The following is a 57,671-nucleotide window of genomic DNA, read 5'->3' on the forward strand; positions in this document are numbered from 1 at the left end:
CACAACGTGATGCCGCGCTATTAGCAGGCGACGCTAAAGCATTAAAAGAGGCACAAAAAGCCATGCGACTGGCCAGTGAAGATTTAGGTGAAGAAGCCGCCCGCATTTATGTACAACAAAACTACCCTAACGCCAAACCGTTAAACACCAAATTACCCAGTAATGGCAAACAAGGTGAGTTTGACCAAGTGTATGTTACTGACGATGGTAAAGTCCTTATCATGGAAGGTAAAGGCGGTAATGCAACATGGGGCAGTAGAATGGCTGGAGAGGAACGTGCCCAGCAAGGCTCCGCCAGGTACATGGATTCTGTGATTGATAATTACACAACTAAACTAGATACACTCACAAAAGACCCTCGCTATGGTAAAGTCGGCGAAGAGGCGTTTACCAAGCAGGTTGAAGGCATTGAAGATATGCTGGATGAGTTAGAAATTGCAAAAGAGAACAAAGCCCTAGAGTATATTGGCATACAACAAAAGGCCAATGACAAAGGGCTAATCGAGACCATTGATGTATCAATTTTTGATATCGGATTTTAAGGAGTAATTTAAATGATTAAAAGCCATTACAGCTTTGCACAAAGAAGCTATGACAGAGCAATCAAGTTATACAATAGGTTGCAAGAAGGAGGACTTGGGCGTATTCAAGAAGATCCTAGCCATGGGCTACATAATCATTTTAAGCGTAATCTAATAGACACTTTCCCAATGGAAGCCATTGAAAACCCCAATAGCTACCATGCTTGGTTATACCTGCTACGCGCCTCACAATTAGGGCACGGTATTTTTCAAAGTAACGCCAATGATGGTAAGGCTTTTTCATTCTTTTATGATGACGAATACCTAGAGGTGATTGGCAAGAAAAATCCTGAAAACGCAGAGCACCCAGTTTGGCTACTTGCTTTATATGCCGCGATTATCGTACGCAACCAAGCGGCCCTTGACTTTTTAACCGCCATCGACAATGAGGTGTTTGTAAACTCTAATTACAGCAATCAACTCAAGCCGTTTGATTATGCCTTGGCTGATTTACTCAAAGGGCTATTCAACCCAAGCGCTGATTTAGCACAGCTGCTTGAGCAAGCGTATGTCACCTCAAACCCAGATGATTACCCTATTGATGAGGCGTATTTGTATGCCAGTCGTCTCAAGTGGCCATTAGTCTCTATCATCGAAGCGATTTTCACTGAAGACGGCGAGCAAGCCTACAACAGCGCCATGGAAAAGGCCTTATTACTGCATAAGGAATATTACAGTGATGAAGAGCGTTTGGGCAGCCGTAGAGGAGGTTTAGCAATTCCCCTTATAGCGATGGCCGTTATCGCTAAAGAAGTCAAAGGTTATCAACTCACCGTTGAAAATGAGTATATTCCTGATTGGTTAATCAATGTCAATCCGCCAAAACCAGCATAAACGAACATATAAATAAACCCGCTCTTTAACAACATGGATGTTGTTAGGTTAGGCGCTACAATCTTTTAGGATTAGCGCCCTAGCCTTTCATTTTTACGCAAAGATAAATTCGTAGCAGCGGGTTCACCCCGCGTTTAAAAGCAGTCGTTAGACAACGACCAAAAGTTATTTTGAAACCCCTCGCGAGTTAACTTTAGTTTGAGCTAAACACCAAGCAATCAAAACCTTAACGGCAACGAAGTCAGCGTAACAGCAGACCAAGAACTGTCATTCGTCTCTGGCCGTGCAGTAAAAATATACGCCCAAAGTGATATTTTACTTAAAACCAATAACAGTGATTTAAAGCTCAACGTACCAAACGGCTCTACTTTTTTACAAACCAGTGACTCAATTAATATCACCGGCTCTGGGCAAGGTGATTTAATTATTCATAACGCCGGCGGCGAAATTAAACTCGACCGCCAAGGCAATGCCACCATCATCGCCACCAATGTTCTCACCCTCGACAGCAACATGATAACCTTTGATGGGCCAGTGGATTACGACATTGAAAGCCCTGATACGGCAAATAGCCCTAGTGCCTCAAGTCCTGCCAGTATAGCAAACATTACTGGCTTTGATATTTCAGAGTCCGGAATAGCCACCGCTCAAGATAAGATTATCGAACTCAGTTATTTTTACGATGATGGCCTACCTGTAGAAGATATTCGCTATGTCATTGACCATGCAAATGGCGGGCAATATGAAGGGCAATTATCTGCAGGTATTGCTACCATTCAAAATGTACCGGCTGGCAACTATTCTGTTACCTACCAAGGTACACCTGACGATGAGCTAGTCACGCTTCGCACGGATTTACGCACCAATCTCAATGCTATGGTAAAAGAAATTCGTACTCAAGCTAAAGTTCAAGAAGAATTGATTGAGCAAGAAAATATAGCAATGCAAGGGCTTATTTATACTGGTGCATTTATGACTGGATTGTATGAGCAAGGGTCGAGCATTGTATCTGGCGTTGGCGACTTTTTAGAGTGGGCCGGCGACAGTATTTATGATTTAGGGGCTGCTTGTTGGCGCATACTTGACTACCTTGCTCGCGGAGATGTTGAGGCACTTAGGCATGAGTGCGAACAAATACTTGAAAGTGCCGACAATACATTTGATGCCATCGCTGATGGTTTTGAAACGTTAGTCATGATTGCGCAAGATGAAGAAGCCAGAGAGTTACTCGCTAGTTTCCCTTATGATTATTTTGATGCGCATTCCAGTGTTGAAAAAGTACGTTTAGTAGGTAAGCTCGCCTTAGAGGTTTTATTAGCATTAGTCACATTTGGTGCCGGTGCCGTTATATCTGCTGTGTCTAAATCTCGTTATTTCGTAAAAGCTGCGCAAGCGATACAAAAGCTCACAGAGGCTATTAAGCTAAAACGCTTAAATTATACGCGCATAGGTAATACAGAGCAGCAGCACACTGACCGTATTGAAAAAGTAGATGATAACTTAACGCCCGGAGCAAAGCGCCGACGCCCTGAACCTCAATCGTTACAAGAAGCCATGTTAAGGTTAGACGTGGCAAGAGAGAATTTATTAAAATATGGCTATGTGGCTAAATACAGCGATGATGAGTTAATTGCATTAGCAAATGATGGAAGTGTAATTAACGAACGCTTCCATGTTCGTTTTATGGAGTCATCATATTTAGAGTACGATGGCAAACCTGGCTTATTGGGCGCGCCATTTCAAGGTGAGTCAGGATTTGGCGCAAAATATTGGTCTACGACATTTGACCAATTAGAGAATGCAGACTCCGACCCAGAAATTATCAGTAAAGTACTTGGACTTGACTATAATCCCAAAAACGATTATTCATTGGTTATCATTGATACACAGCAAGCACACGCACTGGCAGATACCAAAAGCCTAGTACCGACTTATGAAAACCTCAATAAATTTGCACGAGAAGAGCTATCAGAAAAATTCACGCCAGAACAATTAGATACACTGCTTACCCCTGAATTTCAAACTAAGTACAGTGAGCTTTATACTGAAGCACTTAATTCTGACTTTATGAAAGCTGAGTGGGATACAAAAGGAGCGTTAGATTACCTTAATAGCTTAGGTTTAAATCAAAGTGAATTTGAGCTATTCGAAAAGCGACTTGAAATGCAAACTAGCATTGGTAATAACCAGCACTTTTTAGGCAATGGCTTAACAAAAAATTTATTAGAAGGAACAGAGTATGGTGCTGTTGAAACGTTTAACTTTGAGAGAAAGCTGATTAATTTAGAACAATTTGGGAGTGCGATAGATATCACCCCAATTATTAAACCAATTGAAAGCGGAATTTAAAATGACCAAACAACTTTTTCCTCCTCTTGTTGAAATCAAAGACCCAGCAATACCACCTAAAGACATCAGGCTTTTAGTGAAAGTTGAAGATAAACTGAATTATCCTGGTGATTTTGAATCTTTTTTTATACAAAGCAATTACCTTTCTATTGTTTCGCACCGAATAGTCAAACGTAAAAATGAACCTGATTTTTTATCAACATGGCAATTTGATGCACCATTATCTATTTTACCTTGGTTTGTTAATAAATTTGAGTTTTTTACCAAAATGCCTCACGAAGGTGGATTAGCTCATGGCAAAATTAGCACTGATAACCTCGTTGAAAATGAAAAAATAGGACTGACACGCTTAATGGGGCGATTAAATGCTAGGGGCGATCAAGGTTATAGTTTAACAAACTATTCTAGGAAAAATTACAAAACAACGAATTACCAAATACTTAGTATTTCGGATAGCTATTTTTTCCAAGGAGGGTTCTTTGATACGTGGAAAGAACTTGCCAAAAAATACGAAGATGGCACTTTATAAGCTTTACCGCTAAGGACAGCATATGCAACCAGATACTAAAAACATCCCTCAACAACTCGGCCAGTACCTTTATCAGCAAATTAATGAGCCATGGCTTGAAGCACAACTGATTTTAAATTGCGAAGATGTAAACGTACTTGAATGTACAGCTCATTATCAAACAGAAGATGATACAAGCGACCAGCCAATTACCGTGACAGACGAGATAGTTGATTTATTCAATACCCTATTTGAAAGTGCCACCAAACACCAGCCAGAAAATTGGACGCGCGCTATTTTTACTATTAGTCGCCAAGGTCAGTTCAACCTGAACTTTGAGCGTGACAATACCGATGATGACGTTATCACCGCACAACAAACACATTAATAAATAACTTAAATTCAAGTAAATAATTACCCGCTCTTTAACAACATGGATGTTGTAAGGCTAGGCGCTACAGTCTTTTAAAGATTGCCGCCCTAGCCTTTCATTAGCTTTTACACCAGAAAAGCTTAAATACTCTGCTATAAAAGGCGTGGGTAAAGTCGTCATTAAAAACAGCGGTGAGTCGATGGAAGCCGCCATTGCAGTGCTCCGGCTTTTACCCAACGAAAGTAGGCAAAGGCGACCCTGTAAAATACTTACGGAAAATAAACTGGCAGAATTTAGGCAAACAAGCGCCAGTGAAGTCAAAGCGGTCATCAAAGGCTTTAGAGATACCTTGCAAGATATTTCTACCAGCTGGAAATACGATCTTCTGCTACCAGACTCGGCCATTGACGGCATGCAAGGCATGGTCAAACAACTTGATGAAGTCACCCCAAAAATTGACCAAGGCGTTAAAAACGCCGCAAATGAAATTGGCAATCGTGTAAATAAAGCCCTCGATGAATTTGAGCCACCGGCAAGTACAGGTGTGGTAGGTAAACCGAAGAAAACAGTTGCTAATGAGCTTGAAGCCCCAGAAGGGAATGATTTAAAGGGGGCTAAAAGTAAAAAAACCTCTAACTCAACCGACAAAAAATACAGCTCAAATTTAGTTAATAATCGCAAGGTGTATAAAACCGATCTTGACTTTATATCTGGAATACCGACACATGTTGATTCAAGTGTCCATAAAAGTATTAGAGCTAAAATTGAAGATGGGTGGTCAAATCTTGATTTAATGAAAAATGGTAATGCCCCTATAGGCAAAGACGGCAAGCAAATAAACTTACACCACATTTTGGGACAAGAGCCAAGCCCAATGGTTGAGCTTTTATCTTCGATCCATAAAAAGCACCATAAAGCTTTACATGGTCTAATCGAAGATGGTAAAAGCTTTAGGAATAACCCTTCGCTCCAATATCAGTATGAAAAATTTAAAAAAGAGTACTGGAAACTTAGAGCAAAAGATTTTGAGTAGGTAAATCTGTATGAATAAATATAGTGAGTTAATCAAACAACTTGATTTGAGTGAACACGAAACCTTTTGGCAAGGTTCGGCTGACTTGAAAGAAATAGCGCTGCTTGAACAGCTAATTTCAATAAAACTCCCACCTTCATTAGTTGGTTTTTTAAAAGAATGTGGTGGAGGTGGAACAATCGATGCTGAGGTATCTGGTATTGAAGATAATAATGCTACTTTGAAGCGTGGAGGAACGATATTAGGTGACACACTAGATTGCAGGGAAACATTTGAATTACCCCCCCATTTAATTGTGATTTTTTATAAAGAAAATGAAATTTGTTGGTGCTTAGATTCTAATACCCAAGAAAAAGAATACCCAATGGTTAATTATAATTTATTTAAAAAACAAGTTGACGGAGTAATAGCTGACTCCTTCCTCTCATTCTTTTGTGAGTATGTTGAACTTAGAATCTCGTAGAATCTATTTAAGCTAATTAAACACGCTAAGGACAGCACATGCAACCAGACATAAAAAACATTTCCCAACAACTTGGTCAGTACCTTTATCAGCAAATTAATGAGCCATGGCTTGAAGCAAAACTGATTTTAAATTGCGAAGATGAAGACCAACTGGAATGTATAGCTCACTATCAAACAGCAGATGACTCAAACGAACACCTAATCCCTGTGTCTATCGAGATAGTCGATTTATTCAACGTTTTATTTGTTAAAGCCACCAAGCACCAACCCGAAAACTGGACGCGCGCTATTTTTACTATTACACGGCAAGGTCAGTTTAACCTGAACTTTGAGCGTGATAATACCGATGATGACGTTATTACTGCGTTGCAAACGCATTAAACAATACTGCTACCCGCTCTTTAACAACATGGATGTTGTAAGGCTAGGCGCTACAGTCTTTTAAAGATTGCCGCCCTAGCCTTTCATTAGCTTTTACACCAGAAAAGCTTAAATACTCTGCTATAAAAGGCGTGGGTAAAGTCGTCATTAAAAACAGCGGTGAATCGATGGAAGCCGCCATTGCAGTGCTCCGGCTTTTACCCAACGAAAGTAGGCAAAGGCGACCCTGTAAAATACTTACGGAAAATAAACTGGCAGAATTTAGGCAAACAAGCGCCAGTGAAGTCAAAGCCGTCATCAAAGGCTTTAGAGATACATTACAAGACATTTCAACCAGCTGGAAATATGATTTACTGCTGCCAGACTCGGCCATTGACGGCATGCAAGCCATGGTTAAACAGCTTGATGAAGTCACCCCGCAAATTGACCAAGGCGTAAAAAACGCCGCAAACGAAATTGGCAATCGCGTAAACAAAGCCCTCGATGAATTTGAGCCACCGGCAAGTACAGGTGTTGTGGGCAAACCGAAGAAAACAGTTGCCAATGAATTAGAAGCGCCTAAAGGGAATGATTTAAAAGGGGCTAAAAGTAATAGAAAAGATAGGAGAGTAGCTCCTGAATTATATGCAAAGCTAAGAAGGTCTACACCATCCCCAGAAATCAGAAATCAAGTAAATAAGAACAAAAAGCCACCTTATCCTGATGAAGCGCTGCCAGGACTAGTGGTCACCGGACGCTTAGAAGCCGATCACGTTGTTCCAATGGACAAAATAACTAGAATGAAGGGCTTTGAAAGGCTAACATTGGAACAACAAAAGCAAGTACTCAATGACCCAATGAACTTCATTGGGCTGAGTAAAACAGCTAATACATCTAAAGGCTCAAAAAGTTTTTCAGAGTGGATTGAATATAAAAAAGGTGGAATTAAAGTATCTCCAGAGTTTAGAGAAAAAATGATGAAACTAGAGACAGAATTAGAATTAGAGATTCAAAGAAAGATCGATATTTTAGCAAAATAAATTAAAGGTAATTTTCAATGAAAAATGATTTAAAGAAGTTTTTAGCTGACTATTTTGACCAGCCAGAGGTTATAGACACTAAAAATTTATCCGGGGATGTCAAAGCGGCAATACCTGAAATCTGGGCAGAAATATTTCAAGAAAATGATTTGAAAATTGATCGTACAATTAAATTATTTAGAAAGTTTAATATAAATTTAGAACTAACCTATGAATATCTAGCAGAACATCTTGAATCTATTGATTTAGCATATTACTTTGACGACTATCATTTAATTTTTGGCGTTCGTTCATTATCAGGAAAACAGGTTCTATATTATCAATCTAAAAACCCAAAAAACATTGAATTAACAGAGTGCTATGCTCTACTTTCAAATGATTTAAAAGAGTTTTACACACACTTCAATGGCTTTAACTACTTAGTCTCAAATTCAATGGGGCTTTTACCAATTGATGAGCATGAATTATTAGATGAGTATGACTGGGAAATATTAGAAGATAACGATATTGATATAGACTTAAACAAATTCAAGAGCATTTTTACTAATGGTGCTGGAGGATACATTTGTTTTAATCGAATAAAGGGCTCTGAAGACTCTTTAATTTGGTGGTCTAATGAGTTACCAACTAAAAATATAGACTTTTGGGCAACAATTGATACTTGGCTAACAATTGGTTTTGAAGATTAGTCATCAACACGCTAAGGACAGCACATGCAACCAGACACTAAAAACATCCCCCAACAACTCGGTCAGTACCTTTATCAGCAAATTAATGAGCCATGGCTTAAAGCACACCTTATTTTAAATTGCGAAGATGAAAATAAACTTGAATGCACAGCGCATTACCAAACAGCGGATGACTCAAGCGAACAGCCAATTACCGTGACAGACGAGATAATCAATTTATTCAACACCCTTTTTGAGAATGCAACCAAGCACCAACCAGAAAACTGGACGCGCGCTATTTTCACCATAAATCGGCAAGGTCGGTTTAACTTGAATTTTGAGCGTGATAATACCGATGAAGACATTACCACCGCCAAAAGTAAGTACTAACTTAAAAATGAATGACTTATTACAATACTATGGAAATCAATATAACCCCGAATAAAGCTAAGCTTAACCACCTCACCGTTACGAACTGGTCTGCAAGAATTTCAATCTATTTTTTTATTGTAATTATTATAACAAACTAGGAAAAGCTGTCTTTTTTTGCAACTATGATTTGAACCTTAACTTGATACATACTAAAATGCGCACTGATTTATAATCTAAAAATATGAAAGTCATGGAAGACTGAAGTAGAAACAAAACCTACTCTGTTATTTCATGATATTCATAACTGTAAGTTCTATAAACAAAGATGTTTATTATGAACAATTTAATGGAGTAATTATGAAATATTTAAGTGCGTTAGTTGCAATACTGATGCTATCAGGTTGTTCAAGTAGCCCTGAAGTCACACCTGAACCTACCCCTGAAGAACAACCTATCATAGCCGAAGAGCAGGAGAATAATATTATTTCTTTAACTGTTCTGACTTCTCCTGAAGATGCCCGAATCCGTATTATGAATATAAAACCCAAATACCAAGCAGGCATTGAACTCGATGAAGGGAAATATGATATAGAAGTGACTAAAGATGGCTACTTAACTTATAGGAAATGGGTGCAAGTTGACAAAAAAACGATTCTCACAATCGAATTAGATCCGATTGAAGCAAGTCAAGCCCCTTAATAACGCTAGGATGGCAAGTAATCTATCTTGCCATCAATATTTAAACTCTGAATACCACTAATTTAATTGAACAAACTATAAAATATCAGTATTCTTTCAAGCTCATTTAAGGACGATAACCAAACAAGGTAGTTTATTGTGGAGCAATCACACAACCATTCAAGCGATACCGATAGCCAGCAACGCCCACGAATATCTAATGTATTAAAAACCGCAGATCATAAAGAGCTGAAGAGCACTGGTTTTTGGTTAAATCAAGTATTCTTAGTACTTTCAACTATCTTTGGCGTTTACCTAGCCGCACAAAGTGGTTTAGAACAAGCCTTGAAGTTTGATAGCTACAGTAAAATGGAAGATAACTATTATTTGCGAACATCACTTTACCATGAAGTAAGTGATAATCTTTCAAACATAAAAAGCTATTCGTTATTGTTAGCTAAAAGCCCGCACAACAATGAACTGGAAAAGCATAAACCCACTTTAGAAAAGTACATTTGGCAAACGATGCAGTATTCACCGACAACGCTTGAAACGCCAAGTATCTTTTTAACGCAAATTAGACGCTTTTATAGCCGTGCTGAGTTTGTAATTAACGCTGCGCTAAAGCGACAAATGTCTGCTCGACAAGCATCAATAGAGCTTAATAAAATTACCGACATCATTGAAAAACAAACCTTACCGCAGCTACAAGCAAGTGCTTTGCACTTACAACAAGAATTAAAACAAAACGATATTATTATCGGCTCACTAAAGGACTCTAGTCATGCCAACTAAAATTTGCCCGCACTGCAAAGATAACCCATTAGATGTAACCCACTACCACGGTGAAGAAATTGATATCTGCCGCCAATGTGGTGGTTTATGGTTTGAAAAAAACGAAGTAAACCGTATGATTGCCGAGATCAATGAAGGGCCTATAGGTGAAAAATACGAAACTCATTTTGGTGAATCACTGGGTATTTCAAAGCTGGATTGCCCTGATTGTAAAAAAAACCTTGAACGCTTCCATCTACTCGAAGATTTTCATACAGAAATTGATGTGTGTCGCCATTGTGATGGCAGCTGGATTGAAAAAGATCAATTAGAAAGCGTTGAAAACAGCCCTGAACTAAAAGTAAGTTTGAATGAGCTAAACCAAAAAATTAACTGGAAAACGTATTTGTTTCAATTTTTGACACAGATGCCTGTTGAATATAACCTCAAGCCTAAGCAAACACCTTGGGTAACGCGTGGCCTAATTGCCGTTAATGCGATAATTTTTGCATTGTATTTTTTCAATAGCGGCACCTTCATGGCCACACTTGAGTTATTTGCTATGAACCCGAGTAAAATATCGCAAGGGGAACAGCTATGGACTGTGCTCACCTGCGTTTTCTTACACGGTTCAATTATGCATTTAGTAGGCAATATGTACTTTTTGTATATTATTGGTGATAACCTTGAAGATGTACTCGGCCATAAAAAGTTTTTAATGTGGTATTTGATTTGTGGTTTGGCTGCATCATTTGCCAGTTTTATTGTTCACCCAAGTTCAACCATACCAAGCGTAGGTGCCAGTGGTGCAATAGCCGGATTATTTGGTATGTATTTAATGTGGTTTAGACATGCCAGCTTAACGTTTATGATCATTATATATCAGAAAAAAATCTCCGCTGTTTGGTTCTTTGTGATTTGGCTTGGCATTAATATATTTGGTATGCTCTCTGCACCGGATGGTGTAGATTATGGCGCGCACATCGGTGGCTTTATTGCAGGCTTACTGATTGGCTATGTGCTAAAAGCCAAAGTAATTCAAGCGAACCCAATTATTCGCTTATTAAATCAACCACAGGCCCAACTTAAGCGTTAACAGTACATTTAACAAACAGTCTTCGTTTTTGAAGGCTGTTGTATATACACTTCACGAATAATCACCTCACACTGTGCTTGGTTCATAAAAGCAGGCACAGGGTAATCCGGATGCGCCTCTTTTAATGCCGCTTTTGCTAGCTCTTTAATATCACTGCGTTGTATCTCTGGCAGGTGTTTTGGAATGTTGAGTACCTCTAATAACTGCTCTATGGTAGTAAGTAAAATGTTCGCTTTAACTTCTATGCTTTGATCTGGCTGGGTCAATTTACAGTAATCGGCCACCTCTGCAAGTTTAGGGGAGATAACTGGACCATAAAATTTAAGCACCGGCATGAGCAATACACTATTAGCCAAACCATGCGCGGTCCCATAACGTGCACCAAACTGATGTGCAATGGCATGAACATAACCTACCGATGCTCGAGTAAATGCTTGTCCTGCGTAAAATGACGCTAACAACATATTTTCTCTGGCCACTAAGTTATCTCCATCATTATAAGCTGTTGGCAAGTTGTTGATTATAAGCTCAATCGCTTGCAATGATTTTTGATCACTAAAGTTTAGCCCTATTTTACCTATGTATGACTCTATTGCATGTGTCAGTGCATCGATACCGGTTGCTGCGGTAATAAAATCAGGGACTGACTGAGTAAGCTCGGCGATTAGAATCGCATCACTAGGCACCAAAGAAAAATCGGTAGCGGCATACTTTTTTTGAGTTTGTGGATCATTTACAACAGCAGCAACGGTTGTTTCAGAACCTGTACCTGCCGTTGTAGGAATAGCGCACAGAGGGGGAAGTTTTTTTAATACTTTAAATAGCCCCTTTAATTGTTTAACTGACTTTTTTGGCTTTACTGAACGGGCTGCTATTAGTTTAGCGCAATCTAACACCGAGCCACCGCCAACAGCGATGATACCTGCACATTGTTGAGCGTTATACACTTGTACGCCCTTTTCAACGTTATCAATGCTTGGGTTAGGCGCTACATCAGTATATAAATGCCACTTTATTTGTTGCTCATCTAATGATGCTAATGTTTTTTTAAGCACTCCGAGTTTTAATAATGTTGCATCACTTATGACTAACAAAGGCTTTTCTGTTTGCCAAGTTTGTAACCATTGCGCTAAGCCACTATACCCTGTGTACAAACGTGGATTAGGAATACCGATAAAGATAACAATACATTTTAAAGCAAAGTGATAGCAACGATAAAAAATGGTCATAAAGGTAATCTTATAAATTTGTAGTACCTAATACTGCACTTAAATTAGAGATATTGCCAATAGTAAAGGTAAGCCAATGCGCTGCTGTTGATAATAATCGTTAACCATAATACAGCGATGAATGGTCGCTTCTTAGATTTATGCCGAAACCACTGCTGAGCTATTAATGCTCCTGGCCAGCCACATAATAAGGCTAAAATATGCAAGCTACGCTCTGGTACTCTGAGTGTTTGATTTGCTGTGTCTATCGCTAAACGCTTATCCCACTTATAAACTAAAATGGTGATTGTACTCATAAACAGATAGACACTTGAGAGCATCGTCGGCCAGTATTCTAAAAATCCACTAATCGCTAAAAAAGCTAAAAAACTGCTCGAAAACAACAATAATACTTTTTTTATTAACAAGCGTTAACCTATACTGAGACTATAAATAATAACAAGCTCTAATTATGTCATATTTAAAAACCATTTTACTAACCCTTTACTTAACAGCGACTAACGTAGCAATCGCCAATGATTCAGCTGATATAGCAAAAGAGCTTGCTGTATTTAAACCTTACCTAGGCACGTGGCAAGCTGACTTTAAAGTAGAACCAGGAAAACCACCCATTCAAGATGTCAGTTTGTGGGAGCGTGCTTTAAACGGGAAAGCCATTCGCACTTCGCATTCAATTAATGAAGGGGTGTATGGTGGGGAGTCAATGATTTTTTGGGATAGTAAAGAACAGTCAATCGTATTTTATTATTTCACTACCGCAGGCTTTTATACTAAAGGCACCATGACTGTCTTATCGCCCACAAAATTTGTCGCTTACGAAACAGTCACAGGCTCGAAAGAGGGAATAACCAAAGTTCGTTCCACCAGCGAATACATCGATAACAAATTTATTGTGCTTACTTCCTATTTAAAAAAAGGCGAATGGACCAAGCCCGAAGAGCGTATTTATATACGCAGTGGCAAGAAAGTGAAATTTAAATAACGCGGGCTTTCACCCGCGCAAGTATACTTACTTAGCGAACTTTTTAAACGGTTCGTCTACTGGTGTATCTGCAAGGTGATTGGTGTAGTTGCTCATCACTTTTTGCGATAAACCTAACACAATTTCAAGCAACTGCTGCTGCGCATAACCTGCAGCAAAAAACTTTTCGATTTGCTCATCGCTGATCACACCACGGTTTTGCGTCATCGCAAGTGTTGTTTCACGAAGAGTTTCAAGCTTTTCATCTGCCAATGGTGTTTTATTTACAAGCGCATCAACGATGCCTTCATCAACTTTCATACTCGCTGCAATCGCGCTGTGTGCAGGCACACAATAATGACATTCATGCTCAACGTTGATTGTTTGCCATACTACTGTTAACTCTTCTGCATTAAACGAAGTATTTTGAAATAACTCATGAAGAACCTGGTAGCCTTCAAGCAATGTTGGCGCTTGTGCCATTACTGCATGTAAATTAGGTAGCATACCAAACGCTGCTACTGACTTTTCCATTAAAGGTTTTGCCGCTTCAGGGGCGTTTTCTTGCGTGTATAAAGTAAATTCAGCCATTATTTAACTCCAAATTGAAAGTGTTTAAGTATGTTCGAGTTCATACTATTTGATTTTGAGCGAGTGTTCAAGTTAAAATTGAGCAAGTGTTCAAATAGAGTATTTATGTAATGGTCAATAAAGTAAAATTCGAGCGTGATGAAGTGATACGTACAGCGGGTCATTTGTTCTGGCAAAAAGGCTTTAACGCCACATCGACTCGCGATCTGCAAAATGCTATCAACATGCGCCCAGGCAGTATTTACGCTGCATTTGGCTCTAAAGAAGGTCTCTATTGTGAAGCAATTAAAGACTATGCACAATTTATGCAAAGCCAGCTTTTAGCTGCGCTTGATGAACACGAAAACATACTTGATGGTTTAACTGCTTTTGTGAAAAAGGTACTCATTGAAGATGCTCAATGCGCGCCAAGTATGTTGTGCATGTTAGTCAAAGCGAATAATGAGTTTACCGAAGATGAGCCAACACTAAAATTATTGAGCAACGACCTTGCAAACCAATTTGAGGCATTTCTAACAACCCTGTTTGAAAAGGCTCAGTACGCTAAAGAGCTTGATACACGTATTGCTGCAATCGAATATGCGCGCTATTTTCAAATTCAATTCACAGGCTTGCGTAGCTACTTAAATAGACCAAACACACACGTGTTAACTGATGCCTTGATTGATCAAATGTTTATCTCTATTAAGCAACTTTAAAGCCTAAACAGGGTTAAAATGGCAGTAATCACTTACTGCCAAGTCACTATTGAGTGTTTTAGGTTTTAAGTTTATTTAGCTCATCATCTTGCTGGGCAACCAGTTGATTTAGCATTTGGCTACCATCACCCGCTTGCGTAGAAAGGTCAGCTAATTGCGATGCGGCATCTGAAATCAACGTCAAGTTACGGTTAATTTCTTCTGTTACCGAGCTTTGCTCTTCAGCTGCTGTGGCAATTTGCGTGATCTGTCCTGTTATGTCTTCTACTTTTGTCACTACGCTATGAAGCGCATCAAATGCAACGGTTGTTTCATCAACGGCTGTTTGGGCTCGTACTACCCCTTTTTCAATAACAGAAGATGCATTACCAACCTCAAGCTGAAGGCTATCGATCAAACCACTAATATCATCGGTAGAAGAGCGAGTTTTTGACGCAAGCGCTCTGACTTCATCCGCTACAACAGCAAAGCCACGGCCCTGCTCTCCAGCGCGGGCGGCCTCAATGGCTGCATTAAGTGCAAGCAAGTTTGTTTGTTCTGCAATGGTGCGAATTACATCTAATATTTGAGTAATGTCATTACTGCGTGCGGCGACCTTCTCGACCGCTTGATTTGCTTGTTGAATTTCATCAGACATAGTTTTAACTTGTGATACCGCAGATGATAAGCTCGCCTCACTGCTGACAACCAAAGAGTTTATTTCGTCAGCTTGCTGTGCTGACTGCTCTGATGCTCGCGCAACTTCTAATGCAGTGGCGCTCATTTCATTCATCGCCGTAACCACACTTTCTATTTCTTGAAATTGAGACTGAACATTTTGCTTGGTGTCTAATGCAACATGCGCGGCAGTTTGCGCTTGCTCTTTCGTTTGACCTGACACATCTTTTAACTGGGCAATTAAATCACGCAGCTTGGCTAAAAAGGCATTAAACCCGTAGGCTAAAGCAATTAATTCAGCATGTGAGTCTACGCTAAGCGTCTGAGTTAGGTCACCTTCACTGCTAGCCAGGTTATCTACCCTTTTTTGAATTTGTTGTAGCGGTGCAATTATACTCTTAATAACGATTAACATGACAAAAAAGGCCACTGCAGCGATGACAATACCTGTAATTAAAATAAGTCCGCCGAGGGTGCTGGCATTATCGTCCATTGTTTTTGCTAATGCTTGAGGACCACTTAATGCAAGCTCTGTGGGCACTTCAATCAATAAATTCCACTGTTTGCCTGCCAGCTTAATTGCAATTGGATAATTAACCAGGTACTCGTTATTAACTTTATGAATGCCCGCTTCTTCTTTTAATCGTTCAAAGCTCGTTACTAAGCTATTTGATACTGCCTCTTTCAAAGGCCGGCCCAATTTATCTTTGTAGTGACTGCTGCCAACTACTAAGTCTAGCGAGCTTAAAAGTGTTACTCTGGCTTGGCCATTATATAAGTCTTTTGACAGCTGCTCTGTCATGGTTTGAAATACAGGAAGTGTTAGATCAACCCCTGTTACACCGATAAAGCGGTCATTTCTAAGCACTGGCACAACTAGCGACGTCATCATTTCTGAGTAACCTGGAGAAATTTCGTAAAGGTAAGGCTCCATAATACAAGAGGTCTTGGTGTCTTTTGCACATAAATACCACTCGGCTTCGCGCTGGCCAAACTCATTTAAAGTGGTAACATATTTTTCATCAACATCCTCAACAACCTGCTGCTCTATAACCCCTTCTCTGCTACGAGTAAAATAAACTTCTAAAGTGCCGGCTCCGGCCACTGAGTGAGTATACCCTCGAGTAAATTGTGCGTCTTTGTTGTCAAAACCATTTGCTTCAAATTGCGAGTAAATAGAGGAAATATTGCTGTTTCTTTCAATCAATGATTTATTAAGTTGCACGACAGATTCACGGCTAAGCGTACTCGCAGCATCTTGACTTCCAACAATGGCTGCAAATGAAAACGGAACTCTGTAAGCTTCATTTATAAAACCTGCAATTCGTTCACCATAGGCTGCTGCATTTGCCGTGAGTTTTTCTTCAACTTCAGCAACAATAAGCTCTTCAGCTTCACTCGAAAGAACTTTGTTACTACTTGATAGCTGCCACCATAAAACACTTGATAATACAAACACAGTAATAAAAATACTGCCTACAGTTAGCCAAAGTAACTTTTTTGATAATGCTAATTGCCGCATTCGTTCGATCCTATAATTAAAACAACATATAGAGTTTAGCCTAATTAGAGAATGATATAGTAGATTATTGAAAAAACATGATTAACTTAGTGTATCTGTCATGCTAGGTGGCTATAGAGACACCAACTTAACAGGTTGTTAAGTTGGTATTTAAACACTTTAAATAACAGACAGCTCAACCGCAATATTGCCACGAGTCGCATTTGAATACGGGCAAACTTCATGAGCTTTGGCAACTAATTCATTAGCAGTGTCTTTATCAACATCACCAACAAATATCGCAAGCTTAACGGCAATACCAAACCCCCCCTCGATAGGACCAATAGATACTTCTGAATCTATTCGAGTGTCAGCGGGTAATTTAACTTTTGCTTGGCCTGCAACTAGCTTTAACGCACCGATAAAACAAGCGGCATAACCTGCTGCAAATAATTGTTCAGGGTTAGTACCTTGGCCATCGTCACCGCCAAGACCTTTAGGTGTCGATAAAGCCACATCTAAACGGCCATCATCAGATTTTGCAGTACCTTCACGGCCACCCGTCGCCGTTGCATTTGCTGTGTATGCTACACCTTGTAATTCTTTCATAACCTTCTCCTATTACTTAAATTAAATGAATTTATTTTGTATGCAAAATAATAAGCGAATTAAATCAACATTGCAAATACTTTGTATGCAAATTAAAATATAAGCATGACGAAAAAGAGTGCATAGATATGAAATTCCCACAATTAAAACTAGATAATCAAATTTGCCACCGCTTATATATGGCATCAAATAGCATCGTTCGCACTTATCGCGAGGCCCTCACGGCACTTGATTTAACCTACCCACAGTACGTGGTAATGATGGCACTGTGGGAAAAAGACAAAATCAGTATTAATGAGCTACTCACTAAAACCGCTATTGATGGCGGAGCAATGACGCAAATCCTAAAAAAAATGACCGAAAAGAAACTGCTTCATGTAATTAAAGATGAGCACGATAAACGAAAACGAGTAATACAGCTTCAACCTGCGGGCACCCAATTGCAACTAAAAGCAGAAAGTATCCCAGCTCAAATACGCTGTAAGTTTCCTTCAATTTCAGAATCAGAAGCCACACAGCTCATCTCTTTACTCGATAAAATAAATAACGATTTAACTATCAAATAATTTTTGAAAGTGATTCATGATTACTGCTCTTTTTATATATTCGATATACGTTATAGTGAGGTATCACTTTCTTCCAAGGAGCTAATTATGAAAGCTATCGGATATCAAGCCGCAACAAAAACACTAAGCGATAACTCTTTCGAGGCAATCGAATTACCCATGCCAACTGCGCAAGGGCACGACTTATTAGTTGAAGTCAAAGCGATTTCAGTGAACCCTGTTGATGCTAAAATTCGCGCAAATGTGACTCCAGAGCACGGCCATAAAGTCATTGGTTGGGATGCTGTTGGTATTGTTAAAGCCGTTGGCGATGATGTGAGTTTATTCAATGTTGGCGACCGTGTTTATTACGCAGGTGATCTAACTCGATCTGGCAGTAATGCAGAGTTTCAATTGGTTGACGAACGCATAGTAGGTAAAGCACCAGTCTCGCTTAGCAACCCAGAAGCGGCTGCCTTACCATTAACCAGTATTACCGCGTGGGAGCTACTTTTTGATCGTTTACAACTATCACGCGCCAAAGATGCAAAACCAGCTTCATTACTCGTTATTGGCGCCGCTGGTGGTGTTGGCTCTATTTTAGTGCAATTGGCAAAACAGCTGACTAACTTAACCGTAGTAGGTACGGCTTCTAGACCGCAAAGTGTTATATGGCTAAAAGAGTTAGGAGCTGATCATGTGCTCGATCATTCACAAAGCTTAGACACACAACGAATTGAGCATAAGCTTGCAGAGTTCGACTTAGTGGTTAGTCTAACCCATACCGATCAACATCTTGATGAAATAATCAAAGTGATCAAGCCACAAGGTAAACTGGCCTTAATTGACGACCCTGCAAGCTTTGATATTTTAAAACTCAAGCGTAAAAGTATTTCACTGCATTGGGAATTTATGTATACCCGCTCAATGTTCCAAACTGACGATATGATAGCGCAACATCAGTTACTGACTGAGTTAGCTGACTTGGTTGATAACGGCACCATTAAAACCACTCTAGGCCAACACCTTGGGAAAATTAATGTCGAAAACCTGCTAAAAGCCCACGCCATATTAGAGTCTCACCAGTCAAGGGGTAAGTTGGTACTCGAAGGGTTTTAGTTAATATATGCGCCCTCTTACGATAAGTAACTACTCATTAAAGAGGGCATATTACTTACTTTAATCTGCTACAGTTTTGTATGTCTGAATTAGCTTTAATTTTAAAACGTTTTCAATATCTAAACCCGTTCATAAATAATGAATGACTCTACTTCTCTTAGCACTATAGATACGCATCATAAAAGTGCAAATCGCACCGTATTTTTCACTACATTAGTGCTTCGCCATAAAGTAAAAATAATAAAAAATCATAACCCACTGTTCTAAAATAACTAAAAATAATTATGCAGGCTGGCATAGATCTTCCTTATAGATAAAGGTAACTCATTAATGGTGAGTTTTAACTTCATTTACCTCGTCTACAGGGAGCTCGAGCTATGACTAACTTTTATCACACTTTATATTTATTGTGGCGCTTAGACATCAGTGTTTGGCACGTTCACGAAGCAAACGATACACACACCACCGCAGAAAGGGAGCGCAGATATGTTAAGTGATTATCCTTATTTAGATGAAGCTCTAAAAAAACTGTCTGTACATCAACTTACAATTACCGAAGCGTCGACACAGTATGATTTACCCAAACGTGTGATCTACAAAGCATTACGCCAACAGCAGTCAAAAATATCACAGCAAAAAGCTTATTTGCTTGCAACTCAAAAGCGTTTGCAGCAAAACTTACAAATTATCGAGCTAGAATTAGCAAATCTAAACTAAAGATATTTTTTAATTTTGGCTATAGTTTAATAAACCCTCCAACCATGTTGTAACAGAATGAATAAAGCAGTAGAAGTAAACTTTGATGGCCTTGTTGGCCCAACTCACAATTACGCAGGATTGTCATACGGTAACGTTGCCTCATTAAATAATGCAACAAGTTACTCAAATCCCAAAGAGGCGGTGCTACAAGGCCTTGCAAAAATGAAGGCTATGCATGATTTAGGGCTGACCCAAGGTGTTTTCGCCCCCCACGCACGACCTGACATTAATGTATTACGCCGTTTAGGCTTTAGCGGTCGCGATAGTGATGTTATTGGCAAAGCCTACAAGGCTGATCCTATTTTACTACGTGCATGCTACTCTGCTTCTGCCATGTGGACTGCCAATGCTGCAACTGTGTCTCCTTCTGTTGATACGCTCGACAAAAAAGTACATTTCACTGCTGCTAATTTAAATAATAAATTTCATCGCTCTTTAGAACCTACCACCACGACCCGGTTACTTAAAGCAATGTTTAACGACACGAAAACGTTTAGTCATCATGCGCATTTACCCGATCAAGGTTTTTTTGGTGATGAAGGGGCTGCAAATCACACCCGTTTGAGTGACGACCATGCAAGCTGCGGTTTGGAAATGTTTGTTTATGGCGCAAGTGCATTTAATAGTGCTTTAACAAAACCTAATAAATTTCCAGCAAGACAAACACTCGAAGCTTCACAAGCAATCTGTCGATTGCACCAATTAAAGCCTAGTAGCCAGATTTTACTACAACAGAACCCTGCGGTAATTGATCAAGGTGTATTTCATAATGACGTAATCGCTGTCGGCAATGCAAATGTATTATTGTGCCACGAACAAGCTTTTTTAAATCAAGCTGATGCTTTAGCGCAGATAAAACGTGCTTACTTAGGTGAAAAAACATTACACATAATCGAGGTGCCAACGGCGAAAGTGAGTATCCAAGATGCCGTTACAAGCTACTTATTTAATAGCCAATTAGTCAGTTTAAATAGCGGAAAAATGCTCTTAGTTGCTCCGCAAGAGTGCCAAAATAACAGTACCGTTAACACGTTTATCAACGAAATGATCAGCGCTGATAAACCAGTCAATCAAGTGCAATTTTTTGACTTAAAGCAAAGTATGCAAAATGGCGGTGGTCCTGCTTGCTTACGCCTAAGAGTGGCACTCAATCAGCAAGAACTCGCAGCTGTTAACCCTGCGGTTATTTTAACGGATAGTAAGTACCAACAATTATGTAAATGGGCGAATGAGCATTATCGCGATAAGCTAAGTAGTGAAGATTTTGCCGATCCAAACCTGTTGCTTGAGAGTTGGCAAGCACTTGATGAACTCACACAAATTCTTGAACTTGGCTCTGTATATCCTTTTCAATTAGAGCTGCAATAATGATCTACGTTCAGCTAGGTGAAGTACAATACATAGCATAAATTAGAATTCACAAAAGTCGCAGAAATACCGCAGTTCGCCTAAACTCTTTGGGCGAACTACAAAGTATTGTGTTGTTTTATAAATTAATTGAGTAGCTTATCCCTATTAGATATCGCCTTAATACTAATAGCGTTAAACCTGATGATTATAAAAATCAGTTGATGTGGGTTAGGTGGTGTTAGGTGTTAGGTGTTAATAGAACCAAGCTGTAACAAGTTACGTTTAAAACCATTATTAGTGTAATGATAGCTAAACTAGCGGTAGCTAAATATTACTTAAGGCAGCGATAAGCTCTTTATTTAACCTAAACGTTGGTTAAGGTATTTATTGCCCTGCGTTCAGGTTACTTAATAGGCTCTAACCGTTTAGCCGCAACTTGTAGTGCAAATTTACGCAAGGTTTTTAATTGCGGACTTTCGGTTTGCCAATAGTGCCAGTATAAAGGTGTATCTATGTAATAGTCTGGGAATAAATCAACTAACTCCCCTTTTTCCAATGAATCTCCTAGCTGTAAGGTAGGTAATAACCCATAGCCCAACCCTGCGATCATCGCTTGTTTAAAGCCTTCAGATGACGGATAAATATGTGTAAAAAGTGGAATTGCAGCGTTAATGTCGTTTAAAAATTGATGCTGTAATTTATCCAGATCGCTAAACACTAAACACGGTAAATGTGCTAATTGCGAAAGCTCAGTCAACTTATGCTGTTTTATAAACTCAGGACTAGCAATCGCTTTATAGCGTATTGCCCCAAGTGGACTAACTAAGCCGCCATTGACCGGCTCTGGCGATGAGCTAATACATATCATCACTTCGCCGTCTTTCATTCTTTTATGAGCAACTGATTGATCTTCACTAATGACTTCAAAACGTAGTTTACAGGTTAGTTCAGTGTCTAGCACGGCCAGTGCCTCGGGCAACCATGTTGCGAGGGAGTCAGCATTGGCTACCATTTTTACGCTAAGTGGTGTATTTAAATCAGTATGCTCGTTGAAAGCCCCCACATTAAGCGCTACTTCTAGCTGTAACACTTGCTGTAAATGATTAAGTAAGCGCTTGCCAAGTGCAGTTGGCGATGGGGGCTGGGTTCTTATTAATACCGGCTCGCCTAGTTTGGCCTCTAGCTGATGAATACGCCGGCTTACCGCCGATTGCGTTATAAATAATTTTTTCGAGGCTTTTTCAAACCCGCCTTCACTTATTACAACACTAAGTGCATTGAGCAACTGATAATCAATCATGACTTTTACGCATATAACAAAAAATATATTCATTGGATTTGTAGCAGAATTCCCCCTACCCTGCAAGGCATTGAATAATTGAATGGGTTTGCGGTATGTCGTTTTTGTCTGGTGTGATGTTAGGGCTGAGTTTAATTATTGCCATTGGCGCGCAAAATATTTGGATTTTAAGTCAATGTATGGCAGGGGCAAATCGTTTTATTTTAGCTGCGGTTTGCATCGTTTGCGACGCCACTTTAATTATTGTGGGGGTATTTGCGGCTAATGAGTTAAAACTATGGCTACCAGCGTTATTGCCGTGGTTAACTTGGGGCGGTATAGCCATGTTGCTTTACTTAGCATTTGGCTCTGCGCACAGTGCAATTAAAGGAACCTCTGGGTTAAAAGTTGGCCATACAATAAAAGTAAGTGGCTGGCAAACCGCTCTTGCCGCCTTTGCTATCAGTTTATTAAACCCCCATGTTTATTTAGATACCGTACTACTGCTTGGCAGTATTGGCGCATTGCAACCACAGCCTATGCATTTTGCCATTGGCGCCTGTATTGCCTCTGTTATTTGGTTTAGTAGTTTAGTGTTATTTGCACCTAAACTAAAAACAATTTTAAGCTCTCCTTTTAGATGGCGTGTCTTTGATAGCTGTATCGCCGCCATTTTATGTTTTGTGGCACTGCAATTGTATAACGTGCCTAACCAATAAATTAAAACAGTACTATTTTAAGTATGGTTGCAGTGAAGGCTCATTACGGCATTCTTTAGAGACTATTTACTTTATTAAACCTGCTTTACCTTAATTACCGACAATCAATATGAGTTTGAGCTTGCCTTCATCACCGCTGGTGATAATCAACTAGCTTAAACTGGTACAGCACGGGTGATGATGTTGACGTCACTTTAACAGTTAGCCAATAGTTATTAGTACAAATAGTGTAAAGCCACTCAGTATTTGCTGACTGGCTTTGTTTAGGTATATTTACAAGCTACGTTTTACACATCTTTATTAACGGTTACTGCCGATGCCATCGACTCCGAGATATGCAAAGTGCGCTGCGGAAATGGGATAGTTAGCCCCGCTTGTTCAATAGACTCTTTCACCCGTTTATTTAGATCCCAAACTGTTTGCCAATAATCGCTATTCACCGTCCATGCACGTAATTGAATATTCACCGCGCTTTCACCAATTGAAGTCACCATAACTTTTGGGGCTGGCTCTGGTAATAATCGGCTCTCTGACGCGGCGACTGCTTTAAGTACATTTAAGCCATTATCTATTGAATCTGTAAACGAAATACCTACCACAATATCCATGCGCCTTTTACCATTACGGGTGAAGTTTTTAATATTGCCGCTCCAGACTTTGCCATTTGGCGAGGCAATATAGAGACCCTCACTGGTTTTAAATATTGTGGTAAATAGATTTATTTCACTCACAGTACCGGTTGTACCACTTGCATCAACAAAGTCCCCTACTTTAAAAGGTCTAAGTATTAATAGCATAATGCCTGCAGCTATATTGCTAAGCGTACTTTTAAGCGCCAAACCTATAGCTAAACCTGCAGCCCCCATCAGAGCAATTAAGCTTGCTGTATTAACACCAAAAATATCTAAGATAAACAGCCCTGCAATCACATATACCAAATAGCTAACAACACTTGATAAAATAGGTAGCAAGGTATCGTCCACTTTTTTAAGTGGTGATTTAGAATTTTTGATTGCTCTTTTAACCGAGCGCGCAATTAACACACTGGCAATAATTATCACCAATGCTAATACTAAGTTATACCCTAAAGTAATGAGGGTATCTGAGTGGTTTTGCCAAAAGACTAAAAGCTTATCTTTCACGTTATATTTCCGTAAATAATTGCTGTAAAAACAACACAATATAAAACAGGGCACGATGCTTTAAAGCAACCCAGTTTAACTTCACTATTTAGCAAGTGGCTGATAAAAGTAACTGACTTAAATTTGACCACAGCTAAGCGCGCGCGAGTATATAGCTATCGCGCTCATAAACCTATTGTTTTATTCTATTTTCAAGAATATTAGATTAAAGCAATGAATTAACGGCCACAGCTTAACCTAGCTTGCTTTAAAACGTTAATTGATTGAACCACCTGCGTTATACTGCCATTGTTGATTTTAATAGCCTGCTGCGTATTCAATTGGTCTTTGTTGTTCAACGCTGAAATCAGTTCTAAATAGCTCGCTTGCCATTCCTTATTTGATAAAAATAAAGACTGGTTTTTCTCTAACAACATTTGCCAGCTGTTTAGTTTGTTGGTAACTAAACTTAAATCCTCGTGATCACACGACTGTTGATAATCCGCTATGGCAAAATCAAGTTGTTTTAACTGCAAGCTTTCTACTGGCAAAACATCAACCAGCTTATCAAGCGGAGCATACTGATTATATTCATCACGTAAAAACGCCAAGTGATGTAGAGTATAATAATGTGCAGGTTCAATTAACTGACTAAAAACTCGTAACGCGTTGGTATCAGCAGAAGTTTTAGATAATGTTTGTAAACGTTTATTTAGTTGCAGCTGGTGCAATAGCCCTACTTTCTGATCAGCAAAACGTTCCATTATCATTAATCGTGAATACATATCACGTTCATCCGTTAATTGCGCAGATGACCAAAAACGTTCGCCTATCGCGTATAGCCTTGGCCACAAGCGAGTGTCTAAGTTATTTGTAGTGATAAGTTCAGCCCAAATCGTTGCTTCTCCACCGAGCACGTTACCCGCTTTCACTGTATCTTGCTGGCGCGATAATGCCGATTCGAGCGTTTGCATTGTTGATGTCGTTTTTGGGCTAACCGCTAATGGGTAAGGGGTATTACCTACCATGGCAATGGTATTTTCTCCATTTGTTGAACCAAGTAATAATTTTGTTGGCCCCATCCAAGTGTCTATAGAAACAGCGGTATTACTGTCGTTCATCACGACCTGTTTTGAAATAAATCCACCTTTACCAACAATATTAACTAACGCCACTAGTTCATTTGCACTCGTTTTAAATAGCGTCACATCACCTTTAACTGCACTGCCTTTTAAGCGCTTAAGGCTAAAATCAACACTGCTAATTACTTGCTTTGCTGTGATTCGCTTTTCAATAGGTGGATTGGGGTGATTACGATAATGATAACTTGTCCATTGTGGTTGATCGATATAAAAACCGCTAGAAAGTAAGCCATCATAACCAGCTTCACGAATAGCCGCTAATGAATGATGGCCTCGCCATGATTGCACCAAGGTACTTTTTGGTAAACTAGGGTGCAGTACTTCGTCCCAACCAATCATTTTTTTATCGTACTTAGCTAAAATAGTGGCCACTTTTTGATTAAAGTGAGCATGTAATGCAGCACTATCAGGCAGGTTTTCATCTTCCATATAAGATTGTATTTTAACGTTTTTTTGCCAATCACTATCGTCAACTTCATCCCCGCCAATATGTAGGTATGGATCAGGGAATAAGCCAGCTAGCTCAGCAACAACCTCATCCACAAACGTGTAAACATCTGGGTTACTAGGATCAAGCAAAGGTTTAAACACTCCCCAATGTCTTTCCATTTCAGTTAATGTTGTTCCACTACCAAGCTCTGGATAAGCAAGCACAATGCTACTTGCATGACCTGGCACATCAAACTCAGGAACGACTCGGATCCCTAATTTAGCTGCATAGCTAACCACCTCTTTGATCTGACTTTGCGTATAATAAAGCCCGTCAGATGCGGTTTTATGTAGTTTAGGGTAGCTATTTAACTCTACTCGCCAGCCTTGGTCGTCAGTTAAATGCCAATGGAATACATTAAATTTAGCTGAGGCTAAACCTCGCAATGTTCGTTTCACATCAGCAAGAGGCAGAAAATGACGAACACCATCAAATAACAAACCTCGCCAAGGGTAGGTTGGCTCATCATATATTTTTAAATTATCCAACTTTAGCGGTTGTTGAGCGCTAAATAAAAGCTGAGATAGCGTTGCCAGTCCTCTTAACATGCCATATTGATTAGCGCTGTTTAATCTAACTTCATTATCTGCAATCTCTAAGCTATAGCTTTCATCCATATTTAGATAAGGAAGCGTACTCACAGCTTTTGTGATATTTATATGTAATTGCGCCTGCTGTGATCCAGTCAGCACTACCGTTTTAAATGAGCTATTTATTAATGAATTTTCTAACAACGGTTGTAATAATGACATTTGTTTATTGGCAATATACACTTTGAGAGATGAGTTCAGCTCTGTTGTGCCGCTCAGTGGTTCTACCTTTGTAGGCATAGGCATTAAGGGCACTTTTGCAGCAGCGAAAATGTAACTAGAGCAACTTAAAAAAACACTCGCTAAGATTAGTTTCATTATTATTTTCATTAGTTAATTCCTGTTCTTTTGTGGCTCTTATGATTAATCATGCTGCATTTCTTCACGCTGAGCTTTTAAAATAGCCAAAGCTTGCGCACTATCACATGTTTGTATTGGGGTTAGCAAAGTGATAATAAATGCAATACAGGCCGAGGCTAAAGTAGCTGGAATAATCGGGTTGCCCCAAAATGCTTGCCACGTTGGAATTGCAATAATGGCCAGCGAAACAATCAACGACACGACTAAAGCAGCAATCGCACCTTGCCAGTTAAAACGCGGCCAAAAGTGACCGAGTAAAACACACACACACAAGCCAGACATCAGCGTTGCAATCATATTTGTTATATAGCCAATAACATCATTAGTCAGCAGCGCAAGTAACAGTGCAGTCCCTATGGTTAAAACCAATCCTATGCGCGAAAGGATAACCACATCTTTTGCATGGGGCATACGTTTAAACACTAAACTGTAAATATCACGAATTAGCACACTCACCGCAGCAATTGCATCAGAGCTGGCACTGGAAATTGTGGCTGACAAACCCGCTATAATCACCAAAGCAGCTAAACCAAAAGGCAAGAGTTCGAATGCCATGTAGGGGAACGAAAATGCACTGTTCTCAAGTTCAGGGTTAAGCGCATAGGCAGCCATTCCGATAATAGCTGGCACAATAGCGAACACTAAATATAAGCCGCCCGACAAATAAAAAGACTGCTTTATACTTTTTACATGTTTACCTGAATAGATACGTTGGCGAAATGAAGGCGCAACCAACACACCAACGAGTACGGCAAAAAATAATGATAACCCCTGCACAATCCCTATTTTATCAAGTGACAAGAAGCTTTGATTCAGGGCAGGTTGAGTATTTGCGATTTGCGCTACGCCACCTACTTCATAAAGCGCGACACCTGCCATTAAAAAAAAGCCCACAAACAAGACAATAGCTTGAATGGAGTCAGTCCAAACAACAGCTACGTAACCACCAATCACCACATAAACACTAAACCCTAAAGCGATAAGTAGCTTAGCCGAAAGCGGTGATAACCCAGTCAACCACGCAAGATACATCCCACCGCCTAAAATATGTGCACCTAACCAGCCAATGCTAGCAACAAAAATAAACACCGCAATGGTATTTTTAATCAAAGGATGAGCGCCAACATAGTAGGAGACCTCTTCGCTCATGGTCATAAATTCATGATTGCGCACAGGAGCAAATAGTTTAGCTAATAGCAAAATACCGCATGCTCCGCCTAAACCATAGATCATCCCTGCCCAACCGTTATTATAGGCAAAACCAACAGCCCCCATTGACGAGCCAGTGCCCACCATAGTGGCAACGGTCGTGCCTAGTGTGAGTAAAAAAGGTAAGTTGCGTCCGCCTAATAAAAAGTTATCGCCGCCTTTAGCATTGCGACTCACCCACCAGCCAAACCAGATCATAAATCCTAAGTAGCCTAAAAAGGCCATTAATAATTGCCACTTCATAAGACATCCTGCTCCACCATTCCACGCAGCGCTAGCTACAGCACGTCATTTTAATTACGTGATTGGTGATAATTATTATTCTGTTGATGACCTAAGAACGATTATTTTTTTATATGTGCTCTTAGGTATAAATGTCAACGCTGTCATTTAAGCGCTGACAAAACCTTAAGGTGCTTTATAACAGGTAACATCTACCTCAACTTTACAGTCGACAACTAAATCAGCTACCGCGCAAATTCTAGCTGGTGGATGCTCGCCAAATACTTCTTTAAACACTTTATTAAACGACTGAAAGTAACGCGCATCTGTTAGAATCACTTTGACATGTGCAACGTGCTCAAGGCCATAACCTGCTTCATCCATAATATCGAGACAGTTTTGAATAGCTAAACGTGACTGGTCAATAATGCTGCCCTCAACCACTTCGCCATCTTTCATTGGGGTTTGCCCAGATACCATTAACCAACCACCGGCTTCTATTGCGCGAGAAAAAGGTAAGTGCTGCCCACCTGTGCCTGTACCGCCTTCGATACCAATTCGTTTAATCATGTTTACTTGCTCCTAGTGATGTTAAAAATTTACCCGAATATGTGGGCAAAATCTGTTTATCGTTAAATGTGGCTTGACCGTTAGTCCAAACCCGATGAATACCCGATGCCGGTAAAGCGGACTCAACAAAGGTCGCGTTATCAATAATTTCATCGGCATCAAATAGCACTAAATCTGCAAAGTAACCAACCTTGATCACCCCACGGTTTGCTAAACGGTAATTTGCTGCGCTTAAACCAGTCATTTTATGAATCGCCGTTGCCAAGGAAAAGATACCTTGTTCACGGCTGTAATGGCCTAAAACACGTGGAAATGAGCCCCATAATCGCGGGTGAGGATGCGGATCGCACGGTAAACCGTCAGAGCCAATCATGGTTTTATCAAACGCAAGAATAGTTTTTACATCGTCTTCATTAAGACCATGGTAAACCGCCCCTGCGGGTTGTAACCGTTTAGCTGCATCTTGCAAACTAACGCCCCATTGTTTGGCAATATCGGCCAGTAATTGTTCTGCCATTTCAGGGTGGGCTTCTGACCAAGTTATAAAAATATCAAAATCATTCGTCACTTGGTTTAAATCTAAGGTGCTGGAACTTGCGGCATACGGGTAAGCGTCACAACTGCATTTTGAGTGCTCACCTTGCTCGGCAAACCTAGCCAATAACTCAGGCGCTCGCCCCCAATTATTTTTACCTGCACATTTAAGGTGCGAAATAATCACCTTAATATCGAATGCTTGCTCCATTGCAAACGCTTCATCCATCGCATCAAGTACCGCGTCAAATTCGGTGCGTAAATGCGTGGTATAGATCGCATGGTGTTTTTTCAAGACCTCGCCAAACGCGTGCACTTCAGAAGAGGGTGATTGATTGGCATTTTTATAGGCAAGGCCAGTACTCAAGCCTAATGCGCCTTGGCTGAGAGCAAGATCAAGTTGCTGCTGCATTGTGGTTATTTCAGCTGCTGTAGCTGGGCATAGTAAATCAACCATTACATTATTTCTAAGTGTTGTATGGCCAACTAATGCCGCCACATTGACATTGGCTTTTCGCACATTGTAAGCGTCGATATAATCGCGCAGCTGAGCAAATTTAAATTCAGCTTTGTCACCTAATAGATTCATTGGATCTGGCGCATCCGTTGCTAACTCGGCAGGTGCGGCACTAATGCCACAATTGCCTGTAATAACCGTCGTTACGCCTTGGCTGATTTTAGCCGCCATATCAGGGTTTCTGAGCACTTCTAAATCATCGTGAGTGTGCACATCGATAAAACCTGGCGCTAAACACAGTCCATTAGCCTTAACTTTTTCTTTTGCTTGGTATGCAGATAACTCACCCAGTGCGACAATCTGCTGTCCTTTAATTGCAACGTCCATATGCACTGGCGCATTACCTAAGCCATCAAATACCTTTGCTTGATAGATAATGGTGTCTACTGGTTGCGAGATATCGTACTGCATCGTTAATCTCCTAGCGGTGCGCGATCAGGTCCTTGACGGTACTCATCTAGCTCATGTTTAATACGGCGCAGCTTCTCACGCGATTTTTTCTGCGTTAAAATAGCCACTTCACTGGCCAGAATGTCTACCGCAGCAAGCATGGCGTAACGAGCCGTACTTGGCGTAAAAATATAATCGGATTCATTTGTTTTGATTGGTAAGTGAATTGTCGCTGTATCAGCAAGCGCACTATCAGGACAAATAGCAATTACTTTTGCGCCGTAATCTTTGGCAATACATGCTGCATCAATAAGATCGTTCGCAAGTCCTGTTAACGACAACACAATTATTACATCACTCACGTCAACACTGGCTGCTGTCATACGCATCATCACGGGATCGCTATAAGCATTACTAAGTACATCAAGCCTAAATAGACGGTTATGACACTCTTGTGCTACTACCGAACTGCCGCCCCCAACACCAAAAATGAGTGTATGACGGCTACCTGCAATACAGCGTGCTGCTTCTTCTACTAAAGACTGTTCAATAAGCCCAGCATTGATATCTAAAATATTGTGAATTGCTTGGTAAATTGCCGGAATATCTTCACGGGCTGAGGCGTTTTCACTAATAAAACGCTCCCCAACTGCCAGTGATTGCGCAAGCTGTAGCTTCATATCCCGTACATTGTCGCAGCCTAATGCTTTTGCTAAGCGCGTAATTGACGCATGGCTCACTTTAGCGCGCAAAGCTAAGTCGCTAATGCTTGCGGATGCTGCATATTGCAGATCGGTTAAAATTAATTGTGCAACGAGTTGCTCTGATTGACGTAAATGGCCTAAGCGCTCTTTAATTCGCGAAACAATATCCAATTATTTACTCTCCTAAAAATACGTATCAAAGATCTCAATAACGTTATAGTCATCATCTATGACATTAATATAACGCCATTTATCAAATGTAAGACATGGGTGCGAAGTTGCAAATGCAATAATATCGCCCACTTTTAGTTGTTCAGTGCCGGTATAAGTCAGCATGGCATGTTGATCCATTATTTGTTCAACTTTCCAGTCGGCTCCTGCAGGTCGTACTGTACCAGATTGATCTACATATAAGTTAGGGATGGGTAATCCAGCATCAAAAGCGACATCTCGCTTACCCATACCAATAATGGCACGACCAGGCTCCGGCAATGACTGCACATACGCCCAAACCTCTAAGCATGACTGTAAGTCACTGCCAATATTGCATGCCAGCGGGTTACGCGCTAAAACACTCTGTTGTGCTTGTTCATAAATCCCTTGATCATGGGCTACGTAACAACCAGGGCGGATCACTGGAGTCATATTATCTAGCAAATTTTGTGGTGCAAATGCATCGCACACTAAGTCATACCAAGCAGAGCCACCAGCAGTAATGATTACTTGCTCTGTAGCAAAAGCCTGTTGAGCTATCAAAGCTTTACATTTTGCGACCGCATCTGCTAAAAATGCAGTCACTTCACTTTGCGTACTCAATACGCCTTCATATATTTCAATACCGGCAAGCTGTAATGAAGAAAACTGCTTGATATGCGCGGTCAATTGTTGAAGCTTTTGAGCATCAACTACACCACAACGCCCGCCAGGTACTCCTAACTCAATCAGCAATTTAACTTGTAAACCTTGCTCACAAAAGAATTCACCAAGGGCTGTTACATTGCTAATATCATCCACTAAACAATAAAAATCAATCTGATACTGTTTTAATAAATAGCTAAGCTGCTGCATGTTGGCTTTGCCAACTAATTGGTTGGCCATAATAATACGCTTTGCACCAGCGCGAGCAGCCACCACAGCTTGTTGTACCGTTGCAATGGTGATCGCGTAAGCACCTGCATTTAACTGCTTTTTAAAAATACCCGGTGCCATAGTGGTTTTACCATGCGGTGAAAACTCCACCTTACTTTGCTGTGCAAACTTTGCCATCCATGCAATGTTATTATCTAACCGAGTTTGGTAAATACACGCACAAGGCAGGCTCACCTGTTGTTTTGCAACACACCAACCACTATGAGCAAACTCATCACTGTTACCCAAACCTTTATTGCTAGTATCAATACTATTTTTACTGTTCATTACTGATTGCTGCATAACTAAAACTCTTATTTAAAATCATAAAGTTAGACTACAAGCTTACAATTAAGATCAAAAAACTATCAAATGTTAATGTAATTGTTGTTGCATTTTGCTTGAAAGTAATGTTAATTAATAACAACTCAATAGTCAACATGTGTTACAAATTAACAGAAAATAATAATTAACGTTTAAAAATAAAGGATGAGGTACATCAACATGAATATTAAAAACCGTCGCCAAGCCACGCTAAACAGGAGCGTAATAGCAAAAACAGTAGCCACTATTCTTTGTGGGTATACCAGCTTTGGGGTGCTTGCCGCTGATGAAAGTTCAGTTGCAAATGATGCAATAGAAACCATCGAAGTACGTGGTATTGCTGCCAGTAACAAACAAGATATTAACAACAAACGGTTTAGCACTGGGGTAATGGACTCAATTACCGCTGAAGACATTGGTAAACTGCCCGATGTAACGATTGCCGATACGCTGCAGCGTATCCCTGGAATACAAATTCGTCGCTCCGCTGGCGAAGGCTCTACCATTAACGTACGTGGTATGCCGCAAGTAACCACTCTTTTAAATGGTGAGCAGTTTTTAAGTGCAGGTTCAATTACCACTCTGCAACCCGATTTTACCGATGTACCAGCCGCATTACTTTCAGGTATCGACGTGCTTAAATCACCGCAAGCAGACACGCTAGCTGGTGGTATTTCAGGTACGTTAGATTTAAAAACACGCAGACCCTTTGATCTTGACCAAGGCACTACCTTCTCACTGACAGGGGAAGCCACACGCGGCAGTTTATCAGAGCAAACCGATCCTAAACTGGTGGCGTTTGCCGGCTACAACAATGACAAATTTGGTATTATTGTCACAGCCGCTTATGACGAAAGCACCCTAGCAAATTACCGCAACGGCACCATTTTAACTTCTTCTGAAATACAAAATGAAACCGACCGCGATTTTAACGGTGACGGTGATTTTAACGACAGCTTTTATAGCCAACGCTTTTATGGTGTGATGGACCGTGAAACCGAGCGTGATCGCCTAGGTTTAAATACCACCATTCAATATCAAATTGCCGATACACTGACTTTTACCGGTGATTTGTTTTATACAAAAATGGATGACGCTGACCGCAAACAAGGAGTGATGGTTGATAATGCCCGGGGGTCTATTTGGGCGTATTCTGATAATTTTATTCCCCGTTTAGATAATGATCAGGGCGGACAAATATACACAGTCAACGAAGCAGACTTAAAAGTTCGCCGTGTTAGTGCCTATTCCGAAAGCTTAACTAACGATCGCGAATCAACCAATGCCAGTTTTTTATTCGAATACCAAGGTGATGGGCCACTTTCTGGCGAATTTAGGTATATTCATGGCTCGGCAGAGCGCAGCCATACTGAAAACGTTGCCCATGGCTTTTTGACCTCAGGAGCGCAACATGGTTTACTGAAAAATCATGGCGATGGCATTACCCCTGTTAACCCCAATGGTTACGGCCCAGAAGAAGTTGATGTGAGCTTTTCACGCAGCGGCGAATACCTCACCCTTGGTTTTCCTGAAGATTTTGGCAATGATATAAGCCAATATAACCTTGTATCAACCTATTCTGAAAATAACTTTGAAGAAGAAGCCACACTTGATGTTGCCCGTATCGATGGCCATTATGCCTTTGAAGTAGATCACCTACAAAATATTGATTTTGGTCTGCGGGCATCAAAACGAGATGTTGAGCGTGAAACCTATACTTTGGTAGCACCTTTTACTACCGGTGATATTAGTGCCGATGTAATGTGGAAAGATTCTGGCGCTTCATTGGGCGATACTAACGGCGACGGTGAAAATAGCGTCGCGGGCGGCGACCTAACCTTAGGTAGCACTCAGTTTTTTAGTGATATGCCTGATGGTTGGGTTAATCAAGTAAATGGTTTAGGTCCTGGCGGTTCAGGACATAGCTTTTATTTAGTAGATCCTAAAGTGATGGACGATCCAATGGCATTCCAAAATGCTATTTACCCAGGTAATAAACGCTTGGCTAATCCATCTCGTACTTATCAAGTGAAAGAGCAAACACAAACCGCCTACTTTAAAGCGAACTTTGCTGGCGAATTGGGGGATTTGAGTTATACCGCTAATATTGGTGCGCAATACATTAAAACTGAACTTGATATGCTACAAAACCAACTCGGTTCAGAGCGCCCTTGTTCGTTATGTACGGCGAGTGAAAAAACCGGTGAAAAATGGCTTAACAGAGATTATTCAGACTTTTTACCATCTATGAACTTTAATTTAAACGTTACAGATGACGTGATTTTACGTGCAGGTTACGGTAAGACCATGACTACGCTCGATATTGGTAAACTCGCCGGTGGTGTGAGTGTTGGTCGAACTCGTGCTGGTGACGTACTTGCCGCCGAACTTGGCGTTAGCCCTGACTTGCTTGTTGCGGTACAAGGCACACAAAATGGTAACCCTGATCTAGAGCCATGGCGCGCTACAAACTATAACTTATCAGCCGAATGGTACTTTAACGAAAGTGGCTTACTTAGTATTTCAGCCTTTTTAATGGACATAGAATCATTTGTTGAAAATGGCATTGTTATGCAAGGGCTACCTGATATTGATGGCGTTACTCGCCGTGAAGTACCGGTAAGTACTGAAATTAATGGCCAAGGAGGTGACATTAAAGGCTTTGAAGTGGTTTATCAGCAAGCATTTGACTTTTTACCGGCACCATTTGATGGCTTAGGAACGTCAGTTAACTTTACTTATGCGCCAAGTGACAGCGCTAACGTTGACGTATACGGTGAAAGTTTACCAATTCAAGATAACTCAGAGAAATCAGCAAACGCTGTGCTTTGGTACGAAAAAGGCCCATTACAACTGCGCCTTGCAGCTAATTACCGTAGCGATCGTTTAGACAGCTTAAGCTCACCAATGGGTGAAGGGGTAATGCCATTTTGGACCGACAGTACTTTATATTTTGATATGTATGCCGGCTATGAGTTTGCAGAGGACATGAGCATCTATACTTCAGTGAGTAATTTAACCGAGGAAAAAGAAGATATTTATGCGCAATGGTCAGATCATGTGATCACTCAAAACATCTTTGAACGCCGTATTACCTTTGGTATTCGTACTCGCTTTTAATTGTAAACCAATTTGGTACACTTCTGCCCAGAAGATAAAAGCTTAATACAGAATGAGAGTAAGTTTTTTATAAACAGCACAGCGCTGTTTTGCCAAATACAAAAACCAGTACTGTTAATAACGCTGTACTGGTTTTTTACTTATCCCTGCTGTTGAATATACTCCAATGCCCTCATTTTTTTATAACTGACATTTGGGTGCATAACATGTGCAGGCTCGGGATCAACCACTTCAATAGGGATATCGTAGTTACGAGCAATATCCAGTGCCATTTGCGTGATATTGACGCTAAACGACGTGCCTATAAATACTATTTTATCGGCAGCAGCCATGCGTTGTTGCGCTTCACTGATGCGGTAAAGCTCGGTGTAATACTCATCAAATAGCAACACAAAAGGCTTGAACGATTGGTTGAGTAGCGGCTGGTGGTTTTCAATTTTAAACAATTCAAGTAGCGAATCGTGTAAACGGCTTTCGTCTACGTTATCCCAAGGTGTGGTTTGTGGTATTACCTCATCGCCCTGATGGTGAAACAGCGTCATTTGATCTAAGCGGCCATGAATGGCAATGTAATTTATATTGCCTGCTTTGCCATCTAGGCCATCAATGTTTTGCGTGATTAAGTTTTTATCACTGAGCCAATGATGTACTTCATTAGGGCCATGATTACGGTATGTAGCAAAACGATGGTAATACCACGCTAAAAATTCTTTTGGGTTATTTTCATACATTGCGCGAGTGGCCATTTCCATCGGCGTATAATTTTTACTGCCAATAGTCCAATAGCCATCTTCACCACGAAAAGTAGGAATGCCACTAGCGGCGCTCACACCCGCGCCTGTTATATAAAGTGTGTTCATCATAGCTCTTCTACTTTATCGCCAAGCACCTTAGTGGTTACTTGTTGTTGATTATCCATGCCACCAATGCGATATAAGATGCCACCATGCTCAAGTAAACCACGGTGATCCATGCTTGGAGTTTTAAGCGACGAGTGTATTTTCCAACGGTTATTCGCTATATCAAAGCGCCATACGTGGCTGCTTGCGGGTGCAGGCTTACCGTTATAACCCATGCCATTATAGTTGTACGGATTGGCTGAACCACCAAGCATATAAATAGCGCCATTATAACTACTTGCAGCCATACGGTAATGAGCAGTGCCTGTTGGATGTGGCAAAGTACGCCAATCAATTTTTAATGGATTACTCTCATTAATCGTGCCTTTTAAGCATTGCGCAACCGCGGCAAAGGAGCGGCGTTTATCAGCATTCGCTTGAGTTTTAACGCCATCACAAATAACAATGGTATTGCCACTAATGGCTGCTGCTTGGCCAAATACCGGCTCACCTAAAAACGGCGAGGCTTGCTGCCATGTATCTGTTTGTATGTCGTATACTTGCACTAAATTAACGTTACCATCATTGTGCCAGCCACTCACTAAATAGATATAACGCTGCTGATAGCTCAATGCGACGCTGTCATCTACAGGCACAGGCATATTGGCAAGTTGAGTATAACGGTCATTTTTTAAATCATAACGATAGACATCTGGGCTAGATATTTCTGTGTGATCACTATTTACTGTATAGCCACCGAACACATAAGCATATTCACCTAATCCAACAGCGGTGCTCGCTAAACGCCCTTTGGGTTGCAAACTACTAGGGACTGGTGATTTTTCCTGCCATTGTTTATCACCAAGCTTCAAAGCCCATACTTTGTTATGCACGCTGCGGTGATCTTTATTTGCACCTAAGCCCATAAAGCTTAAAAAATACGCTTGTTCATTCACAATCACTTTTGCGACGGCATTATTTGCAACAGGCTCTGGTAAGGCGGGTAAGCTTGCCAAGGCAAGGGAAAAAAGTAGGCTCATAAATATCATTCATAATCTGTTGATGATTAAGAGTAACATTTATGTGCCTTTGGAAAAAACTTAATAGGCCACACTGATGCGCTGATTAATATGCGCGGCATTTTGCGCTTCATCTATCATAGCAATGGCGTAATCTGTAACCGATATTTTACTCTCACCCTGCTCATTAGTGAAAAACGCATCGCCACCAATACGGTACGAACCTTCACTCGTACCGGGGTAAATAACTGCAGCTGGGCTTACAAACGTCCATTGCGTAGTTGTATTGGTCGTCCTGAATATCTCTAAAGCTTCACCTTGTGCCAGTGCTTCAGCTTTATATTCTGCAGGAAAATCAGCTGATGATACTAATGTAACACCGGGTGCAGTTTCTAAACTGCCTGCCCCACCAACCCACAGTAAACGAGTACTGCTACCTGACAGTGCCGTTAATAAGCGCTTGGCCGTTTGCGCTACTAATTCATGGTTACCCGCTGCTCGTCCGCCAATTGAGGCAATCACCACATCAGCACTAGTAACTAAAGGGGCTATATCGTCATCTGAGCGCAAATCGAACGTATTTAGCGTCACGTTTTCAGCGGTTAATTTATCAGGATTTCTGACAATTGTAGTTACTTGATGATCACGAAGTAACGCTTGTGTAGTGATCTCACCACCAATCCAACCCGTTGCGCCTAAAATAGTAATGTTCATATCTGTATCCTTAAAAAGTATTTATCATCTAACTAAGTAACCTCAGTTGTTGATAATCAGTTTACTTGCTTACTAATTGATGATAAATAAACCTTATCGATACACATTAGTTCATTTTAGGATACTAATGGACAAAATAATTGCAATCCAAAGCTTTGTTGAAGTTGCCCGCTGTGGCAGCTTTACAAAAGCAGCAGACAACTTAGAACTAAGCCGCTTACAAGTCACCCGCCACGTACAAGACATTGAGCAGTGGCTGAGTTTGCGGTTATTTCATCGCACCACACGTAAAGTCAGTTTAACCAATCAAGGCGAAGAAGCACTTGCTTATTGTAAACAAATACTCAGTACCGTATCGGATTTGCAAAGTAGAGCCCATAGCCATAATAACGAGCTAGTCGGCACAATTAGGGTGGCAGCGCCTATTGGTATTGGGCAAAACATGCTGTTTGATGCAATCGAAGAATTTGTTGGCGTGCACCCAAATACACATTTCCAGCTGGTGCTCTCTGATAGCTTATCGCAACTGGTAGATGAACGAATAGACATTGCCTTGCGTTATATTCACCAGCCCGATGAGCAACTCATAGCGCGTAAATTAATGTTTATAAATACAGTCATATGCGCATCCCCAGACTATTTATCTGGCAAGAGCAACATAACCACTCCACAAGATTTATTACAGCATAACTGTTTATTGCACAGTGGTAGTTCAACATGGCATTTTTTAGGTGAGAATTCGGATGAAAAAATCGTCGTAAAGGGTAATGTTAACGCCAATGACATGTCGGTGCTATGCAAGGCAGCAATCAGAGGGATGGGGGTTGCAAATTTACCTTATCATTTGGCACACGAGTATTTGCAAACCAAGCAATTGGTAAAAGTACTGCCTAACTACTCTACCCCGGGAAACCATTTATGGGCCGTTTACTTATCACGTAGCTATCAGCAAAATGTAGTCAGAGCATTTATCGATTTTTTAGCCCAGCGTTGGCAACACGATATTATCGAATCAAGCGCCATTGAATAACCTCACTAATGATCAAAAAAATGCTTGCTTCAAAAGTAATTCCCCACCGTAGTATTCCTATACTACCCTTTTGCCTAGCTTGCGTGATTAACTGGGCAAGTAGTAAATCTAAATTTAACTAACATGTCTATGTAAGGAGCAACAAATGGCTAAAGTACTTATGCTCACCGGTGATTTTGTAGAAGACTATGAAAACATGGTGCCATTTCAGGCATTGCTCGCAATGGGTCACGAGGTTGATGCTGTCTGCCCTGATAAAAAAGCGGGTGATACTATCGCAACGTCTATTCATGATTTTGAAGGCGACCAAACCTATATACCCAAGCCACCTCAAGATGCAGAATTCAGCGTTTCACAGGGGCTTAATATCAAGGCGTTACTTTGCAGGAATGGCACTCCCTTTTAAGAAGTAACAACGATGAGAGTAAGTTCCTGTGAAGCGCCCAGAGGGTTGGTTTAAAAGCGATTTATACTGCGTTATTGATTTTAACAATAGAACCACTATTACTTGCAATCAATGCCTTGCCTATATCGCTTTTAATTCCAACTGAAACTCGCATCTTGAGGTGGTTTGGGTATACAAAAAACGTGGTCATAACTTTGCGCTCAATGCGACATTTGCTGATATTAATGCAGCAGATTACGACGCTCTATATTTACCCGGTGGCCGTGCCCCTGAATATTTACGCCTAAACGCAAAAGTGATCGAAATAATTCAACACTTTGCCAAAACCGATAAACCCATCGCGTCTATTTGCCACGGTCCACAGTTACTTACAGCAGCCGGGGTCATTGAAGGTAAAAAAGTATCTGCCTATCCTGCATGCCAGCCTGAAGTAAAAATGGCCGGTGCAGAATATGTTGAATTACCTATGGATGGCGCAATTACCGATGTTAAATTAGTGACTGCCCCAGCTTGGCCTGCGCATCCTGCCATGCTTAAGCAATTTGTGGCATTATTATAATCTAAATCGCAGCCTCAAGAGGTAACCTATGTGCCAACTATTTATCAATGCCGACAGCCAATTATGGACTTGCCGTACTAAATCTTTGCGCATTGATGGGGTGGTTACCTCCATTCGTCTCGAGGAATTTTTTTGGGATATTTTAGAAGAAGTCGCGTTTCGCGATCAGATGAGCGTTAATCAAATGATCACTAAACTCTATCTTGAATCCCTTGATGCTGATCATGATATTGGCAACTTCACCTCATTTTTACGGGTCTGCTGCTCACGTTATTTATCGCTGGTCGCAGACGGAGATCTAGCCAGAGAAGATAACCAAGCCCTCAATGACGTAGATGCTCAAAGTGTGCTTGAACAAGAACAACTTCGCACAGCTCTACGTAAAAGCCGCTTTGGTGTTGATACATCAAAGTCATCTATCAACTAATTTTGTTTGGAAATAGCCATAGCGGTTAATGTCAAAACCAGCAAAGGCCGTTAGTTATCTAACCCCTGCATCCATAACGTTACCAACTGCTGAGCAGAAATACCTAAAGCTGGCGCCTCATTATTATGCGCTTTGCTAGTAAAAATTTGCTGCGCGACTTGCCGACCAACTAATTGAGAGGTTGAGGCTTTATCTATACGTTGTTGATAAAACGTCGTTAAAGCGAGCTCTAAATCATCATGCTTTTCTAAAACCCGAACAAGATGCCAAGCATCTTCCAACGCCTGACACGCCCCCTGGCCTGAAGTAGGTAAAGGAGCATGAGCCGCATCGCCAATAATAAGCACGTTGTCTTGGTGCCAATATGGCAAACGGTCAATATCGTGTACAAAAATTAACTTGAGTGACTCTTTATCATAAGATTTAAGTACCTGTTGCACTGCATCTGGCCAAGTTGAAAAGCGCTGATGCATTTGCTCATACCAATCACAGAGCGGCCGTGTTTTATCAATATCTGCACTCCACCCTGCGGCCCAATAATAAAGATCAGCTGTAATAGGTACAATACCAAAGCGCTCGCCAGCTGCACGAAAATCATGGATCACATTATCTAAAGTGCCCTGCTTTAACTTGCTAATCGCAATAATATTAATAAACCCCTGATACTGAGGAGCCACTTTTTCAGCATATAAGAATTGCCTTACCACAGAATTCATTCGCCCATCTGCACCCACCACTAAATCAAAATCTTGTTTTAGTTGAGCAATCTCTGATACGGTTATTGCGCTGTTAAAATGTATGTTTCCCCCTAAATCAGCTAATGTGCGGTCCAACACACTCATAAGATCACGGCGCAAAATACTGACACTAGAAAAGCCACTCAGTGTATTTATTTTCGCAATATCAAATTCATTTTGCACTGCGCCATACTGATCGAACTGACGCATATTCATAGGCATACCACCGAGTGCTTGGATCTGTTCATGCACACCCATTTGTTGTAACACAAACATTGCATTAGGCCATAATGTGACCCCCGCACCAATCGTCGAGATTTTACTATCGCGCTCAAATAAGCTCACCTGATACCCTTTTTGTGTAGCAAGAATAGCCAGCGCTATACCACCGATACCCGCACCCACAATAGCAATTCGTTTACCGTTCATATTATTTACCTCAAAAATTAACTGAATAACCATTATCACAAAGTCATTTTTTAAGATAAATTAGTAATAATTGCGTTATTAATCCCATATTTTGAGTTAATGAATGATAGATAAAATCGAACTGCAATGGTTAATCAGTTTTCAATGCGTTTATGAACAATTGAGCTTTAAACTCGCTGCCGAGCAATTGCAATTACCTACATCGAATGTCAGCCGTCATGTCGCGTTATTAGAGAAGCAGCTTAATTTAAGATTATTACAACGTACCACCCGAAAAATGGTGGCAACCACAGCGGGTAAACAGCTTTACCAATCTATCACCCCACTGACACAAGCGATGGATGACTCGCTAGAAGAGCTATCTTTGCAAGGCGAGTCTCTTACTGGGCACCTTAAAATCATCATGCCTGATCTGCCTTTTTTAGCCGAAATAATGGTCGAGTTTTGTTTTTTGCACCCACAAATACAACTAAGTTGTGATACACAATTAAACCCTAGTGAAGGGTTGCTAGAAGGGTTTGATATAGTGCTACGCTTTGGCCGCGGACCTTTAGATGATTCAGGCTGGATCGCTAAAGAGCTGCTGCGCTGGCCCAGTTGCATTGTTGGCGCACCACAATTAATCAACAATATACCTGTACCGCGCTCGTTAGATGAGTTAACTAAAGTCCCCTGTATTACGAGTTTATCTGTACTGCAGGGCATGCCCTGGCGCTTTAAACAGCAGCAAACAGCGCACGTAAAATCAAACTTTAAAGTAAACAGTGGCAATATGGCCAAAGCCGCTGCACTTAAAGGATTAGGCTATGCAATTTTGCCCATTCATGCATGCCAAGAACATATAGACAACGGTTCATTGATCAACATTAAACTCGACCATGAGCCAGAAGATCTGGTGCTATATGCATTCTATGCAGGCAGAAAATACCCGCTCGAGAAGGTGAAAGTTTTTTTAGAATTTTTAAAGTCTAAATGCGCAACACTGCAATAAAGTTACGTGCTGTACACACAAGCTAAACACGGAAGTATAAAAACAACCTTGGTATATTTTGGATCCCACAACAAAAGTAATTGATAATTATTTGCATTTAATTATGCGTTACCATATAGTTCGCATGCACCTAATTTATAAACCACCTCAGGTTTACTCTAATCAATTCTTAACAAGGAGTTAAAATGAAAAGCATCGCTACACCTCTTACATTATTTTTATTGCTTAGCGCAAGTAATCTACAAGCACATGAAATTTGGTTAGAAAAGCATAACAATACGCATGTTAAACTATTTTTAGGTGAGCCAGGAGAGCCGGAATCTGGTGATAAAATTGCAGGTCTAAAAAATACAAAAATCTATATTAATGAAAAAGAAGCCTCCTTTCCTATCACACAACACGCAACTCACTGGAGCGCAAATGTTGCTCATAATGGCGATATACTTGCTACAGTTGATGACTTATGGCAGCCATGGGATCTCGAAGAAGTACCTACATGGCAATTCTGGAGATCGCCTAAACAGCAAGCCGCTAAGTTATATGCAAAGGCGGGGCGAAGTAATACGCAAAGTAAAGTAGAATTTGAGTTTGTGCCTATAGAGCCACAGAGCAACACTTTTACCCTAACCTATAAAAACGCCCCTGTTGTTGAACATGATGTAACCGTTTTAACGCCAAGTAAAGCTCAAATAAAAATGACAACCAACAAAGACGGTCAAATCACAGTAAAAACCGAGCAAGCTGGTTTATATGTCGTATCAAGTGATTACCCTGTGAGCGGTGAAGCCGTGATTGCTGGCAATAAAGTTGATAGCACTTACAATATTACTAGTGTGACATTCCAAGCAAATTAATAATAAATGACCCCCTATCAAGCCTGAGTTACTTTATGTAAGTACAGGCTTGAGCATCAGCTGCCTGTGCTCAATCTGTAGATATTCGGCTCATACAGTGTCATTAATTTACATTGGGCGGCGGGGCTTGATTACGTATAAACGCGGGTATATCAAAAATATCTGAGGCTTGAGGTTGAGTGATCATCGCTTCGGGCTTTTTTAATTCGCTATCTGCAGCTTTATCGTGCTGCTCAACAACCATCTTTGCGCTCGCACCTGTCGCTATGATCAACAATTCATAATTGCTGGCTAAATTCTCGATTTTAGACACTCCGCAAATCACCAGCGCATTTGGGCTTACTTGTTGGCGTACCGTGTCGGTGATGAGGTTATAACTGCCCAATGAAATCTCCTCTTTACAATTAACTTGCACAATAACGCCCGAGCTAGATGACATATCCACTTGATTAACCAAGGGATTATTAAGGGCACTGTCAAGTGCAGTGGTAAATTCATCTTCGCTATCACATTTGCCCACACCTAAAACAGCATCGCCTTGGCAATCCATGATTTTAGCAAAGTCGTTTAAATCAACGTTTATCAAACCTTGATAGCACAGCATATCGATCAATGACTTAATTAGTGAGTGGAGTATTTGGTTTGAGTGTTTAAATGCGTCAAACAAGCCTACATCATTGCCTAAAACCTCAATAAGTTGATCATTGGGTAAAGTGATCACCGCATTGGCATACTCTTTTAGAGTGTTCAACCCTGCTTGTGCAACGTTTGATCTAAACTGCCCTTCACTGCTAAAAGGTAGCGTTGCAACAAATATCACAGGCTTATTTTGTTCATGAGCAAGCTCTGCGATATAAGGACTGGCGCCGGTACCAGTACCACCACCAAGCCCTGTTGCGCACAACAAAATATCGCAGTTATTTATTAATGCTAACAGTTGATCTTTGCTTTCTTGCGCCGCTTGTAAACCAACCTCAGGATCGGCACCAGCGCCATAACCATGTGTCAGTTCAGCGCCAATCAGCACGGCATCATCACTTTGAGTATGTTCGAGCACTACTTTATCGGTATTAACACTAAATAACTTTGCTTGTTTACTCTCGCGCTGCTCATAAATACTATTTAACGTATTACAGCCACAACCTCCAATGCCAAATACACCAATAGATAAACCATCTTGCTGCTCAATTAATTGAAACATAACTACTCCTTAACTTTTAAAGGAGCATAACAAACCGGTGCGTCAAAAATTGACGCATCCAAACTAATTAGCGTTATTGATAGTTACTAGCAGCCGCTTTAAGTTTTGTGATGATTCTTTTCCTGATTTGCTCAGGCTTTATGACTTCAAGCCAATGAGCACATTTAAATAGCTCATCGGTCAATTGTTCGGTATCAATAGTTTGGTAGGTAAGTAATACATTTTTTTCATCGATACTTTGCTTATCAATCAATTCGCCAAGTTCAACAAAACCTTGATTAACCGCTGAGTGGCTGGGTACTTTCACAACTAACTCAATCTCTGATTGCTTCATACCTTTATTAATCGCACTACGTAACGATTTCAATTGCTCAATGCTTGGCTCTCGTCGTGTTTTTTGCAAAATGTGCACATTGCGAATACGATAAATCGGCATCTGGTAGCACTTATCGTGAAGCGAGCCCACCATAAAGTGCGCCATCAACACGCCGCCTTGCTCAACTAAGTTATAAAAGCTTAATTCAGCAAACTTTAACCAATGCGCCTCATCGTAAAGTACTCTATAAAGCTCAGTGCTCACTGCACGCTTATGCTTAATCGCATGCTCAATTTGCGCAACTAATTTGCTATCAATATTCACTTTTAACGAAGGCTTAGGCAGAGTTGAAAGCCAGTCAGGCACATGCCCATTAAAACGTTTAAGCGCCTGCTCTGCTTTAATATGTACCGACTGTTTAACATCGCTCGGTACAGATTGCGGTAGTAATTGCTCTAGCAGCAAATAATGCTCTGCAACTTCGGTACTCATTACTCTTGAGTTGCTACTTCGCCACTGCGCATTGATAGACCAGCCATACGGTTTACTTCGCGTGTCTTTTTCAAGGCCAAAACAACCTTGATCGTAGAGTGATTGCAAGTCACGTTGAAGCATGCGGATTGAAAGCTCAAAGCCTTGAGTTGAAAGCTTAATTTTCAGCTCTGAAGTTGAGCGACGTAACGGCCTAACAGGTATACAATTTAAGATTGCTTCATATCGTGCAACTTTCATTGTGAAGTCTGTATGTTAAACACTTATGCTGAAGACACTTATTAATAACTTTTCGTGCTCATCAAACCCATATGGCTGCACATCTTCTAATAAGCTATATCTAACACTAACTTTTGCTTTACCTTCTAGCTGTGTACTAAGGTAATCTAATCTCTTGTCTATTAAATCACTTGCTTTTGTACTTTTTAGGGTTTCTTTGAGGCGCCGGACACTAACGATATAGCCCGTTTGTAAACGCTTAGATCCATGTTCGGCATCTGCCAAAGTATAAATCCTCTTTGCCTCTTTCAACAATTCCTTTTGGCTAATGGAGCGTTTAACTTCGATAACATGCCTTATTCTTTTTGATTTACGACTGATTATTGCTATGTCAAATTTACCACCTATTCTTAAATCTTGATCGTTGCTGGTTTCGATAAGCCCAAAAGTCCCTAATACTTCTCGAACTGGTATCTCTAATCTATAGCCAAGATTTGGAAATTTATCACATAACGCATTTACTATACTCACATTAAGAAAATACTCTGGCATTTGTCTGTATGTGACCCCCGTTAATTGATGCGCTTTTTCTAGACTATCTTGAATTGAGTCTAAAATTGTATCCTGGACTTGTATCTTAGTTGCTTTAGTCATTACTGCTCCTTTGAATTGATTTTTTAAAATATCACTACGCCACATTGAGTTACACAAATACAAGCTTAAAAAGTTGTTACCAAAATCAGGCCTAGCTGTTTGTAGACCAGTTTTAATGCCTTCTAGGCAAGCTCCCGTCAGAGCTTTTTCTATTGCAGCCTCTAATGCTTGCTCGTTTTTTCACTATTATGCATCCTTTTAATGCTGGATTTTATTTTTATCGTTAATAAAATCTTGCAATAACTCAGCTTCAATTTCTTCAATACTGGGTAAGTTTGGCTTTAAATTGTCTGGTAAAGATTGAGTTAATTGGTATTCAGATACACCAATTGGCTTATTTATATCGCTTAATGCATACTCTGCGACTAAACTATCTTTGTTTTTACACAATAAAATACCAATCGTAGGTTCATCGTTTGGTCCGCGTAACTGCTCGTCTACGGCTTTAATATAAAAATTGAGTTTACCGGCATGTTCTGGTTCAAAATCAGTGATTTTTAACTCAATAACTACATGGCAGTGTAAGCGGGTGTGATAAAACAACAAATCTAAATAAAAGTCTCGCTTACCTACTTTTATCGGTACTTGTTTGCCCATATACGCAAAACCTGCGCCTAACTCCATTAAAAAATGGGTGACATGCTTAACTAAACTTTGTTCTAAATCACGCTCAGAGTACTCTGTAGTTAGCGTTAAAAAATCAAAAACATAAGGGTCTTTTAATGACTGTTGCGCTAAATCTGATTGCATTGGTGGCAAGGTATGTTCAAAATTATTTACCGCTTTCCCTTCTCGCTGGTATAAACCGCTTTCTATCTGGTGAGTAAGTACCGCTCGACTCCAGCCATGAACGTTGACTCCTTTTACGTAATACAAAGCTTCTTCTAAGTTTGCACACTTATTAATAATTACTTGATTATGCCCCCAAGGAATCGTAATAATTTGCGCAACAGCCTGTTGCGCAATTACCTCGTTTTGACTCCAGTAACTGTACCACTGGCGAATAAGTTCTAAATTACGACGAGAAAAACCTTTAACATCAGGGAATTCAGCCATTAAGTCTTGGCTTAATTGAGTAAGAAAACCCTCTCCCCAGTTAGTCATGTGTTGCCTTTGAACAATATTACTTCCTAGGTGCCAATAAAATTGCAATAGTTCACTGTTTACTTTAACAACAGCTTTTAACTGCGATTGGCGAAATTGTCGCTTAAGTTCAAGCACCCAATTTTTATAATCTTGGTCTAATGTGACTTTACTCATCAATGCTCCTTTTCACCATAATGCATTGCTAACGTACTCAACATTTCTTTTTGATGCTGTTTTATTTGCTCTTTTTGCCAATCATTTTGTTCTTTCAACAGTTTAAACATAGCCTTTAACTTTAAAGAGTCATACTGAGGCTTGGCTTCAAAATCGACTAACTTCTTCTTAACTGCTTGGTTGCTATATGACGAGTTTTCACCAGGGCTTAATAAAACTAAATTACCAAATGCATCTAAGAAGTCTCTCTCCAACATATTTTGGTACTCCTCATGTTGTGGATATACGTGCTCAACAGAGTTTTTAGAGGTAATACGATATTTCATGAATTTTTCTAATTCTGAATTACTTAAACTAGATTTAGAGTCATCAATTTGTTTCCAAAGTAAATACTCAAGCTTTTGAAACCAGTAATGCTCAAAGCTAGTTCCATTTGCTTCATCAAAGTATTTTACTTGTTCAATCCAGCTAGTTCGCGGTGGCTTTTTGGATTTTGCTTGTTTGAAGCTTGCGTCTTTTTGAGAACATAAAGCTAATGACATTCGGTTGTCTATTCTCTCCAGTAACCTAAGAGCTTTCCCCCCCCTTTTGGCACTTACTTTATTTTTAATTAACTCAGCAATAAATGGTGTAATCCAATACTGTGCGCTTCTTTCACCCGTGAAGTTACGAACACTTTGTAATAAGGTCAACGCATTAACCTGTTTAGGTGAACGATTAATATATTGCTTACCTTTAGATAGGCTTGCTGATTGAGAGGTCAACCCTAAATGAGCCTCTGGAGAGTCGTCTCGCTCGACCCACTTAACAACCCACGCATCGAATTGATAACGAACCTGCCACAGCATTTCAATGAAAGCTTTAACGGTTGTTTCATCTGAATAAATAAGCGGATTAAAAATTTCCAGCAATCGATCACTGTGCAGCCTTGGTTCAATATCTAATTCATCGTTTATCGCTAAATAAACGCGATAAGCATGAATTAAAAATAAAGGAAACTTTATAATTGAGCGGCAATAAGTTGTTTCTACATCTAAGTCATAAGTTTCAAAAACCTGTTGTTTTACGCTATCTGGTGCTTTACCGCTTGCTAGCATTTGGCTTAATTCATCGATACTAAAACCATTTTCGTCATCACTTTGCTGTTGTGGTTCTGGGTGAGAGAAAACTTTTTTATCAAACACAGCTAAATTATCGGGTTCAATACTATCCCAATCTGCATCTGGGAATACTTTACGCACATTGCGCTCAAAATAATTTTCCATGTGCTCACAAGCTACCCACATAGCATCATATTGAGCTTTATCCGATTTAATATGTTTAAATAATTTCGCTTTTAAAATATCGGATTGCTCTAACTGAACACCTGCGGTATTCATAGTGGCAAACAAACGGTTTAAATCCATTTTCGCTGGCACTATGTTGTTTACCCATTGCACATTGCTATAGAAATACTCTGCTAATTTCTCGGCTTCATTTTTGTCAAGCGCAGGTGTTTCTATATGCTCCCTTAATACCTTTAAAGCAATTCCTATTTGTTTAAGGTATTCATTATTATCAATAACTTCCTGCGATGGTCTTTCATAACCTTTAAGTCCAGCAAGCCCACCTAATAACTGTTGTACCTGATCACGAATAGCAAACTGTAGTCGAGGCATAGCCTTATCAGTTTCAGTCATATAAACCGCTAACTCATTAAGGTTTGATTTAACGCCAGCGGCTTTAAACGCTATGGCAATTAACATTAATGTGGTCGTGCGTTGCTGCCCATCAATTAACTCATAAACTAAACCCGTGTTGCTTTGTAATTTAGAAGAAAGTACGGTGCCAATAAAGTAATGCTTATCTTCTTTTTTTTCTGACAAGTGGTAACGCTCACAAGCAGTTTTAATATCAGTAAATAGTAATAATACGTCATCATCAGACCACACATAAGGTCGTTGATAACTAGGTATTGAAAACTGGTAGCCACCATTGAAAACCTTTTCTAAAGTGAGTAATTCAGTTTGTACTGATAGCCTATCCAAAATTACTTTCTCCCTAATAAATTAATATGTTGGCTAAAACGATTACCAAACTCTTGAGCGTATTCAGCTTTAGTTACATCACGCTCAACGCTCAACGCAAAAGCACTAATCACTTTATTTATAAAGTTTTGTTTAGTGCTCGACTTTTGTTTTGTAGGTGACTTTTCGGCGTCTATAATGCCATCAGGATTTACATTGAGTTCAAACTGGTCAAATAAATCAAAACACTGCGTTGAGGTATAGCTTTTCGCTATCCAATCTAACATTGGCGTTTCTTTTAAAAATGCGGGAATTGACTTTTCTTTAACGGCAACTTGGTTCGATACTCTTCGAGAATAAACCACTCTAAAAAACTTTTTTGCTGCAATTTCTAACTGCTGCTGTCCAAACTGGCTGATATAAAGTAATAAGCTAGCATCAAATAGCTGCTTTAAATAAGCACAACCATCAAGTTTGCAAACAAGCTTATGATAGAATTCGTCAAACGCAAAAAGCGCTTCATCGTCATGATTTTTTAGTAAGTATTTCTGCCTTAATGCTTGAAAATACTCAAGGTAACGAATGGTATTGGCACCGCTATTGAGTGGTTGGCGTAATTCGTATCCTACTTGTGGTTGCATTAACGCTTCGCCACCATTATCTAAATACGTTCTGGTAACTCGCCCGAAAGCCACATCATCTCCCGTTGCACTAGGAGAGAACTCATCAACAACAGCATCAACTAAAAGACGTTCTTGTTGATGAAACGGCATGGTTTTTCTTGTCGGGTCTTTTAAGTCTTTTCGTAAATTTAAGTATTCCCAATACCGTCCACGTAACAGCAGTTTTATGATGGGGTTAATATCATTCAAGCTTTCCCATAACTCGGCATAATGGCGAGTTTTATTAGGCATGCTTTTATCTATTACATTTAAATGGTGCGCCTTTATAATATCAGGGCCTTTTAAGCGCACACCACCGGTATTTTGTGTTTCAAAAAAACGATAAGCTTCATCTTCAGAATTTGTCACCACTAAAGTAATATGAATAGCTGAAAAATCAATTTCGTTAAGCTGTAAATTTTTACTCGCTAGCCAAGCTAAGTTATGTTTAATTTGTTGTTGACTTTCTGGCGCTTTATAGCGAAGTGATAGTCTTTTAAATTCTTCTGTTAGGTAGGCAATTAATGCCATGGTTGTTAAGCGTTGCTGACCGTCAATAATGTTTAACTTGCTTCCTTGCTGATGCAAAATAATACTACCCAAATAAAACGGACAGCTCCCATCACTAGAGCGGTTACGCTCATCAACTTGATAGTCTTTAAAATCTTGTAATAGCCGTTGTATTTGTACCTCAGTCCAGCGATAAGGTCGTTGATATTCTGGTATGGTTAACTCGCCATGAATTTCAGTTTTATTAGCACTGATAAAACCTTTTTTACTGAACAGCTGCGCTAAAGTACAACTTGCAACTTCAACTGACATACCACCTCCTCATAGTTAAAACAAATTACCATATAAGAAACAACCTTATCGTCTACGATCACTATTTATTTAAAACACTCAGGAAAATACTCTCGCAATAGCTTCATCATATTGCGTTTTTGTTTAAAGTCCTTAATGAGAGCGGCAATCATGTCATACAATAGCGTGCAGTCAGCGTTGGTGTCTTTTAAGTTTTTTTCTATTTTAATTAATAGATTAGTTGCTTCACGATAAGCATCATTGTTGGTTTTTCCAATGATGTTGCGAAGTGATTTGTGATACAAGTCAATCGACTCTTGTGGATATTGCGCCATAATTAAACCAGCCAACGTTATCAATTGGCTCGACTTAACCTCATGCTTTGCAGCTAATGAGCGTGCTTTTTCTATTTCATTTTGATCAATATAAAAATCCAGTAACTCACTCGGATAATTAGTAAAGCGATAAGCACCTTGGTTTGATTTAGCCGCTTTATCTGACAAAGAAAGTAATAATTGATCTACCTTTTGCGTAAACTCAGCGTCAATGATGCCGGTTTTTAGTTGTAGCGTTTGTAAATCTTTAAAGCCATTAAAACTTGGGTTATCAACAAATAACTGCCACGCTATTGCCCATGCGGCCTTAAATTCTGATAACTCAAGGCGAAGTGCTATTTCATCACGTTTACATGCAAGCAGTTCGTGCGGTTTGTGTGCACGTTGATACGCTTGCTTTAAATAATACTCGGCATCTAATAAGTCATTACGCGCTTTGCAAAGCGCAGCTATTTTTAAATAATCATCTGAATCATGGGCTGTTAGTTTAATTAAACGCAGTTGCTCTTGCCAATCATCCTGTTCTTGCGCTTGGTCTATCAATACCGATGTAAGGCGTGTAAGTGCACTTTTTTGCTTCCAGTCATCAAAATCAACGCCTGTTTGCAGGCGCTTTTCCACTGCCGTTGCACACTGTGATAAAAACAAGGTATTTACACTTGGCGTTATATTAAAGTCATGCGGCACACTCGGGAATACATCGTATTTATAATCTGCAAAGTGCTCAAAAATCCACTGCGCTTTTTGCTCATCAGGCCAAGATAATTGATTAAATAGCTCGCTCAAGTTTTGGTTAAGCTGCCCCTCTATTTCATAGCGAAAGCCGCCCGAGTCATCTATACCCTCAAGCACATCATTTAAACGTACCAAGGCTTTAAGGTTTAGCTGCCATTGCTGCTCTACAGGCAGTTTTGCTATTGCTGGAAATATCAATTCAAACAGCGAGTCTGCATCTGCAAAATAGCCACTCACTTCATTCCAATCCCACACTTGCTCTTCAGGCAACGCTTTGGTGATAAGTTTACTTAGCTCCCATACACCCAGTGCTTGTTTATCGTTTGACATCATCATTAACCACTTGTCGTATTCATGCTCTGACTCGTCTAAAAAATCCATGATAATATTGGTCAGTTCATCGCTGGGTTTATCTAAAAACCACGTGATGAGTTCACTGCGCTCATTGTCTTGCGCTGTTTCATCATTTGCATCTGCATCAGCGAGTTCAGCTGCGGATAAACTGTTTACTTTGAGCGCAACGGCAATGGCGTGTTTGCATATTTCTTGATAATCGGCCGCAGGGCAGGTGCAGCTTGCTAAACATTGCCCAGCTGCGTCATTTTCTAAAGTGACTTTGTATTTAAACTGCCCCGCCACGCTTGCCATGATCTGGTGATCAATAATAAGCAAATTACTCACATGGTTTGACGCAAACAAGCCATAACCAAGATCGTACGTTTTGCTTGATGCGCGTTGTTGTATATTATTTAAATCAAACATGGTAATTTTTAAAGCCTCTTAACATATCAAATATCACTCGCTGAAAGTGTTGGTTTCTTACAGGATCTGACAGTAGCTGCATCATTTGTTCTTGGTGTGCGTCACCACTGCCCAATATGGCGTCGTCCATTGCCTGCGGAAAATCACCTAGCATAGCTTGCTCTGGACTGTTGTTGGCGATCTGGCTCATTACAGAGGCGTTTTCGCTGAGTTTATCGCGTACTGTAAATGCATAGTTAAGCATGTCTTTATCTGTTAGGTTATCAGTAATAAATACTTCATTAAGCTTGTCGATTATTTGCGATAAAAACGCCTCTTTTTTATCTTTCGCTTTAGCGCTGCCCACATCATTACTTGGCTCTAGCTTGTAATCAGGATCACCTTCTTTTAGCTGTATATCTTGCTGACGTATTTTTGATAGCCGGTAATGGCTCATTACTACGTTGTCTAAATCAAGTTCATCTTCTGTTACTACTTTTTCACGTAACAGTGGCCGTAAATGGCGGGCGAATAAGCTTAGCTTTTCAAGCTCTTTGTCGTCGTATTCCACCAGCTGCGACATAAACTCATAAAAGCGGGTAAAGCTGCCTAAATCCTTTTTGAATATTTCTAGGCGGTCTTTTTCTTGTTTGCACTCTTTAAAGCTTGTTTCTGCGTTAGCTATTAATACTGCGTCTTCTGTTTTTTTGGTGCGCTCAAACATTTCTTTGGCTTTTATATACGCCTCAATTGCAGATGCATAACGCTTTTGCCAACGCTCTTTAGCTGGGTGAATAATATTGCTGATTGCCGCGTTTGATTTATTTTTAGTGAAAAAGGCTGCACAAAACTGCTCAACCTCAGTCCATAAAAATATGCCGCTAGCACGCAGCTTTTCAAATAAATCAAAAACAATCTGAGGGTCAGTAACATCAGCAAGCTCTGCTGTTTGGTAGTAAGGCTGAAATGCCTCGAGTATGTCTTCTGGGGCATTAAAAAAGTCCAGTACAAACGTGCCTGTTTGCGCTTTACTTGGGTAAGTACGATTCAATCGTGACAGAGTTTGTACACACTCAACGCCGCCTAGCTTTTTATCTACGTACATAGCGCATAGCTTTGGTTGGTCGAACCCTGTTTGAAACTTATTAGCCACTAGCATTACTTGGTAATCATCACTATCAAAGGCTTTGCGCATATCGCGGCCTTTAAGATCAGGGTTCATATTTTTTTCAGTAAACTTTTTATCTAAAAATGCAGCGCTATCAGGATCGCTTTTAGTAAATTCAACTTCGCCTGAAAATGCCACCATAGCGCGTATTGTCGAATAACCTGTTTTTTGCTCTGCTAGGGCTTCAGCTACATATTTATCAAATGCTAACTTATAACGTACAGCCTCTTTACGTGAGCCAGTTACTACCATTGCTTTAGCTTGTCCGCCTAATAAACCCATTACGTTATCTTTAAAGTGTTCAATAATCACTTTAACTTTTTGCGATATATTATGGTCGTGTAAGCGCACCCATTGGTTAAGCTTTACCGCTGCTTTTTTACTATCAACCTCTTCATCTGCCGCCTCTATTTTTTGAGCAAGTTGATACATCACCTTATAGTTAGTGTAATTTTTAAGTACATCTAATATAAAGCCTTCCTCTATTGCTTGGCGCATTGAATATATGTGATACGCCACTGGCTTATTTTGTTTTGATGGAGGTAACTCTGGGTTAGGTAATCGACCAAACAGCTCTATTGTTTTTGCTTTAGGTGTGGCAGTAAACGCATAGTAGTTAAGGTTTGCACTACCACGGCGGGCTGCAACGGTTGCATCGAGTATATCCTCTGAAGATAACTCAACATTATCGTCAGTCTCTTCAGTCATCAGCACTTCTTTTAACTGTCGAGCAGTAGAGCCGCTTTGTGATGAATGAGCTTCATCGGCAATAACCGCATAGCTGCGCTCTTTTAAGCTAGTACTGTTCTCTATAGCACGTAATACAAACGGGAAGGTTTGAATGGTTACAATAATAATAGGCTGAGCGTTTTCAAGTGCGCTGGCGAGCTTCTCTGATTTAGAGCCATCACCTTCTTTATTATTAATACGCCCTACCACACCGTCTGCATGCTCAAACTGATAAATAGTATCTTGCAGCTGATCATCAAGTACTGTTCTATCTGTTACAACAATCACTGAATGAAATTGTTTATTACCTCGCTCATCATACAAGGTAGAAAGCTGGTGGGCTGTCCATGCAATAGAGTTTGATTTACCAGAGCCCGCACTGTGTTGCACTAAATACTTATTACCTGTGCCCTCTTCTATTGCCGCATCAATCAGCTTACTTACTACATCCCACTGGTGATAGCGCGGAAAAATAAGCGTTTCTTTTTTGTATTTACGCCCTTCCCAATCTTCCTTGTCTTCTATTTGTAAGTGTACAAAGCTGCCTAAAATGTTAAGCAGGTTTTTAGGCACTAATACTTCATTCCACAAGTAATCGGTTGCATAACGGCTAGTATCTTCAGGTACATCATTACCTGCACCACCTTCGCTTGTACCTTTGTTAAAGGGTAAAAAGAAGGTGTCATCTCCTGCAAGCTTAGTAGTCATGTACACTTCATACTGGCTTACAGCAAAGTGGACTAATGCACCACGCTTAAAGGTAAGTAGTGGCTCTGGTTTTTTAGTCGCAGGGTCTTTAGGTAAGCGGGTTTGTTTGTATTGCTTAATTGCATTTTCAACCGCTTGTTTAAATTCTGATTTAAGCTCTAGGGTTGATACGGGCAAGCCGTTTACAAACAACACTAAATCTATACGCCAACTTTTGGCTTTGCTGCCTGTTGCAGCTAAGTGCTCAGCATTGGCATACGGGCTATACACCAACTCTTGCACTATGCGGCAGGTGTTTTGCTCATAACGCGCTAGGGTTTCGGGGTTTAGATTATGCTCTGGTTTAAATTGGCACAGCTCAAAACGCGCATTACGAATTTTTAAACCATGGCGTAATACACCTAATACACCATAGGTGCGTGAGGCTTTATCGGTGGCATTTATATCGGCTTTTTTAATTTGTGCCACCAGCGCGTCTAAAAAGTGGCGCTCAGGGTCATTGGGGAACACCTTACACAGCTTTTGCCACTCTTTAGGTTGGGTGTTTTTAACAAAGGTCAGTGCATCTTGCTCATACAAAGCGGTTTCGCAGTTATAGCCAGCACCTGTGCCTTCAACCCAGCCATTGGCTACCATTTGGTTGATGATGTCGTGTTGAAAAATCCGTTCTTGGGTTACATCATTCATCGCTCGTCCTTATTATTATTCTTATTTTGTTATTTGTCTTGCGCTAAGCGTTGTTTGGCTGCTTCAGCTGCATGATGAAGTTTTGCTTTAAGCACATCCATCGGCGGTAATACCGTAAGATATTCTGCAACATGAATACCTGATTTATCGAGTTCGAGTAACTCTATTTGTTCTTGCTTTTTGCTGCTACATAAAATAATACCTAATGGTGGCAGTTCATCGGCTTCTTGTTCATATTTAGCCAACCAGCGCAGATAAAGCTCCATTTGGCTTTTATGGCCATGCTTAAATTTCTCAGTTTTTAAGTCGATAGCAACCAAACGTTTAAGCTTGCGGTTATAAAATAGCAAGTCGATATAAAAATCGTCTTCATCAATTTGAATGCGCTTTTGTCGTGCAATAAAAGTAAATCCTGCGCCTAACTCTAATAAAAAATGCTCGATGTCTCGTAAAATGGCATCTTCAAGATTTTTTTCTAAGTAGCGGTCATTGAGATCAAGAAAATCCAGCAGGTAAGGATCTTTTAACAATAAGCTTTCATTTACTTTGCCTTGCTCACGCAGCGCTGATAATTCAGCATTCACGGTTTCATCGGGCTTTTTTGAAATAGCAGTACGCTCAAACAACATAGCGCCAATACGCTCATCTAAGGTGCGAGTTGACCAGCGTTCGGTTATTGCCATTTGGCTGTAAAAGTCACGCTTGAGTGGTTCATCAATATAAATCAGGGTTTTAATGTGCGTCCAGCTTAATTGTCTCCGCAGTGCAGAGACAATTTTCTCATCAATAAAATGCTCCGCAAACTTCATACAATGACGAAGTTGCTGGGGACTCCAACCTCGGCCAAATTGCATTGTGAGTTGTTTGGCCAAATTACTCACCACCTGCTTGCCGTAACCGGCACGCTCACCGCCCAAAATAGCTTGATTGATACGCTGCCCTACATGCCAATACAACAGCGTCAACTCACTATTTACCGCCACCGCAGCGCGCAGTTTGGCGCTGTGAATTAGGCTTGCAACGTCTGCGATTAGCATAGGTTCAATAGCTGGCTGTTGAGTTGTCATATATCACCTTCCACTTTTAATGTTAACTACTGGGCTTATCTTGCAGTTGCTTTAGCGCATTAGCTAAGTCTAAATCAACCTTTGATGGCTGGGCATCAATTACTCTGCGGTACTTATCGTATTCTTGTTTAGCTTTTTCAGTAGCCTGCGCCTGTGAAATATTGCCAGCATGGTTAAGCACTTCATAGTCACTTAGCCGTAAAAAGTCATCGAGCTTGCTTGCCCAGTCTGCCATTTTCATTAGTTTACCGTTACGCGCTTGAAGTTCTGCAAATTCTAAGTAGGAGTTAACCAGTCTATTCAAGGTATCGAGCTC

At 40.3% G+C, this 57,671-nt stretch carries 52 protein-coding genes and 3 pseudogenes (1 of these 55 running past the window's edge); 28 read left to right on the forward strand and 27 right to left on the reverse strand.

Going from position 1 to position 57,671, the window contains the following annotated elements:
* The 14 genes and pseudogenes from QMA12_RS18785 to QMA12_RS18850 all read left to right on the forward strand — a co-directional run.
* Window positions 1-542 (forward strand): annotated as a pseudogene (locus QMA12_RS18785) (type IV secretion protein Rhs); the annotation flags it as partial.
* Between the two features lie 12 nt (window positions 543-554).
* Window positions 555-1,415 (forward strand): immunity 49 family protein, encoded by an 861-nt coding sequence (locus QMA12_RS18790; RefSeq protein ID WP_290295296.1) that lies wholly within the window; start codon window positions 555-557, stop codon window positions 1,413-1,415.
* Between the two features lie 513 nt (window positions 1,416-1,928).
* Window positions 1,929-3,764, forward strand: a complete 1,836-nt coding sequence (locus QMA12_RS18795) for a hypothetical protein (RefSeq protein WP_290211039.1) — start codon at window positions 1,929-1,931, stop codon at window positions 3,762-3,764.
* Window position 3,765: 1 nt separating this feature from the next.
* The gene (locus QMA12_RS18800; RefSeq protein ID WP_290211040.1) at window positions 3,766-4,293 is read left to right on the forward strand and encodes a hypothetical protein; all 528 of its coding nucleotides are present in this window, start codon (window positions 3,766-3,768) and stop codon (window positions 4,291-4,293) included.
* Between the two features lie 22 nt (window positions 4,294-4,315).
* Complete coding sequence (locus QMA12_RS18805) at window positions 4,316-4,660, forward strand: immunity protein YezG family protein (protein WP_290211041.1); 345 nt, start codon at window positions 4,316-4,318, stop codon at window positions 4,658-4,660.
* Window positions 4,661-4,808: 148 nt separating this feature from the next.
* Window positions 4,809-5,678, forward strand: coding sequence for an HNH/ENDO VII family nuclease (locus QMA12_RS18810; protein ID WP_290211042.1), 870 nt, complete (start codon window positions 4,809-4,811; stop codon window positions 5,676-5,678).
* Between the two features lie 10 nt (window positions 5,679-5,688).
* Window positions 5,689-6,141, forward strand: coding sequence for an SMI1/KNR4 family protein (locus QMA12_RS18815; RefSeq protein ID WP_290211043.1), 453 nt, complete (start codon window positions 5,689-5,691; stop codon window positions 6,139-6,141).
* A 38-nt stretch (window positions 6,142-6,179) separates the two neighbouring features.
* Window positions 6,180-6,524, forward strand: a complete 345-nt coding sequence (locus QMA12_RS18820) for a DUF600 domain-containing protein (RefSeq protein WP_290211044.1) — start codon at window positions 6,180-6,182, stop codon at window positions 6,522-6,524.
* A 167-nt stretch (window positions 6,525-6,691) separates the two neighbouring features.
* Window positions 6,692-7,543 carry a hypothetical protein gene (locus QMA12_RS18825; RefSeq protein WP_290211045.1) on the forward strand — a complete coding sequence of 284 codons (852 nt, stop codon included), beginning with the start codon at window positions 6,692-6,694 and terminating at the stop codon, window positions 7,541-7,543.
* 17 nt (window positions 7,544-7,560) lie between these two features.
* Window positions 7,561-8,232 carry an SMI1/KNR4 family protein gene (locus QMA12_RS18830; protein WP_290211046.1) on the forward strand — a complete coding sequence of 224 codons (672 nt, stop codon included), beginning with the start codon at window positions 7,561-7,563 and terminating at the stop codon, window positions 8,230-8,232.
* A gap of 24 nt (window positions 8,233-8,256) precedes the next feature.
* Window positions 8,257-8,601, forward strand: coding sequence for an immunity protein YezG family protein (locus tag QMA12_RS18835; protein WP_290211047.1), 345 nt, complete (start codon window positions 8,257-8,259; stop codon window positions 8,599-8,601).
* Window positions 8,602-8,940: 339 nt separating this feature from the next.
* Window positions 8,941-9,282, forward strand: a complete 342-nt coding sequence (locus QMA12_RS18840) for a PEGA domain-containing protein (protein WP_290211048.1) — start codon at window positions 8,941-8,943, stop codon at window positions 9,280-9,282.
* A gap of 138 nt (window positions 9,283-9,420) precedes the next feature.
* Complete coding sequence (locus QMA12_RS18845; RefSeq protein WP_290211049.1) at window positions 9,421-10,056, forward strand: hypothetical protein; 636 nt, start codon at window positions 9,421-9,423, stop codon at window positions 10,054-10,056.
* A complete protein-coding gene (locus tag QMA12_RS18850; protein ID WP_290211050.1) occupies window positions 10,046-11,131 on the forward strand; it encodes a rhomboid family intramembrane serine protease in 1,086 nt (361 codons plus the stop codon). Before QMA12_RS18845 ends, QMA12_RS18850 begins: the two co-directional genes overlap by 11 nt.
* A gap of 8 nt (window positions 11,132-11,139) precedes the next feature.
* On the opposite strand, the gene QMA12_RS18855 is transcribed toward QMA12_RS18850, so the two are convergent.
* Window positions 11,140-12,360, reverse strand: coding sequence for an iron-containing alcohol dehydrogenase (locus QMA12_RS18855; RefSeq protein WP_290211051.1), 1,221 nt, complete (start codon window positions 12,358-12,360; stop codon window positions 11,140-11,142).
* 44 nt (window positions 12,361-12,404) lie between these two features.
* Window positions 12,405-12,656, reverse strand: a complete 252-nt coding sequence (locus QMA12_RS18860; RefSeq protein WP_290211052.1) for a DUF1294 domain-containing protein — start codon at window positions 12,654-12,656, stop codon at window positions 12,405-12,407.
* Window positions 12,657-12,811: 155 nt separating this feature from the next.
* Between QMA12_RS18860 and QMA12_RS18865 the strand changes: the two genes are divergently transcribed.
* On the forward strand, window positions 12,812-13,342 hold the full coding sequence (locus QMA12_RS18865) for a hypothetical protein (protein WP_290211053.1): 531 nt from the start codon (window positions 12,812-12,814) through the stop codon (window positions 13,340-13,342).
* A gap of 27 nt (window positions 13,343-13,369) precedes the next feature.
* Here QMA12_RS18865 and QMA12_RS18870 read toward each other — a convergent pair whose 3' ends face one another.
* Complete coding sequence (locus QMA12_RS18870) at window positions 13,370-13,912, reverse strand: carboxymuconolactone decarboxylase family protein (RefSeq protein WP_087533176.1); 543 nt, start codon at window positions 13,910-13,912, stop codon at window positions 13,370-13,372.
* A gap of 110 nt (window positions 13,913-14,022) precedes the next feature.
* Between QMA12_RS18870 and QMA12_RS18875 the strand changes: the two genes are divergently transcribed.
* Window positions 14,023-14,610: a TetR/AcrR family transcriptional regulator gene (locus QMA12_RS18875; RefSeq protein ID WP_290211054.1), complete on the forward strand. Its 588-nt coding sequence runs from the start codon at window positions 14,023-14,025 to the stop codon at window positions 14,608-14,610.
* Window positions 14,611-14,668: 58 nt separating this feature from the next.
* Here QMA12_RS18875 and QMA12_RS18880 read toward each other — a convergent pair whose 3' ends face one another.
* Together QMA12_RS18880 and QMA12_RS18885 are read right to left on the reverse strand one after the other, a co-directional pair.
* Window positions 14,669-16,789, reverse strand: coding sequence for a methyl-accepting chemotaxis protein (locus QMA12_RS18880; protein WP_087533174.1), 2,121 nt, complete (start codon window positions 16,787-16,789; stop codon window positions 14,669-14,671).
* Between the two features lie 159 nt (window positions 16,790-16,948).
* Window positions 16,949-17,377, reverse strand: a complete 429-nt coding sequence (locus QMA12_RS18885; RefSeq protein WP_087533173.1) for an organic hydroperoxide resistance protein — start codon at window positions 17,375-17,377, stop codon at window positions 16,949-16,951.
* 128 nt (window positions 17,378-17,505) lie between these two features.
* Between QMA12_RS18885 and QMA12_RS18890 the strand changes: the two genes are divergently transcribed.
* The 4 genes from QMA12_RS18890 (at window position 17,506) to astB (ending at window position 21,168) form a co-directional block, all read left to right on the forward strand.
* Complete coding sequence (locus QMA12_RS18890; RefSeq protein ID WP_087533172.1) at window positions 17,506-17,943, forward strand: MarR family transcriptional regulator; 438 nt, start codon at window positions 17,506-17,508, stop codon at window positions 17,941-17,943.
* 87 nt (window positions 17,944-18,030) lie between these two features.
* Complete coding sequence (locus QMA12_RS18895) at window positions 18,031-19,041, forward strand: zinc-binding alcohol dehydrogenase family protein (protein ID WP_290211055.1); 1,011 nt, start codon at window positions 18,031-18,033, stop codon at window positions 19,039-19,041.
* Window positions 19,042-19,527: 486 nt separating this feature from the next.
* On the forward strand, window positions 19,528-19,758 hold the full coding sequence (locus QMA12_RS18900; protein WP_290211056.1) for a hypothetical protein: 231 nt from the start codon (window positions 19,528-19,530) through the stop codon (window positions 19,756-19,758).
* Window positions 19,759-19,815: 57 nt separating this feature from the next.
* Complete coding sequence (astB, locus tag QMA12_RS18905) at window positions 19,816-21,168, forward strand: N-succinylarginine dihydrolase (RefSeq protein WP_290211057.1); 1,353 nt, start codon at window positions 19,816-19,818, stop codon at window positions 21,166-21,168.
* A gap of 385 nt (window positions 21,169-21,553) precedes the next feature.
* Here astB and QMA12_RS18910 read toward each other — a convergent pair whose 3' ends face one another.
* Window positions 21,554-22,450, reverse strand: a complete 897-nt coding sequence (locus QMA12_RS18910) for a LysR family transcriptional regulator ArgP (RefSeq protein WP_290211058.1) — start codon at window positions 22,448-22,450, stop codon at window positions 21,554-21,556.
* A gap of 95 nt (window positions 22,451-22,545) precedes the next feature.
* Between QMA12_RS18910 and QMA12_RS18915 the strand changes: the two genes are divergently transcribed.
* Window positions 22,546-23,148 carry a LysE family transporter gene (locus QMA12_RS18915; protein ID WP_087533168.1) on the forward strand — a complete coding sequence of 201 codons (603 nt, stop codon included), beginning with the start codon at window positions 22,546-22,548 and terminating at the stop codon, window positions 23,146-23,148.
* 287 nt (window positions 23,149-23,435) lie between these two features.
* Here the strand turns inward: QMA12_RS18915 and QMA12_RS18920 are convergent, their stop codons facing one another.
* From QMA12_RS18920 to QMA12_RS18950, 7 genes are all read right to left on the reverse strand, one after another.
* Window positions 23,436-24,290, reverse strand: coding sequence for a mechanosensitive ion channel domain-containing protein (locus QMA12_RS18920; protein ID WP_087533167.1), 855 nt, complete (start codon window positions 24,288-24,290; stop codon window positions 23,436-23,438).
* Between the two features lie 218 nt (window positions 24,291-24,508).
* Window positions 24,509-26,737, reverse strand: coding sequence for a family 20 glycosylhydrolase (locus tag QMA12_RS18925; protein ID WP_290211059.1), 2,229 nt, complete (start codon window positions 26,735-26,737; stop codon window positions 24,509-24,511).
* A 117-nt stretch (window positions 26,738-26,854) separates the two neighbouring features.
* Window positions 26,855-28,303, reverse strand: a complete 1,449-nt coding sequence (locus QMA12_RS18930) for a sodium:solute symporter family protein (protein ID WP_290211060.1) — start codon at window positions 28,301-28,303, stop codon at window positions 26,855-26,857.
* 165 nt (window positions 28,304-28,468) lie between these two features.
* Window positions 28,469-28,852: a RidA family protein gene (locus QMA12_RS18935; protein ID WP_087534022.1), complete on the reverse strand. Its 384-nt coding sequence runs from the start codon at window positions 28,850-28,852 to the stop codon at window positions 28,469-28,471.
* Window positions 28,845-30,314, reverse strand: a complete 1,470-nt coding sequence (locus tag QMA12_RS18940; RefSeq protein WP_290211061.1) for a D-aminoacylase — start codon at window positions 30,312-30,314, stop codon at window positions 28,845-28,847. The genes QMA12_RS18935 and QMA12_RS18940 overlap by 8 nt, the downstream gene beginning before the upstream one ends.
* A 2-nt stretch (window positions 30,315-30,316) precedes the next feature.
* Window positions 30,317-31,168, reverse strand: coding sequence for a MurR/RpiR family transcriptional regulator (locus QMA12_RS18945; RefSeq protein WP_290211063.1), 852 nt, complete (start codon window positions 31,166-31,168; stop codon window positions 30,317-30,319).
* Between the two features lie 12 nt (window positions 31,169-31,180).
* Window positions 31,181-32,428 (reverse strand): amino acid deaminase, encoded by a 1,248-nt coding sequence (locus QMA12_RS18950; RefSeq protein ID WP_290211064.1) that lies wholly within the window; start codon window positions 32,426-32,428, stop codon window positions 31,181-31,183.
* Window positions 32,429-32,629: 201 nt separating this feature from the next.
* Between QMA12_RS18950 and QMA12_RS18955 the strand changes: the two genes are divergently transcribed.
* Complete coding sequence (locus tag QMA12_RS18955; protein WP_290211065.1) at window positions 32,630-35,569, forward strand: TonB-dependent receptor; 2,940 nt, start codon at window positions 32,630-32,632, stop codon at window positions 35,567-35,569.
* A gap of 140 nt (window positions 35,570-35,709) precedes the next feature.
* Here QMA12_RS18955 and QMA12_RS18960 read toward each other — a convergent pair whose 3' ends face one another.
* From QMA12_RS18960 to QMA12_RS18970, 3 genes are read right to left on the reverse strand one after another with little or no spacing between them, the layout of a single operon-like run.
* Entirely contained in the window at window positions 35,710-36,429 is a 720-nt protein-coding gene (locus QMA12_RS18960) for a Sir2 family NAD-dependent protein deacetylase (protein WP_290211082.1), read from the reverse strand.
* Window positions 36,429-37,448, reverse strand: coding sequence for a kelch repeat-containing protein (locus tag QMA12_RS18965; protein ID WP_290211066.1), 1,020 nt, complete (start codon window positions 37,446-37,448; stop codon window positions 36,429-36,431). Before QMA12_RS18965 ends, QMA12_RS18960 begins: the two co-directional genes overlap by 1 nt.
* A 60-nt stretch (window positions 37,449-37,508) precedes the next feature.
* Window positions 37,509-38,141: an NAD(P)H-binding protein gene (locus QMA12_RS18970; RefSeq protein WP_290211067.1), complete on the reverse strand. Its 633-nt coding sequence runs from the start codon at window positions 38,139-38,141 to the stop codon at window positions 37,509-37,511.
* A 127-nt stretch (window positions 38,142-38,268) separates the two neighbouring features.
* On the opposite strand from QMA12_RS18970, the gene QMA12_RS18975 reads away from it, so the two are divergent.
* The 4 genes and pseudogenes from QMA12_RS18975 (at window position 38,269) to QMA12_RS18990 (ending at window position 40,563) form a co-directional block, all read left to right on the forward strand.
* Window positions 38,269-39,171 (forward strand): LysR family transcriptional regulator, encoded by a 903-nt coding sequence (locus QMA12_RS18975; protein ID WP_290211068.1) that lies wholly within the window; start codon window positions 38,269-38,271, stop codon window positions 39,169-39,171.
* 145 nt (window positions 39,172-39,316) lie between these two features.
* Window positions 39,317-39,499 (forward strand): annotated as a pseudogene (locus QMA12_RS18980) (DJ-1/PfpI family protein); the annotation flags it as partial.
* Between the two features lie 253 nt (window positions 39,500-39,752).
* Window positions 39,753-40,136 (forward strand): annotated as a pseudogene (locus QMA12_RS18985) (DJ-1/PfpI/YhbO family deglycase/protease); the annotation flags it as partial.
* A 28-nt stretch (window positions 40,137-40,164) separates the two neighbouring features.
* Window positions 40,165-40,563, forward strand: coding sequence for a ribbon-helix-helix domain-containing protein (locus QMA12_RS18990; RefSeq protein ID WP_290211069.1), 399 nt, complete (start codon window positions 40,165-40,167; stop codon window positions 40,561-40,563).
* Between the two features lie 50 nt (window positions 40,564-40,613).
* Here QMA12_RS18990 and QMA12_RS18995 read toward each other — a convergent pair whose 3' ends face one another.
* Window positions 40,614-41,729 (reverse strand): FAD-dependent monooxygenase, encoded by a 1,116-nt coding sequence (locus QMA12_RS18995; protein WP_290211070.1) that lies wholly within the window; start codon window positions 41,727-41,729, stop codon window positions 40,614-40,616.
* Between the two features lie 103 nt (window positions 41,730-41,832).
* Between QMA12_RS18995 and QMA12_RS19000 the strand changes: the two genes are divergently transcribed.
* Together QMA12_RS19000 and QMA12_RS19005 are read left to right on the forward strand one after the other, a co-directional pair.
* Window positions 41,833-42,720: a LysR family transcriptional regulator gene (locus QMA12_RS19000; RefSeq protein WP_290211071.1), complete on the forward strand. Its 888-nt coding sequence runs from the start codon at window positions 41,833-41,835 to the stop codon at window positions 42,718-42,720.
* A 185-nt stretch (window positions 42,721-42,905) separates the two neighbouring features.
* Window positions 42,906-43,574 (forward strand): hypothetical protein, encoded by a 669-nt coding sequence (locus QMA12_RS19005; RefSeq protein WP_290211072.1) that lies wholly within the window; start codon window positions 42,906-42,908, stop codon window positions 43,572-43,574.
* Between the two features lie 103 nt (window positions 43,575-43,677).
* Here the strand turns inward: QMA12_RS19005 and QMA12_RS19010 are convergent, their stop codons facing one another.
* The 10 genes from QMA12_RS19010 to rhuM all read right to left on the reverse strand — a co-directional run.
* Complete coding sequence (locus QMA12_RS19010; protein WP_290211073.1) at window positions 43,678-44,775, reverse strand: cell division protein FtsZ; 1,098 nt, start codon at window positions 44,773-44,775, stop codon at window positions 43,678-43,680.
* Between the two features lie 73 nt (window positions 44,776-44,848).
* Window positions 44,849-45,823 carry a WYL domain-containing protein gene (locus QMA12_RS19015; protein WP_290211074.1) on the reverse strand — a complete coding sequence of 325 codons (975 nt, stop codon included), beginning with the start codon at window positions 45,821-45,823 and terminating at the stop codon, window positions 44,849-44,851.
* A gap of 15 nt (window positions 45,824-45,838) precedes the next feature.
* Window positions 45,839-46,456 carry a hypothetical protein gene (locus tag QMA12_RS19020; protein WP_290211075.1) on the reverse strand — a complete coding sequence of 206 codons (618 nt, stop codon included), beginning with the start codon at window positions 46,454-46,456 and terminating at the stop codon, window positions 45,839-45,841.
* Window positions 46,457-46,654: 198 nt separating this feature from the next.
* Window positions 46,655-47,716 (reverse strand): PDDEXK nuclease domain-containing protein, encoded by a 1,062-nt coding sequence (locus QMA12_RS19025; protein ID WP_290211076.1) that lies wholly within the window; start codon window positions 47,714-47,716, stop codon window positions 46,655-46,657.
* Entirely contained in the window at window positions 47,716-49,743 is a 2,028-nt protein-coding gene (locus QMA12_RS19030; protein ID WP_290211077.1) for a DUF262 domain-containing HNH endonuclease family protein, read from the reverse strand. The genes QMA12_RS19025 and QMA12_RS19030 overlap by 1 nt, the downstream gene beginning before the upstream one ends.
* 2 nt (window positions 49,744-49,745) lie before the next feature.
* The gene (locus QMA12_RS19035; RefSeq protein WP_290211078.1) at window positions 49,746-51,206 is read right to left on the reverse strand and encodes a DUF262 domain-containing protein; all 1,461 of its coding nucleotides are present in this window, start codon (window positions 51,204-51,206) and stop codon (window positions 49,746-49,748) included.
* Between the two features lie 65 nt (window positions 51,207-51,271).
* Window positions 51,272-53,017 (reverse strand): SWIM zinc finger family protein, encoded by a 1,746-nt coding sequence (locus QMA12_RS19040; protein ID WP_290211079.1) that lies wholly within the window; start codon window positions 53,015-53,017, stop codon window positions 51,272-51,274.
* The gene (locus QMA12_RS19045; RefSeq protein ID WP_290211080.1) at window positions 53,010-56,288 is read right to left on the reverse strand and encodes a DEAD/DEAH box helicase family protein; all 3,279 of its coding nucleotides are present in this window, start codon (window positions 56,286-56,288) and stop codon (window positions 53,010-53,012) included. Before QMA12_RS19045 ends, QMA12_RS19040 begins: the two co-directional genes overlap by 8 nt.
* Window positions 56,289-56,317: 29 nt before the next feature.
* Window positions 56,318-57,355, reverse strand: coding sequence for a PDDEXK nuclease domain-containing protein (locus QMA12_RS19050; RefSeq protein ID WP_290211081.1), 1,038 nt, complete (start codon window positions 57,353-57,355; stop codon window positions 56,318-56,320).
* Between the two features lie 22 nt (window positions 57,356-57,377).
* Window positions 57,378-57,671 carry the 3' portion of a RhuM family protein gene (rhuM, locus tag QMA12_RS19055; protein WP_356948031.1) on the reverse strand. 282 nt of this gene lie beyond the right edge of the window, so the window shows 294 of its 576 coding nt (coding positions 283-576); its start codon lies off the right edge, out of view — the gene reads right to left on this strand; it ends in the stop codon at window positions 57,378-57,380.

This window comes from Pseudoalteromonas sp. APC 3893 (assembly GCF_030408095.1).
Lineage (GTDB): Bacteria > Pseudomonadota > Gammaproteobacteria > Enterobacterales > Alteromonadaceae > Pseudoalteromonas.

Coding starts and splice junctions, on each gene's coding strand:
- QMA12_RS19025 (WP_290211076.1), bottom strand. CDS start 47,716: ATGAGTAAAGTCACATTAGACCAAGATTATAAAAATTGGGTGCTTGAA.
- QMA12_RS19035 (WP_290211078.1), bottom strand. CDS start 51,206: ATGTCAGTTGAAGTTGCAAGTTGTACTTTAGCGCAGCTGTTCAGTAAA.
- QMA12_RS18790 (WP_290295296.1), top strand. CDS start 555: ATGATTAAAAGCCATTACAGCTTTGCACAAAGAAGCTATGACAGAGCA.
- QMA12_RS18795 (WP_290211039.1), top strand. CDS start 1,929: ATGATAACCTTTGATGGGCCAGTGGATTACGACATTGAAAGCCCTGAT.
- QMA12_RS18890 (WP_087533172.1), top strand. CDS start 17,506: ATGAAATTCCCACAATTAAAACTAGATAATCAAATTTGCCACCGCTTA.
- QMA12_RS18870 (WP_087533176.1), bottom strand. CDS start 13,912: ATGGCTGAATTTACTTTATACACGCAAGAAAACGCCCCTGAAGCGGCA.
- QMA12_RS19015 (WP_290211074.1), bottom strand. CDS start 45,823: ATGAAAGTTGCACGATATGAAGCAATCTTAAATTGTATACCTGTTAGG.
- QMA12_RS18830 (WP_290211046.1), top strand. CDS start 7,561: ATGAAAAATGATTTAAAGAAGTTTTTAGCTGACTATTTTGACCAGCCA.
- QMA12_RS18865 (WP_290211053.1), top strand. CDS start 12,812: ATGTCATATTTAAAAACCATTTTACTAACCCTTTACTTAACAGCGACT.
- QMA12_RS18915 (WP_087533168.1), top strand. CDS start 22,546: ATGTCGTTTTTGTCTGGTGTGATGTTAGGGCTGAGTTTAATTATTGCC.
- QMA12_RS18825 (WP_290211045.1), top strand. CDS start 6,692: ATGGAAGCCGCCATTGCAGTGCTCCGGCTTTTACCCAACGAAAGTAGG.
- QMA12_RS18970 (WP_290211067.1), bottom strand. CDS start 38,141: ATGAACATTACTATTTTAGGCGCAACGGGTTGGATTGGTGGTGAGATC.
- QMA12_RS18855 (WP_290211051.1), bottom strand. CDS start 12,360: ATGACCATTTTTTATCGTTGCTATCACTTTGCTTTAAAATGTATTGTT.
- QMA12_RS19050 (WP_290211081.1), bottom strand. CDS start 57,355: ATGACAACTCAACAGCCAGCTATTGAACCTATGCTAATCGCAGACGTT.
- QMA12_RS18965 (WP_290211066.1), bottom strand. CDS start 37,448: ATGAGCCTACTTTTTTCCCTTGCCTTGGCAAGCTTACCCGCCTTACCA.
- QMA12_RS18860 (WP_290211052.1), bottom strand. CDS start 12,656: ATGAGTACAATCACCATTTTAGTTTATAAGTGGGATAAGCGTTTAGCG.
- QMA12_RS18820 (WP_290211044.1), top strand. CDS start 6,180: ATGCAACCAGACATAAAAAACATTTCCCAACAACTTGGTCAGTACCTT.
- QMA12_RS18975 (WP_290211068.1), top strand. CDS start 38,269: ATGGACAAAATAATTGCAATCCAAAGCTTTGTTGAAGTTGCCCGCTGT.
- QMA12_RS18885 (WP_087533173.1), bottom strand. CDS start 17,377: ATGAAAGAATTACAAGGTGTAGCATACACAGCAAATGCAACGGCGACG.
- QMA12_RS18935 (WP_087534022.1), bottom strand. CDS start 28,852: ATGATTAAACGAATTGGTATCGAAGGCGGTACAGGCACAGGTGGGCAG.
- QMA12_RS18800 (WP_290211040.1), top strand. CDS start 3,766: ATGACCAAACAACTTTTTCCTCCTCTTGTTGAAATCAAAGACCCAGCA.
- QMA12_RS18835 (WP_290211047.1), top strand. CDS start 8,257: ATGCAACCAGACACTAAAAACATCCCCCAACAACTCGGTCAGTACCTT.
- QMA12_RS18995 (WP_290211070.1), bottom strand. CDS start 41,729: ATGAACGGTAAACGAATTGCTATTGTGGGTGCGGGTATCGGTGGTATA.
- QMA12_RS18840 (WP_290211048.1), top strand. CDS start 8,941: ATGAAATATTTAAGTGCGTTAGTTGCAATACTGATGCTATCAGGTTGT.
- QMA12_RS18850 (WP_290211050.1), top strand. CDS start 10,046: ATGCCAACTAAAATTTGCCCGCACTGCAAAGATAACCCATTAGATGTA.
- QMA12_RS18925 (WP_290211059.1), bottom strand. CDS start 26,737: ATGCCTATGCCTACAAAGGTAGAACCACTGAGCGGCACAACAGAGCTG.
- QMA12_RS19005 (WP_290211072.1), top strand. CDS start 42,906: ATGAAAAGCATCGCTACACCTCTTACATTATTTTTATTGCTTAGCGCA.
- QMA12_RS18880 (WP_087533174.1), bottom strand. CDS start 16,789: ATGCGGCAATTAGCATTATCAAAAAAGTTACTTTGGCTAACTGTAGGC.
- astB (WP_290211057.1), top strand. CDS start 19,816: ATGAATAAAGCAGTAGAAGTAAACTTTGATGGCCTTGTTGGCCCAACT.
- QMA12_RS18940 (WP_290211061.1), bottom strand. CDS start 30,314: ATGCAGTACGATATCTCGCAACCAGTAGACACCATTATCTATCAAGCA.
- QMA12_RS18875 (WP_290211054.1), top strand. CDS start 14,023: ATGGTCAATAAAGTAAAATTCGAGCGTGATGAAGTGATACGTACAGCG.
- QMA12_RS19010 (WP_290211073.1), bottom strand. CDS start 44,775: ATGTTTCAATTAATTGAGCAGCAAGATGGTTTATCTATTGGTGTATTT.
- QMA12_RS18805 (WP_290211041.1), top strand. CDS start 4,316: ATGCAACCAGATACTAAAAACATCCCTCAACAACTCGGCCAGTACCTT.
- QMA12_RS18895 (WP_290211055.1), top strand. CDS start 18,031: ATGAAAGCTATCGGATATCAAGCCGCAACAAAAACACTAAGCGATAAC.
- QMA12_RS19000 (WP_290211071.1), top strand. CDS start 41,833: ATGATAGATAAAATCGAACTGCAATGGTTAATCAGTTTTCAATGCGTT.
- QMA12_RS19045 (WP_290211080.1), bottom strand. CDS start 56,288: ATGAATGATGTAACCCAAGAACGGATTTTTCAACACGACATCATCAAC.
- QMA12_RS18930 (WP_290211060.1), bottom strand. CDS start 28,303: ATGAAGTGGCAATTATTAATGGCCTTTTTAGGCTACTTAGGATTTATG.
- QMA12_RS18960 (WP_290211082.1), bottom strand. CDS start 36,429: ATGAACACACTTTATATAACAGGCGCGGGTGTGAGCGCCGCTAGTGGC.
- QMA12_RS18815 (WP_290211043.1), top strand. CDS start 5,689: ATGAATAAATATAGTGAGTTAATCAAACAACTTGATTTGAGTGAACAC.
- QMA12_RS18900 (WP_290211056.1), top strand. CDS start 19,528: ATGTTAAGTGATTATCCTTATTTAGATGAAGCTCTAAAAAAACTGTCT.
- QMA12_RS18990 (WP_290211069.1), top strand. CDS start 40,165: ATGTGCCAACTATTTATCAATGCCGACAGCCAATTATGGACTTGCCGT.
- QMA12_RS19040 (WP_290211079.1), bottom strand. CDS start 53,017: ATGTTTGATTTAAATAATATACAACAACGCGCATCAAGCAAAACGTAC.
- QMA12_RS18910 (WP_290211058.1), bottom strand. CDS start 22,450: ATGATTGATTATCAGTTGCTCAATGCACTTAGTGTTGTAATAAGTGAA.
- QMA12_RS18950 (WP_290211064.1), bottom strand. CDS start 32,428: ATGCAGCAATCAGTAATGAACAGTAAAAATAGTATTGATACTAGCAAT.
- QMA12_RS19020 (WP_290211075.1), bottom strand. CDS start 46,456: ATGACTAAAGCAACTAAGATACAAGTCCAGGATACAATTTTAGACTCA.
- QMA12_RS18955 (WP_290211065.1), top strand. CDS start 32,630: ATGAATATTAAAAACCGTCGCCAAGCCACGCTAAACAGGAGCGTAATA.